This window comes from Cognatiluteimonas lumbrici, assembly GCF_006476065.1.
GTDB classification, from domain to species: Bacteria; Pseudomonadota; Gammaproteobacteria; order Xanthomonadales; family Xanthomonadaceae; genus Cognatiluteimonas; species Cognatiluteimonas lumbrici.
The window spans coordinates 1,966,859-2,022,519 of sequence record NZ_ML636798.1 but is presented as its reverse complement, the minus strand read 5'-3'; the positions used below and the strand labels follow the sequence as shown (position 1 = coordinate 2,022,519).

The 55,661-nt window shown below is 71.4% G+C and carries 51 protein-coding genes, 1 pseudogene and 1 riboswitch (1 of these 53 cut by a window edge); of the genes and pseudogenes, 26 read left to right on the top strand and 26 right to left on the bottom strand.

The features are described 5' to 3' along the window. Window positions 1-20: 20 nt before the first annotated feature. Complete coding sequence (gene glyA / locus E4F25_RS09780) at window positions 21-1,289, bottom strand: serine hydroxymethyltransferase (protein WP_140909951.1); 1,269 nt, start codon at window positions 1,287-1,289, stop codon at window positions 21-23. A 149-nt stretch (window positions 1,290-1,438) separates the two neighbouring features. Between glyA and E4F25_RS09775 the strand changes: the two genes are divergently transcribed. The 3 genes from E4F25_RS09775 to pyrF all read left to right on the top strand — a co-directional run bounded on the left by E4F25_RS09775 (window position 1,439) and on the right by pyrF (window position 5,116). Then, window positions 1,439-2,413: a YeiH family protein gene (locus tag E4F25_RS09775; protein WP_342776930.1), complete on the top strand. Its 975-nt coding sequence runs from the start codon at window positions 1,439-1,441 to the stop codon at window positions 2,411-2,413. 89 nt (window positions 2,414-2,502) lie between these two features. Next, a complete protein-coding gene (ettA, locus tag E4F25_RS09770) occupies window positions 2,503-4,164 on the top strand; it encodes an energy-dependent translational throttle protein EttA (RefSeq protein WP_140909949.1) in 1,662 nt (553 codons plus the stop codon). A gap of 136 nt (window positions 4,165-4,300) precedes the next feature. Next, window positions 4,301-5,116 carry an orotidine-5'-phosphate decarboxylase gene (gene pyrF, locus E4F25_RS09765; RefSeq protein ID WP_140910412.1) on the top strand — a complete coding sequence of 272 codons (816 nt, stop codon included), beginning with the start codon at window positions 4,301-4,303 and terminating at the stop codon, window positions 5,114-5,116. 108 nt (window positions 5,117-5,224) lie between these two features. Here pyrF and E4F25_RS09760 read toward each other — a convergent pair whose 3' ends face one another. The 8 genes from E4F25_RS09760 to lptF form a co-directional block, all read right to left on the bottom strand. Further along, on the bottom strand, window positions 5,225-6,064 hold the full coding sequence (locus tag E4F25_RS09760; RefSeq protein WP_140909948.1) for a glycosyltransferase family 2 protein: 840 nt from the start codon (window positions 6,062-6,064) through the stop codon (window positions 5,225-5,227). Then, on the bottom strand, window positions 6,061-6,945 hold the full coding sequence (locus tag E4F25_RS09755) for a glycosyltransferase family 2 protein (RefSeq protein WP_246069846.1): 885 nt from the start codon (window positions 6,943-6,945) through the stop codon (window positions 6,061-6,063). The genes E4F25_RS09760 and E4F25_RS09755 overlap by 4 nt, the downstream gene beginning before the upstream one ends. Before the next feature lie 44 nt (window positions 6,946-6,989). Next, window positions 6,990-10,988, bottom strand: a complete 3,999-nt coding sequence (gene purL, locus E4F25_RS09750) for a phosphoribosylformylglycinamidine synthase (RefSeq protein WP_140909947.1) — start codon at window positions 10,986-10,988, stop codon at window positions 6,990-6,992. Window positions 10,989-11,052: 64 nt separating this feature from the next. Beyond that, window positions 11,053-11,829, bottom strand: a complete 777-nt coding sequence (locus tag E4F25_RS09745) for a disulfide isomerase DsbC N-terminal domain-containing protein (RefSeq protein WP_140909946.1) — start codon at window positions 11,827-11,829, stop codon at window positions 11,053-11,055. A 53-nt stretch (window positions 11,830-11,882) separates the two neighbouring features. Further along, entirely contained in the window at window positions 11,883-12,836 is a 954-nt protein-coding gene (gene xerD / locus E4F25_RS09740; RefSeq protein ID WP_140909945.1) for a site-specific tyrosine recombinase XerD, read from the bottom strand. Next, window positions 12,833-13,261, bottom strand: a complete 429-nt coding sequence (locus E4F25_RS09735) for an RDD family protein (RefSeq protein ID WP_246069844.1) — start codon at window positions 13,259-13,261, stop codon at window positions 12,833-12,835. The genes xerD and E4F25_RS09735 overlap by 4 nt, the downstream gene beginning before the upstream one ends. Window positions 13,262-13,308: 47 nt before the next feature. Next, on the bottom strand, window positions 13,309-14,421 hold the full coding sequence (lptG, locus tag E4F25_RS09730) for an LPS export ABC transporter permease LptG (RefSeq protein ID WP_140909943.1): 1,113 nt from the start codon (window positions 14,419-14,421) through the stop codon (window positions 13,309-13,311). Then, window positions 14,418-15,506, bottom strand: coding sequence for an LPS export ABC transporter permease LptF (gene lptF, locus E4F25_RS09725; RefSeq protein ID WP_140909942.1), 1,089 nt, complete (start codon window positions 15,504-15,506; stop codon window positions 14,418-14,420). The genes lptG and lptF overlap by 4 nt, the downstream gene beginning before the upstream one ends. A 98-nt stretch (window positions 15,507-15,604) precedes the next feature. Between lptF and E4F25_RS09720 the strand changes: the two genes are divergently transcribed. From E4F25_RS09720 to E4F25_RS09710, 3 genes are read left to right on the top strand one after another with little or no spacing between them, the layout of a single operon-like run. Then, a complete protein-coding gene (locus E4F25_RS09720; protein WP_140909941.1) occupies window positions 15,605-17,104 on the top strand; it encodes a leucyl aminopeptidase in 1,500 nt (499 codons plus the stop codon). Beyond that, a complete protein-coding gene (locus tag E4F25_RS09715; RefSeq protein ID WP_140910410.1) occupies window positions 17,104-17,526 on the top strand; it encodes a DNA polymerase III subunit chi in 423 nt (140 codons plus the stop codon). The genes E4F25_RS09720 and E4F25_RS09715 overlap by 1 nt, the downstream gene beginning before the upstream one ends. Continuing rightward, window positions 17,523-20,351, top strand: coding sequence for a valine--tRNA ligase (locus E4F25_RS09710; protein WP_140909940.1), 2,829 nt, complete (start codon window positions 17,523-17,525; stop codon window positions 20,349-20,351). The genes E4F25_RS09715 and E4F25_RS09710 overlap by 4 nt, the downstream gene beginning before the upstream one ends. 76 nt (window positions 20,352-20,427) lie before the next feature. Here the strand turns inward: E4F25_RS09710 and rimI are convergent, their stop codons facing one another. From rimI to pssA, 3 genes are read right to left on the bottom strand one after another with little or no spacing between them, the layout of a single operon-like run. Then, window positions 20,428-20,901, bottom strand: coding sequence for a ribosomal protein S18-alanine N-acetyltransferase (gene rimI, locus E4F25_RS09705; RefSeq protein ID WP_140909939.1), 474 nt, complete (start codon window positions 20,899-20,901; stop codon window positions 20,428-20,430). Beyond that, the gene (locus tag E4F25_RS09700; RefSeq protein ID WP_140909938.1) at window positions 20,898-21,146 is read right to left on the bottom strand and encodes a hypothetical protein; all 249 of its coding nucleotides are present in this window, start codon (window positions 21,144-21,146) and stop codon (window positions 20,898-20,900) included. Before E4F25_RS09700 ends, rimI begins: the two co-directional genes overlap by 4 nt. Beyond that, window positions 21,143-21,913, bottom strand: coding sequence for a CDP-diacylglycerol--serine O-phosphatidyltransferase (gene pssA, locus E4F25_RS09695; RefSeq protein WP_140909937.1), 771 nt, complete (start codon window positions 21,911-21,913; stop codon window positions 21,143-21,145). The genes E4F25_RS09700 and pssA overlap by 4 nt, the downstream gene beginning before the upstream one ends. A gap of 73 nt (window positions 21,914-21,986) precedes the next feature. Here pssA and E4F25_RS09690 point away from each other — a divergent pair, with 73 nt between their 5' ends. The 4 genes and pseudogenes from E4F25_RS09690 to E4F25_RS09675 all read left to right on the top strand — a co-directional run bounded on the left by E4F25_RS09690 (window position 21,987) and on the right by E4F25_RS09675 (window position 25,770). Next, window positions 21,987-22,418: a DUF4124 domain-containing protein gene (locus E4F25_RS09690; protein ID WP_140909936.1), complete on the top strand. Its 432-nt coding sequence runs from the start codon at window positions 21,987-21,989 to the stop codon at window positions 22,416-22,418. Between the two features lie 34 nt (window positions 22,419-22,452). Further along, the gene (locus E4F25_RS09685; protein ID WP_140909935.1) at window positions 22,453-24,162 is read left to right on the top strand and encodes a proline--tRNA ligase; all 1,710 of its coding nucleotides are present in this window, start codon (window positions 22,453-22,455) and stop codon (window positions 24,160-24,162) included. A 101-nt stretch (window positions 24,163-24,263) separates the two neighbouring features. Then, window positions 24,264-24,626: pseudogene (locus E4F25_RS09680) on the top strand (H-NS histone family protein); the annotation flags it as partial. A gap of 214 nt (window positions 24,627-24,840) precedes the next feature. After that, window positions 24,841-25,770, top strand: coding sequence for a helix-turn-helix domain-containing protein (locus tag E4F25_RS09675; RefSeq protein ID WP_181168259.1), 930 nt, complete (start codon window positions 24,841-24,843; stop codon window positions 25,768-25,770). On the opposite strand, the gene E4F25_RS09670 is transcribed toward E4F25_RS09675, so the two are convergent. After that, complete coding sequence (locus tag E4F25_RS09670) at window positions 25,767-26,027, bottom strand: hypothetical protein (protein ID WP_140909932.1); 261 nt, start codon at window positions 26,025-26,027, stop codon at window positions 25,767-25,769. The two genes, E4F25_RS09675 and E4F25_RS09670, sit on opposite strands and share 4 nt — an antisense overlap. A 147-nt stretch (window positions 26,028-26,174) precedes the next feature. Here E4F25_RS09670 and queD point away from each other — a divergent pair, with 147 nt between their 5' ends. From queD to E4F25_RS09610, 12 genes are all read left to right on the top strand, one after another. Further along, a complete protein-coding gene (gene queD, locus E4F25_RS09665) occupies window positions 26,175-26,546 on the top strand; it encodes a 6-carboxytetrahydropterin synthase QueD (protein ID WP_140909931.1) in 372 nt (123 codons plus the stop codon). Between the two features lie 235 nt (window positions 26,547-26,781). Further along, on the top strand, window positions 26,782-28,146 hold the full coding sequence (ccoN, locus tag E4F25_RS09660; protein WP_246069901.1) for a cytochrome-c oxidase, cbb3-type subunit I: 1,365 nt from the start codon (window positions 26,782-26,784) through the stop codon (window positions 28,144-28,146). Between the two features lie 10 nt (window positions 28,147-28,156). Beyond that, the gene (gene ccoO / locus E4F25_RS09655; protein WP_140909929.1) at window positions 28,157-28,771 is read left to right on the top strand and encodes a cytochrome-c oxidase, cbb3-type subunit II; all 615 of its coding nucleotides are present in this window, start codon (window positions 28,157-28,159) and stop codon (window positions 28,769-28,771) included. 18 nt (window positions 28,772-28,789) lie between these two features. Continuing rightward, a complete protein-coding gene (locus E4F25_RS09650; RefSeq protein WP_407062813.1) occupies window positions 28,790-28,924 on the top strand; it encodes a cbb3-type cytochrome oxidase subunit 3 in 135 nt (44 codons plus the stop codon). Further along, on the top strand, window positions 28,921-29,862 hold the full coding sequence (gene ccoP / locus E4F25_RS09645) for a cytochrome-c oxidase, cbb3-type subunit III (protein ID WP_140909927.1): 942 nt from the start codon (window positions 28,921-28,923) through the stop codon (window positions 29,860-29,862). The genes E4F25_RS09650 and ccoP overlap by 4 nt, the downstream gene beginning before the upstream one ends. Window positions 29,863-29,866: 4 nt before the next feature. Continuing rightward, entirely contained in the window at window positions 29,867-30,160 is a 294-nt protein-coding gene (locus E4F25_RS09640; protein WP_140909926.1) for a hypothetical protein, read from the top strand. A gap of 13 nt (window positions 30,161-30,173) precedes the next feature. Further along, the gene (locus E4F25_RS09635) at window positions 30,174-31,721 is read left to right on the top strand and encodes a 4Fe-4S dicluster domain-containing protein (protein WP_220433207.1); all 1,548 of its coding nucleotides are present in this window, start codon (window positions 30,174-30,176) and stop codon (window positions 31,719-31,721) included. Between the two features lie 10 nt (window positions 31,722-31,731). Continuing rightward, on the top strand, window positions 31,732-32,283 hold the full coding sequence (locus E4F25_RS09630) for a FixH family protein (protein ID WP_140909925.1): 552 nt from the start codon (window positions 31,732-31,734) through the stop codon (window positions 32,281-32,283). 18 nt (window positions 32,284-32,301) lie between these two features. Further along, window positions 32,302-34,707, top strand: coding sequence for a heavy metal translocating P-type ATPase (locus E4F25_RS09625; protein ID WP_140909924.1), 2,406 nt, complete (start codon window positions 32,302-32,304; stop codon window positions 34,705-34,707). Beyond that, window positions 34,704-34,901, top strand: coding sequence for a cbb3-type cytochrome oxidase assembly protein CcoS (gene ccoS, locus E4F25_RS09620; RefSeq protein WP_140909923.1), 198 nt, complete (start codon window positions 34,704-34,706; stop codon window positions 34,899-34,901). Before E4F25_RS09625 ends, ccoS begins: the two co-directional genes overlap by 4 nt. After that, the gene (locus E4F25_RS09615; protein WP_140909922.1) at window positions 34,891-35,619 is read left to right on the top strand and encodes a sulfite exporter TauE/SafE family protein; all 729 of its coding nucleotides are present in this window, start codon (window positions 34,891-34,893) and stop codon (window positions 35,617-35,619) included. Before ccoS ends, E4F25_RS09615 begins: the two co-directional genes overlap by 11 nt. Window positions 35,620-35,683: 64 nt before the next feature. Further along, window positions 35,684-36,625 (top strand): DUF3667 domain-containing protein, encoded by a 942-nt coding sequence (locus E4F25_RS09610; RefSeq protein WP_140909921.1) that lies wholly within the window; start codon window positions 35,684-35,686, stop codon window positions 36,623-36,625. A gap of 34 nt (window positions 36,626-36,659) precedes the next feature. Here E4F25_RS09610 and E4F25_RS09605 read toward each other — a convergent pair whose 3' ends face one another. From E4F25_RS09605 to E4F25_RS09590, 4 genes are all read right to left on the bottom strand, one after another. After that, window positions 36,660-39,785 (bottom strand): multidrug efflux RND transporter permease subunit, encoded by a 3,126-nt coding sequence (locus E4F25_RS09605; protein ID WP_140909920.1) that lies wholly within the window; start codon window positions 39,783-39,785, stop codon window positions 36,660-36,662. Window positions 39,786-39,791: 6 nt separating this feature from the next. Beyond that, window positions 39,792-40,979, bottom strand: a complete 1,188-nt coding sequence (locus E4F25_RS09600) for an efflux RND transporter periplasmic adaptor subunit (protein WP_140909919.1) — start codon at window positions 40,977-40,979, stop codon at window positions 39,792-39,794. An 82-nt stretch (window positions 40,980-41,061) separates the two neighbouring features. Next, on the bottom strand, window positions 41,062-41,730 hold the full coding sequence (bioD, locus tag E4F25_RS09595; RefSeq protein WP_140909918.1) for a dethiobiotin synthase: 669 nt from the start codon (window positions 41,728-41,730) through the stop codon (window positions 41,062-41,064). After that, window positions 41,727-42,434: a TMEM175 family protein gene (locus E4F25_RS09590; RefSeq protein ID WP_220433206.1), complete on the bottom strand. Its 708-nt coding sequence runs from the start codon at window positions 42,432-42,434 to the stop codon at window positions 41,727-41,729. Before E4F25_RS09590 ends, bioD begins: the two co-directional genes overlap by 4 nt. 73 nt (window positions 42,435-42,507) lie before the next feature. On the opposite strand from E4F25_RS09590, the gene E4F25_RS09585 reads away from it, so the two are divergent. Together E4F25_RS09585 and E4F25_RS09580 are read left to right on the top strand one after the other, a co-directional pair. Next, entirely contained in the window at window positions 42,508-42,996 is a 489-nt protein-coding gene (locus tag E4F25_RS09585; protein WP_140909916.1) for a GAF domain-containing protein, read from the top strand. Further along, a complete protein-coding gene (locus E4F25_RS09580) occupies window positions 42,993-43,346 on the top strand; it encodes a TfoX/Sxy family protein (protein ID WP_140909915.1) in 354 nt (117 codons plus the stop codon). Before E4F25_RS09585 ends, E4F25_RS09580 begins: the two co-directional genes overlap by 4 nt. Before the next feature lie 3 nt (window positions 43,347-43,349). Here E4F25_RS09580 and E4F25_RS09575 read toward each other — a convergent pair whose 3' ends face one another. From E4F25_RS09575 to E4F25_RS09560, 4 genes are read right to left on the bottom strand one after another with little or no spacing between them, the layout of a single operon-like run. After that, window positions 43,350-44,573, bottom strand: a complete 1,224-nt coding sequence (locus tag E4F25_RS09575; RefSeq protein WP_140909914.1) for an ABC transporter permease — start codon at window positions 44,571-44,573, stop codon at window positions 43,350-43,352. Beyond that, on the bottom strand, window positions 44,570-45,265 hold the full coding sequence (locus E4F25_RS09570; protein WP_140909913.1) for an ABC transporter ATP-binding protein: 696 nt from the start codon (window positions 45,263-45,265) through the stop codon (window positions 44,570-44,572). The genes E4F25_RS09575 and E4F25_RS09570 overlap by 4 nt, the downstream gene beginning before the upstream one ends. Further along, window positions 45,265-46,491, bottom strand: coding sequence for an efflux RND transporter periplasmic adaptor subunit (locus E4F25_RS09565; protein WP_140909912.1), 1,227 nt, complete (start codon window positions 46,489-46,491; stop codon window positions 45,265-45,267). The genes E4F25_RS09570 and E4F25_RS09565 overlap by 1 nt, the downstream gene beginning before the upstream one ends. Window positions 46,492-46,500: 9 nt before the next feature. Further along, complete coding sequence (locus tag E4F25_RS09560; protein ID WP_140909911.1) at window positions 46,501-47,184, bottom strand: YIP1 family protein; 684 nt, start codon at window positions 47,182-47,184, stop codon at window positions 46,501-46,503. Between the two features lie 112 nt (window positions 47,185-47,296). Then, window positions 47,297-47,526: riboswitch (cobalamin riboswitch) on the top strand. A 127-nt stretch (window positions 47,527-47,653) separates the two neighbouring features. Here E4F25_RS09560 and btuB point away from each other — a divergent pair. Next, on the top strand, window positions 47,654-49,519 hold the full coding sequence (btuB, locus tag E4F25_RS09555; protein ID WP_140909910.1) for a TonB-dependent vitamin B12 receptor: 1,866 nt from the start codon (window positions 47,654-47,656) through the stop codon (window positions 49,517-49,519). Between the two features lie 93 nt (window positions 49,520-49,612). Further along, window positions 49,613-50,134 (top strand): hemerythrin domain-containing protein, encoded by a 522-nt coding sequence (locus E4F25_RS09550; RefSeq protein ID WP_140909909.1) that lies wholly within the window; start codon window positions 49,613-49,615, stop codon window positions 50,132-50,134. A 146-nt stretch (window positions 50,135-50,280) separates the two neighbouring features. Here E4F25_RS09550 and E4F25_RS09545 read toward each other — a convergent pair whose 3' ends face one another. The 5 genes from E4F25_RS09545 to E4F25_RS09525 all read right to left on the bottom strand — a co-directional run. Next, window positions 50,281-50,466, bottom strand: coding sequence for a hypothetical protein (locus E4F25_RS09545; RefSeq protein WP_140909908.1), 186 nt, complete (start codon window positions 50,464-50,466; stop codon window positions 50,281-50,283). A gap of 121 nt (window positions 50,467-50,587) precedes the next feature. Further along, window positions 50,588-51,898, bottom strand: a complete 1,311-nt coding sequence (locus E4F25_RS09540; RefSeq protein WP_140909907.1) for a sensor histidine kinase — start codon at window positions 51,896-51,898, stop codon at window positions 50,588-50,590. Window position 51,899: 1 nt separating this feature from the next. Next, window positions 51,900-53,249 (bottom strand): sigma-54-dependent transcriptional regulator, encoded by a 1,350-nt coding sequence (locus tag E4F25_RS09535; RefSeq protein ID WP_140909906.1) that lies wholly within the window; start codon window positions 53,247-53,249, stop codon window positions 51,900-51,902. 17 nt (window positions 53,250-53,266) lie between these two features. Continuing rightward, window positions 53,267-54,493, bottom strand: a complete 1,227-nt coding sequence (locus E4F25_RS09530; protein ID WP_140909905.1) for an ABC transporter permease — start codon at window positions 54,491-54,493, stop codon at window positions 53,267-53,269. A 15-nt stretch (window positions 54,494-54,508) separates the two neighbouring features. Further along, window positions 54,509-55,661: the 3' portion of an ABC transporter permease gene (locus E4F25_RS09525; RefSeq protein WP_140909904.1), read on the bottom strand. The gene runs 164 nt beyond the window's last position; 1,153 of the gene's 1,317 nt are visible here — the last part of the coding sequence; its start codon lies beyond the right edge, outside the window; the stop codon is at window positions 54,509-54,511.

The window sequence follows — 55,661 nt, the reverse complement described above, 5'->3', positions numbered from 1 at the left end:
GGCGGCGCCTGCGGTCCGGGTCAGCCGTAGACCGGGAACTTGCGGCACTGCGCGGTGACCGCTTCCCGCACCTTCGCGATCACGTTGCCGTCGTTCGGGTTGTCGAGCACGTCGCAGAGCCAGTTGGCGAGCTCGACGCAGTCCGCTTCCTTGTAGCCGCGGGTGGTGACCGCCGGGGTACCGATGCGCAGGCCGGATGTGACGAACGGCTTCTGCGGGTCGTTGGGCACCGCGTTCTTGTTGACGGTGATGTGGGCCTTCCCGAGGGCCGCTTCCGCGTCCTTGCCGGTGATGTTCTTGCCGATCATGTCCACCAGCATCAGGTGGTTCTCGGTGCCGCCGGAGACGATCTTGTAACCACGGTCGATGATGGTCCTGGCCATCGCCTGCGCGTTCTTCACCACCTGCTGCTGGTAGGCCTTGAACTCCGGCTCGAGGGCTTCCTTGAAGGCCACCGCCTTGGCCGCGATCACGTGCATCAGCGGGCCGCCCTGGATGCCGGGGAAGACGATGGACTGCAGCTTCTTGGTGATCTCCTCGGCCTTGTCGCCCATCGCCGCGTTGCCGGCGACGATGATCCCGCCGCGCGGCCCGCGCAGGGTCTTGTGGGTGGTCGAGGTCACGACGTGCGCGTGCGGCACCGGGTTCGGGTACACGCCGGCGGCGACCAGGCCGGCGACGTGGGCCATGTCCACGAACAGGACCGCGCCGACCTTGTCGGCGATGGCGCGGAAGCGCACCCAGTCCACCACCTGCGAGTAGGCGGAGAAGCCGGCCACGACCATCTTCGGCTTGTGTTCGACGGCCAGGCGCTCGACCTCGTCGTAGTTGATCAGGCCTTCGTCGTCCACGCCGTACTGCACCGCGTTGAACAGCTTGCCGCTGATGTTGACCTTGGCGCCGTGGGTCAGGTGGCCGCCGTGCGCCAGCGACATGCCGAGGATGGTGTCGCCCGGCTGCAGCAGCGCCAGGTACACCGCCTGGTTGGCCTGCGAGCCCGAATGCGGCTGCACGTTCGCGTAGTCGGCGCCGAACAGTTCCTTGACCCGGTCGATGGCGAGCCGCTCGGCCACGTCCACGAACTCGCAGCCGCCGTAGTAGCGCTTGCCCGGGTAGCCCTCGGCGTACTTGTTGGTCAGCACGCTGCCCTGGGCCTCCATCACCCGCGGGCTGGCGTAGTTCTCGCTGGCGATCAGCTCGACGTGGTCCTCCTGGCGCTGGCGCTCGTCGGCGATGGCCTGGGCAAGTTCGGGATCGTAGCCTTCGATACGGGCATCGCGCGGGAACATCGGGGACTCCGGGCTGGGCGGCGGGGGAATGCCGCGATTGTAGCCCGCGGGGGTGTTCCGGGCCGGGGCGGACGGGGACAATGGACGGGTCGCGGCGCGAGCGCCGCTCCTACAGGGCGCGGTGGGCGGTGATTGCACGGGGCATCGGATTGGCCGGGGTAGTGGGCGCCGTGGCCTGGGGCATCGGCATGGCGCTGCCGCTGGTCGGCGCCGCGGTGGCGGCGATCGTGCTCGGCGTGCTGGTGCGGGCGCTGTTCGCGCCGGGCCCGGCCTTCGACCCGGGCATCCGCTTTACCGGCCGCAAGCTCCTGCAGTGGTCCATCGTCGGGCTGGGCTTGGGGCTCGACCTGGGCGAGGTCGCCCGCACCGGGCTGGAGTCGCTGGGGGTGATGCTGGGCACGCTGGCGGTGGCCTTCATCGCTGCCTGGGCACTCGGGCGGCTGCTGCGCGTTCCCGGCAAGCTGACCATGCTGGTCGGCGTCGGCACCGCGATCTGCGGCGGCTCGGCGATCGCCGCGGTGGCGCCGATCATCCGCCCGCGCGACCACGAGACCGCGTTCGCGATCTCCACCATCTTCCTGTTCAACCTGGTGGCGGTGCTGGTGTTCCCGCCGCTGGGCCACTGGATGGGGCTGTCGGACGCCGGTTTCGGCCTGTGGGCCGGCACCGCGATCAACGACACCTCCTCGGTGGTGGCGGCCGGCTACGCCTACAGCCAGCCGGCCGGCGACTACGCCACCATCGTCAAGCTGACCCGCGCGACCATGATCGTGCCGGTGTGCCTGGCGATCGCGGCGCTGGTGGCCTGGCGCGGCGATGGAAACGCCGGCTCCGGCGCCGGCGCGGCCAGGCCCGGGCTGGCCAAGGTGTTCCCGTGGTTCGTGCTCTGGTTCCTGGCCGCCTCGGCGTTGCGGACCGCTGGCTGGGTGCCGGAAGCGCTGCTGGCGCCGCTGCACCGCGCGGCGGTGGCACTGATGGTGCTGGCGCTGGCGGCGATCGGGTTGTCGGCCGACCTGCGCCGCATGCGCGACGCGGGCGCGCGCCCGATCCTGCTCGGGCTGGGCGTCTGGGCGGCGGTGGCGGTGGGCAGCCTGGCCCTGCAGTTCGCCGGCGGACAGGCCTAGGCACGCCCGAAGCCTTATAATCGAGGCATCCCCGAATCCCTGGGCCCTGCCGTCGCGCAGGCGTCCCCGCTCGTCCGCACGGAGCTCCAATGTCGCAGTACATCTACACCATGAACGGCGTGTCCAAGACGGTCCCGCCGAAGCGCCAGATCATCAAGGACATCTCGCTGTCGTTCTTCCCGGGCGCCAAGATCGGCCTGCTCGGCCTCAACGGCGCCGGCAAGTCCACGGTGCTGCGGATCATGGCCGGCGTGGACACCGACTTCTCCGGCGAGGCGCGCCCGCAGCCGGGGATCAAGGTCGGCTACCTGGAGCAGGAGCCGAAGCTCGATCCGGAAATGACCGTGCGCGAAGCGGTCGAGGAAGGCGTCGGCGAAGTGCTGCAGGCGCAGAAGCGGCTGGACGAGGTCTACGCCGCCTACGCCGAGGAGGGCGCCGATTTCGACGCCCTCGCCAAGGAGCAGGAGCGGCTGGAGGCGATCCTCGCCGCCGGCGACGCGCACACCCTCGAGAACCAGCTCGAGGTCGCCGCCGACGCGCTGCGCCTGCCGCCGTGGGAGGCGAAGATCGGCAACCTGTCCGGCGGCGAGAAGCGCCGCGTGGCCCTGTGCCGCCTGCTGCTGCAGAAGCCGGACATGCTGCTGCTCGACGAGCCGACCAACCACCTGGACGCGGAATCGGTGGCGTGGCTGGAGCAGTTCCTGCAGCGCTACCCGGGCACCGTGGTCGCGGTGACCCATGACCGCTACTTCCTCGACAACGCCGCCGAGTGGATCCTCGAGCTGGACCGCGGCCGCGGCATCCCGTGGAAGGGCAACTACACCGAGTGGCTGGTGCAGAAGGAAGAGCGCCTCAAGCGCGAGGAGTCGCAGGAGAAGGCGCGCCAGAAGGCGATCCAGAAGGAACTCGAGTGGGCGCGGCAGAACGCGAAGGGCGGCCGCTCCAAGGGCAAGGCGCGCCTGGCCCGGATCGAGGAGCTGCAGAGCGTCGACTACCAGAAGCGCAACGAGACCAACGAGATCTTCATCCCGCCGGGCGAGCGCCTGGGCAACTCGGTGATCGAGTTCAAGGGCGTGTCGAAGTCGTTCGGCGACCGCATGCTGATCGACGACCTCAGCTTCATCGTGCCGCCGGGCGCGATCGTCGGCATCATCGGCCCGAACGGCGCCGGCAAGTCGACGCTGTTCAAGATGATCACCGGGCAGGAGAAGCCGGACAAGGGCGAGATCGCGATCGGGCCGACGGTCAAGCTGGCCTACGTGGACCAGAGCCGCGAGGCGCTGACCGGGAACCACAACGTGTTCCAGGAGGTGTCGGGCGGGCTCGACATCCTCAACATCAACGGCGTCGAGATCCAGTCGCGCGCGTACATCGGCCGCTTCAACTTCAAGGGCCAGGACCAGCAGAAGCTGGTCGGCACGCTGTCGGGCGGCGAGCGCGGCCGCCTGCACCTGGCCAAGACGCTGCTGCAGGGCGGCAACGTGCTGCTGCTCGACGAGCCGTCGAACGACCTCGACGTCGAGACGCTGCGCGCGCTCGAGGACGCGCTGCTGGAGTTCCCCGGCAACGCGTTCGTGATCTCCCACGACCGCTGGTTCCTGGACCGCATCGCCACCCACATCCTCGCCTTCGAGGGCGACTCGCACGTGGAGTTCTTCCAGGGCAACTACCGCGAGTACGAGGAAGACAAGAAGCGCCGCCTCGGCGACGACGCCGGCCCCCACCGCATCCGCTTCAAGGCCCTGAAGTAACCAACCTTTCTTTAGCCACAGATTTCACAGATTGAAAAGGATCAAGAGCTATAAGCCGACGCGACTTCAGGATCGCCGGGAACAGATCCTTTTTTAAACTGTGTAATCTGTGGCAAGAATAAAGCTGGAGGTCGCGATGAACTTCATGGAGGCGTTGCGCGCGCGATGGAGTGACGCGAACTCGCTGGTGTGCGTGGGGCTGGATCCGGAGGTTTCGAAGTTTCCGGGGAAGTTCGCGGGTGACGCGGATGCGGTGTTCGGGTTCTGCCGGGACATCGTGGATGCGACGGCGGAGTTCGCGTGCTGCTTCAAGCCGCAGTTCGCGCACTTCGCGGCGCTCGGCGCGGAAGACGCGCTGGAGCGGCTGGTCGCGCATATCCACGAGGCGCATCCCGGGATCCCGGTAATCCTCGACGCCAAGCGCGGCGACATCGGCTCGACCGCGGTCCACTACGCGGCCGAGGCCTTCGACCGCTACGGCGCCGACGCGGTCACCGCCAACCCCTACCTCGGGCGCGATTCGCTGCTGCCGTTCCTGGAGCGCGCCGACAAGGGGGTGGTGGTGCTGTGCCGGACCTCGAACCCCGGCGCCACCGACTTCCAGGACATCGTCGCCTCCGACGGCCTGCCGCTGTACCAGCACGTGGCCGAGACGGTCGCACGCGAGTGGAACGCGAACGGCAACTGCATGCTGGTCGTCGGCGCGACCTGGCCGGAGCAGCTGCACGAGGTGCGCGCGATCGTCGGCGACCTGCCCTTCCTGGTCCCGGGCGTCGGCGCCCAGGGCGGCGACGTCGAGGCCGTGGTGAAGAACGCCAGGAGCGCCGACGGCACCGGCCTCGTGGTCAGCTCCTCCCGCGCCATCCTCTACGCCTCGTCCGGCGACGACTACGCCACAGCCGCCGCCACCGCCGCCCAGGCCCTCCGCGACGAGATCAACCGCCATCGCTGACCTTTTTTGGCCACAGATTCCACAGATTAAAAAGGATCTGATTCGCGGCGACTCGCAACAACGCCAGGTTCTTCGCTTTTCATCCTTTTCAATCTGTGAAATCTGTGGCTAAAAGATTTTCCGAAGGACCGCGAAGGGGAAGCGGAGGAAGATGGCGAGGAAGACGGCGGCGCGGGTGAGGGGGCCGCGGCTAGGGGCTTCGAACTTGCGGAAGTAGCGCCACAGGCCGCGGTGCTTGTGCCATTCGACGAAGCCGGGACGGGCGCGCGAGGACACCCCGCGCAGGTGCAGCACGCGCACGTCGTTGGCCACGGCCACGGTCGCGCCCGCCGCGCGCGCGCGCCGGCACAGGTCCAGGTCCTCGGCGTGCAGGCGGTAGCCTTCGTCGAAGCCGTGGATGCGCTCGAACAGCGCGCGCGGAAGCAGCACCAGCGCGCCGGAGACCGCCTCCACCGGCTGCAGAACGCGCGTCGGGTCGAAGGCGACGTCGAGGCGCAATGCCGCGCGGTCGCGCAGCATCGCCGCGAACTCCGGGTCGCGCCGTCGCGCGGCGCCGTCGCGCACGCCGTCCTCGCCCACCAGGTCGGCGCCGAGCAACGCGTCCCCGCCGAGTTCCCGCGCGTGCGCGCGCAACCGCGACAGCGAGTCCGGCTCGACCAGGCAGTCCGGGTTGACGAAGGCCAGCCAGGCCACCTCCGCGCCCAGGTCGCCGGCGCCCTGGTTGCAGGCCACCGCGAAGCCGGGGTTGTCGGGGTTGGCGATGAAGCGCACGCGCGGGTCCTGCATGGCGTGCCGCTGCACGATCGCCAGGGTGTCGTCTTCGGAGGCGTTGTCCACCACGCGGATGGCGGTGACGCCGTCGGCGGCGCGCAGGCGCAGCAGGCAGTCGTCGATCGTCGCCTCGCTGCAGTGGGTGACCACCACCGCCCCGATGCCGTCCGCGCTCACGCCGGCGTGCCCTCCGGTGCGGATTCGGCCGCGGCGAACAGGTCCGCCTGCAGGCGCGACCCTGCATCGGCGTGCCGCCACGACAGCTCCGCGCGCGACGCCGCCAGCGGATCGTCCATGAGGAACTGCGCCAGGCGCGGATGCCACAGCGGCCAGCGCGCGGCCAGCAGGTCGAGGTCGCCGTCGGCGGGCCGGCCCTCGTGCCGGCGCCCGACGAACGCGGTCTCGCACAGCACGTTGCGCCAGCCCAGGCCGGACAGGCGCAGCGACAGGTCCACCAGCGCGGCATACCAGGAGCCGTAGCTGTCCGCGTCGAGGCCGCCGACGCGGCGGCGCGCGCTGCCGCGCAGCAGCACCGCGTGCGCCACCGCCGACGGCAGTTCCGGGTGCCGGGGCGGCATCGCCGCGCAGGCCTCGGCGATGCGCGCGAGGTCCTCCGGCACCGGCGCCATGTCGCCGATGCCCGGCCACGAAGCCGCTTCGCCGAGGTTGCACCAGGGGGTCGCGGTGGCGGTGGCGGGATCGCGCGCGAAGCAGGCGGCCAGTTGCCGCAGCCAGCCCGGCGCGGGCACCGCGTCGGGGGCCAGCACCGCCACGTCGGCATCGCCGCAGGCGGCCAGGGCCTCGTCGATGTGCGCGACCTCGCCGACCGCGCGCGGGCGCCGCGTGTAGTGCGCGTCCAGCGGCGTGCGCGCGAGCCAGGCTTCGATCACGGCCACGCCGCGCGGCCCGGCCTGGGCATCGTCGGCCAGCCACGCGCGCGTGCCCGGCGGGGTGCCGGCATCGAGCGCGCCGAGGCAGGCGTCGAGCGCGGCATCGTCCGCGCCCACGGGCAACAGCACGATCGGCAAGTCCGCGGCCGCCGCCTTCTTCGCCTTCACCCGCCCCCTCGCAGATCGCTGCACCGCAGGGACTTTAGCAGGCGTCAGCCCAGCGCCACGCGTGCGTTGCGGAACATGCGCAGCCAGGGCGAGTCCTCCGGCCAGTCGGCCGGCGCCCAGCTCAGGTTGACCGTGCGCGGCGTCCGCTCCGGGTGCGGCATCAGGATGGTGACGCGGCCGTCCTCGCTGGTCAGGCCGGCGACGGCGTTCGGGGCGCCGTTCGGGTTGGCCGGATAGTGCGTGGCGGGCTGCCCGTCGCCGTCCACGTAGCGCAGCGACACCCGCGCCGCGGCCGCGTCCAGCGGGCCGTCGAACTCGGGGCGGCCCTCGCCGTGCGCGACCGACACCGGGATCCGCGAGCCGGCCATGCCGCGCAGGAACAGCGACGGCGACTCCACCACCTCGAGCAGCGACAGGCGCGCCTCGAACTGCTCGCTGCGGTTGCGCAGGAAGCGCGGCCAGTGGCGTGCGCCGGGGATGATCCCGCGCAGCTGGCTGAGCATCTGGCAGCCGTTGCAGACGCCGATCGCGAAGCTGTCGCCGCGCGCGAAGAAGGCCTCGAACATGTCGCGCAGCTCGGGCCGCTCGAGAATGCTGGTGGCCCAGCCGCGGCCGGCGCCGAGCACGTCGCCGTAGCTGAAGCCGCCGCCGGCGGCGATCCCGGCGAAGTCCTGCAGCCGCTGGCGCCCGGCGACCAGGTCGCTCATGTGCACGTCGAAGGCGCGGAAGCCGGCGCGCTCGAACGCGAGCGCCATCTCGACCTGGCCGTTGACGCCCTGCTCGCGCAGGATCGCGACCGCCGGTCGCGCGCCGGTGGCGATGAACGGCGCGGCGACGTCCTCGGCCGGGTCGAAGGTCAGCAGCGGGCGCAGGCCCGGCGCGTCGAAGCGCGCGACCTGCGCGCGCTCCTCGTCGGCGCAGCCCGGGTTGTCGCGCAGCCGCTGCATGGCGTGGCTGACCGACCACCACGCCTCGAACAGTTCCTCCCAGCGCCACCCGACCAGCTCGTCCTCGCCGTCGAGGATACGCACCAGCGGCGCGGTGGTGGGACGCGCGATGCGCTGCGCGCAGTCCACCAGGCCGTGGCGCGCGACCATGTCGGCGAACGCGGCGCGGTCCTGCGCGGCGATCTGCACGACAGCGCCCAGTTCCTCGTTGAACAGCGTGCGGAACACGTTGCCGATCCGGTCCGGGCCCCAGCCGTCGAGCACGATGTCCAGGCCCATGTGCGAGCAGAACGCCATCTCGGCCATGGCCGCGAAGGCGCCGCCGTCGGAGCGGTCGTGGTAGGCAAGCAGCAGCCCGGCCTCGCGGGCATCGCGGACCAGCTCGAAGAACGCGCGCAGGCGCTGCGGGTCCTCGAGGTCGGGCACGCCGTACTCGTCTCCCTCGCCGGCGAACGCGGGCAATGACGAAGCCTGGTTATGCGAGGCTTGGCTCTGCGAGGCCTCCGGATGGCACTGCGCCAGGATCGAACCGCCCAACCGCTGGCGTCCGCCGCCCAACCCGATCAGCCACAGCTCGCTCTCGCCGTCGCGCTCCATCAGCGGGGTGAGTTGCGCGCGCACGTCCGCGACCGGCGCGAACGCGGTGACGACCAGCGACACCGGCGACACCGACTTGCGCGGCGCGCCCTCTTCCTTCCACTGGGCCTGCATGGACAACGAGTCCTTGCCCACCGGGATGCTCAAATCGAGCTCGGGGCACAGCTCCATGCCCACCGCGCGCACCGCGTCGAACAGGCGCGCGTCCTCGCCGTCGTGGCCGGCGGCGGCCATCCAGTTCGCCGACAGCTTCACCTGCTCGAGCGAATGCACCGGCGCGGCGCACAGGTTGGTGATCGCCTCGCCGACGGCCATGCGCGCGGCGGCGGCCGGATCCAGCAGCGCCAGCGGCGTGCGCTCGCCGATCGCCATGGCCTCGCCGGCAAAGCCGTGGTAGTCGGACAGGGTGATCGCGCAGTCGGCCACCGGCAGCTGCCACGGGCCGACCATCTGGTCGCGCGCGGTCAGGCCGCCGACGCTGCGGTCGCCGATGGTGACCAGGAACGATTTCGAGGCGACGGTCGGATGCGCCAGCACGCGCAACCCGGCCTCGCGCAGCTGCAGCAGGTCGGTGTCCAGCGACGGCCAACGCGGCGGCGGCGGCTGCGCGGTGTCGCGGTGCATCTTCGGCGGCTTGCCGAAGAGAACGTCCATCGGCAGGTCGATCGGGTGCGGCCCGGAAGAGCCCTCGCTCTCACTGTTCCCTGTTCCCTGTTCCCTGTTCCCGCTTTCCAACGTGCCATAGCCGACGACCAGATGCTCGGCCTCCGTCGCCACCCCCACCACCGCGAACGGGCAGCGTTCGCGCAGGCAGATCGCGGCGAACTCTGCCACGCGCTCCTGCGGCATGCCGAGCACGTAGCGTTCCTGCGACTCGTTGCACCACAGCTGCAGCGGCGACAGCGAGGGATCGTCGCTGGGCACCTTGTCGAGGTCGACGATGCCGCCGACGCCGGAGTCGTGCAGCAGTTCCGGGATCGCGTTGGAGAGGCCGCCGGCGCCGACGTCGTGGATCGAGGCGATCGGGTTGCGCTCGCCGAGTGCGACGCAGCGGTCGATCACTTCCTGGCAGCGGCGCTCCATCTCCGGGTTGTCGCGCTGCACGCTGGCGAAGTCGAGTTCCTCGGCGCTGTCGCCGGAGGCGACCGAACTGGCGGCGCCGCCGCCCAGGCCGATCAGCATCGCCGGGCCGCCGAGCACGATCACCGCGTCGCCCGGCTTCAGCGGCAGCTTCTCGACCATCGGCCGGTCCACCGCGCCAAGCCCGCCGGCCAGCATGATCGGCTTGTCGTAGGCGCGGTCGAGGTCCTCGGCCTCGCGCAGCTCGAAGCTGCGGAAGTAGCCGGCGAGGTTCGGGCGCCCGAATTCGTTGTTGAAGGCGGCCGCGCCGAGCGGGCCGTCGGTCATGATCTCGAGCGCGGGCGCCATGCGCGGGTTGAGCGGGCGCTCGCCTTCCCACGGCTGCGGCAGCCCGGGGATGCGCAGGTGCGAGACGCTGAAGCCGCACAACCCGGCCTTGGGCTTGCCGCCGCGGCCGGTCGCGCCCTCGTCGCGGATCTCGCCGCCGGCGCCGGTGGACGCGCCCGGGAACGGCGCGATCGCGGTCGGGTGGTTGTGGGTTTCGACCTTGATGCAGAAGGCGCTGTCCGCCAGCCCTTCGGCGCGGTACTCGTGCGACTGCGGGTCCGGGCGGTAGCGGCGCGCCGGGTAGCCGGCGATCACCGCGGCGTTGTCGCTGTACGCCGACAACGTGTTGGCCGGGGTCGCGATGTGGGTCTGCTTGATCATCCGGAACAGCGACAGCGGCTGCCCGTTGGCCTGCAGCTGGTCGCGCCCGTCGATGGTCCAGCTGGCGTTGAAGATCTTGTGCCGGCAGTGCTCGGAGTTGGCCTGCGCGAACATCATCAGCTCGACGTCGCTGGGATCGCGGCCGAGCGCGGTGTAGCGCTCGCGCAGGTAGGCGATCTCGTCGTCGGCCAGGGCCAGCCCGAGGCGCTCGTTGGCGGCCTCCAGGCCGGCCACGGGTATGCGCTCGACCCGGCCGCGTTCCGGCGCCACGAACAGCGCGGCGCCCTGCTCGCGGGTCTCGAGCAGCGACTGGGTCATGGGGTCGTGCAGCAGGCGCTCCAGGGCCGCGCGCGCTTCCGGCTCGCGCGGCCAGCCCGACAGGTCGATGCGGGTGCCGCGCTCCACCCGGCGCACCGGCAGGCGCGCGCCGTGCAGCAGCTCGGTGGCCTTGCTCGCCCACGGCGAGATCGTGCCCAGGCGCGGCACCACGAAGCGGCTCGTCGCCCCCTGCGCCAGCGGCTCGAAGCTCTCGCCCGCATGCAGGATGCGGCCGAGGATGGTGCGGTCGGGGTCGGCGCCCGGCTCCGGCTCGATCCAGTACGCCAGCCAGGCGTCGAGCACGCGGATGTCGGGGGCGATGGCGGCGATGCGGGCTTGCAGCCGCTCGCGTCGGAACGGCGACAGGGCCGGCTGGCCCTCGAGGACGATCATGTCCGGCGTGGAACCGTTGGCAACGGGCCGGCCATTGTAGCGTGCCGCAGCCGGCCGGATGCCGTCAGGAACCGGCCGCCAGCTGGTCCAGCATCTTGCGCAGCTCGACAGGCGGCACGTAGCCGCCGAGCTGGGTCCCGTCCTCGGCCAGCACCATCGGGGTGCCCTCGAGTCCGGCCCGCTGGCCCAGGCGGTACTGCATCGCCACCGGGTTGGTGCAGTTGGCCTCCGGCACCGGCTTGTCGAGCTTGGCCAGGGTCAGGGCCTGCCTGCGGTCCTTGGCGCACCACACCGACACCATCTTGCGGAAGTCGGCGCTGGCGGGACCCATGCGCGGGAAGGCCAGGTACTGCACCTCGATGCCCTGCGCCATGTATTGCTCGATCTGGCTATGCATGCGCCGGCAGAAGCCGCACTCGACGTCGGTGAACACCGTGACGGTGTACTTGGGGTTCGGCGGCGAGAACACGATCCGGTCCTCGAGCGGCACCGAATCCGCGAGTTCCTTGCGCATCCCGGCCAATGCCGCGGAGCCGGCGTCGCGCCGCTTGTCGATGTCGTACAGGGTGCCCTGCATCAGGTACTTGCCGTCGTTGCTGACGTACAGCACCTGGCCGCCGACGATGACCTGCTGGAAGCCGGCCACCGGCGCCGGCTGGATGTGTTCCGGGGTGAGGTTCGGGTCGAGCTTCTTCAGCGCGTTCGTGACACGGGCGGCGGCGCTCCCGGGCGGGGCGCCGGCCGACTGGCCGCCCGGGGCGGGCGCGGGTTCGGCGCAGGCGGAGAGGCTGGAGGAGCCGAACAGCAGCAGGGGCAGCAGGAGCCGGGCGGTGACGTTCATGCCGGGATTGTCGCACGCGGCCGCGGCCGGCCGGGGGTGCCGGCGCCGGGCGTTCAGCCGCGCGGATGGTGCTGGCGGTGCAGCCGCTTGAGCTGCTCGCGCGCCACCAGGGTGTAGATCTGGGTGGTGGACAGCGAGGCGTGGCCGAGCAGCATCTGCAGCGCGCGCAGGTCGGCGCCGTGGTTGAGCAGGTGGGTGGCGAAACTGTGGCGCAGGCCGTGCGGACTGATCCGCGCCGGGTCGATCCCGGCGGCCGCGGCGCAGCGCTTCACCGTCGTCCAGAACTGCTGCCGGGTCGGCGGCGCCCCGGCGGCGGTCAGGAACAGCGGCGCCAGCGCGCGCTTGCCGGCCAGCTTCGGTCGCGCCTCGTCGAGGTAGCGCTGCAACCAGTGCTGGGCCTCCTCGCCCAGCGGCACCAGGCGCTCGCGCCCGCCCTTGCCGCTGACCCGCAACACGCCCTGGCGCAGGTTGAGCGCGGTCGCCGGCAGGCCGACGAGCTCGCTCACGCGCAGGCCGCAGGCGTACATCAGCTCGAGCATGGCGCGGTCGCGCAGCCCGGCCGGGTCGGCCGTGTCCGGGGCCGCGAGCAGGGCTTCCACCTGGGACTCCGGCAGCGCCTTGGGCAGCGGCCGGGGCAGCCTGGGCGGCTCGAGCAGTGCGGTGGGGTCGTCCTGGCGCGCGCCGCGGCGCAGCGCGTGCGCGAAGAACGCGCGCAACGAGGACAGCAGGCGCGCGTTGCTGCGCGGCGAATAGCCTTCGCGGGCGCGCCAGCCGAGGTAGTCGAACAGCGCGGCCTGGTCGGCGCCGGCAAGGCCGCCGCCGGCCCCGTCGCGCCAGCGCGCCAGGCCTTGCAGGTCGCGGCGGTAGCTGGCCAGCGTCTGCCGCGACAGCCCGCCCTCGGCCCAGGCCGCGTCGAGGAAGGCCTCGATCGCGCGCGCATCGGGCTCGCGCAGCGGCGGCAGCGCCTGCACCCGCTGGCGACGTTCGGCGGGCGTGCGCGCGCTCACGGCTTCGGCCGCCGCAGCAGCCGCGTGCCGCTGGCGCGGTCGTGCCACGCCAGCCGGTCGCGGTCCAGCCAGGCCCACCAGAACCCGAGCCCGCCGGCCAGCAGCGACAGGTGGCCGACCAGGAAGCGGAGCCACAGCCCGCGCCACGAGGCCGGCCCGCCGCCGGCATCCACCACCTGCAGGCGCCAGGGCCGCATGCCCAGGGTCTGCCCGCCCCGACGCCAGCTCACCAGCGCGTAGGCGGCGGTCGCCAGCCAGCAGGCGATCCACAGCAGCCACGACAGCAGCGAGAACGGACGGATGGTTTCGCGCGCGTCGTGGTGGCCGAGGACGGTGAAGCCAGCGGTGAACAGCGCCGACACCAGCAGCCACAGCGCCAGCACCGGCAGCGCGTCGTACACCAGCGCCAGCAACCGCCACCCCACCAAAGCCTTTCCCCGTGGGAGCGCGCCTTGCGCGCGATGCCCCCCGTTCACCCGGAGCGCCTCCGGAACAGCACCGCCGACACCGCCAGCATCAGCACCGGCGGGATCATGTAGGCCAGCCGGAAGTCGAACTTGAACACGCTGGCCATGCGCACGAACTGGGTCTGCAACAGCCAGAACCCGAGCGCGAACACGATGCCGACGAACAGGCGCCGTCCCAGGCCGCCGCTGCGCAGCGTGCCGAACGCGAACGGCACCGCGGCCAGGCACAGCGCGAGCACGTTGAACGGGTAGAACCAGCGGCCCCAGTACGGTTCCTCGTACTCGCTCGCGTCCAGGCCGTTGCGCAGGCGGTAGTCGATGCTGGCGCGCAGCGCCGACGAGGTCAGCGCCGACGGCCTCACCGCGCTCGCCGCGAGGGCGGCGGCGTCGAGCTGCGATTCCCAGCGCTCCTGCAGCGATTCGGTCCGCGTCACCGACTTCTCGTTGAACCAGGTCCGGGTGACGTCGTGCAGCAGCCAGCCCTGGTCGCGGTGCTCGGCGCGCGCGGCGTGCGCGATGGACTCGAGCCGGCCGTCGCCGTCGAACTCGTACAGGTGCACGTCCTGCAGTTCCAGCCAGGTGTCGCCGTTGCCGTCGGCGCTGCTGCGCTCCTGGCCGCCGCCGGCGTTGAGGAAGGTGTTGCCCTCGCGCGCCCACAGCCCGCTGTACTGCGCCACGATCATGTCCGGCGAGCGCGCCGAGGCCTTGAGCGCGTCGGCGCGGCGCTGGCCCCACGGCGCCAGCGTCTCGCCGTTGACCACCATCAGCGCGGTCAGCAGCGCCAGCGCCATCGCCACGGCCAGGCCGACCCGGCGCCGCGACAGCCCGAGCGCGCGCAGCGCGGTGAGCTCGGAGGTCGCCGCGAGCTGCCCGAGGCCCATCAGCGAGCCGATCACCGCCGCGGTCGGGAACAGGAAGTACGCACGCCGCGGTACGGTATAGATCACATACACCAGCGCGGTGGAGAAGCTGTAGTCGCCGGTACCGACGTCGTCGATCTCCGGCATCAGCCCGCCGATCACGAAGTCCAGCCCGACCAGCACCGTCCAGGTCAGCAGCACCGTGGCCAGCAGCACCCGGCCGACGTAGAGGTCGTGGAGCTTGGGGAACGGGGTCATGGGCGGCTCCTGCGCAGGCGCGGGCGGGCCACGCGGCCGTCGCCGAAATACAGCCAGAGGCCCAGCGCCAGCAGCGGCAGCACCAGCCACCACAGCCCGGCGCCCATCGGCAGCTTGCCGTCGCTGAGCCAGTCGGTGCCCAGCAGCATCAGGTCCATGCCCACCAGGTAGGCGAGGAAGCCGATGACCACGCTGCCGAAGCGCGTCTGCCGCGGCGAACTGCGCGCCAGCGGCACCGCCAGCAGCGCGAAGGCCAGCGCCAGCAGCGGCGGCGCGATGCGCGCGTGCACCTGGGCCATGGCCTCGGGGCGCTCGTCCTGCAGCAGCGCCAGCGTGGTCATCGATTCCGGGTCGGTATCGGCATCGCGGGACTCCTCGCCGGGCGGGAGCAGCAGGTCGTTGCTGCCGTAGCGCATCAGCCGGTAGTCGCGCCCGGCATCGCGCGGGCCCTCGACCCGGAAGCCCTCGTCGAGCCGCAGGTAGCGGTCGTCGCCGTCGTAGCTCAGGGTGCCGGTGCGCGCGGTGGTGACGTCGATGCGGTCGCCGGCCTCCCGGTGCACGAACAGCCGGGTCATCACGCTGCCGTCGGTGGACATGCCGCCGACGTAGACCACGCCGCCACCCGGCAGCTCGGTGAAGCGGCCCGGCTCCAGGCCAGCGACCAGCAGGCTGCGGTTGCCCTCGGCGATCATTTCCACCGAGGTCGCCCGGGCCAGCGGCCCCAGCCACAGCGAGCAGGCCCCGATGACCGCGACCACCGGCAGCACCAGCAGCATCAGCGGGCGCAGCAGCCGCCGCGGCCCGACCCCGATCGAGGTCAGCACCGGCATCTCCGAGTCGCGGTACAGCCGGCCCACCCCCAGCAGCAGCCCCAGCATCAGCGCCAGCGGCAGCACCAGCGGCAGGTAGCGCACGACCTGCAGGCCCAGGTGCGACAGCATCATGCCCGCCGGCACCCGGCCGGCCGCGATCTGGCTGAGGACGTTGGCGAACAGCGCGCCCAGGCTGACCATCATCAGCACCACCAGCGCCGCGAAGGTGGCCTGGGCGAACTCGCGCAGCAGGTATCGGTCGAGCTGGGCCATCGGACTCCCGGGCGGGCTTGCTTTAGACTTGACGGTTCGCGCCGTCGCAAGCACGCGATTGTACGGAAAGCCCACGCAACGTCCCGGAAAACTGCCGCATGACCCTCGAATTCAGCCTGAACCACGATGCCCCCGCCACCGTCGCCACCGACTGCGTGGTGGTCGGCGCCTATGCCGACGGCAGCCTCACGCCCGCCGCGCAGGCGATCGACGCGGCCAGCGGCGGCCGGCTGAAGGCGCTGGCCGGGCGCGGCGACCTGAGCGGCAAGACCGGCAAGGTGTCGATGCTGCACGACCTGGACGGCGTCGCCGCCCCGCGCGTGCTGGTGGTCGGCCTCGGCGAGCCCGGCAAGTACGGGGTGCCGCAGTACCTGAAGGCGGTCGCCGACGCCGCGCGCGCGCTCAAGGACGGCCCGGTCCGGAAGGCCCTGTTCACGCTGTCCGAAACCCAGGTTCCCGGCCGCGACCCGGCCTGGAACATCCGCCAGGCCGTGATTGCCGCCGACCACGCCTGCTACCGCTACACCGCGACCCTCGGCGCCAAGAACAAGAAGCGCGAGAGCGCCGGCCTCGAGGCCCTGGCCATCAGCGGCCGCGACGGGCAGGCGCTGGCGCATGGCAAGGCCATTGCCGCCGGCGTCGCCTTCGCGCGCGAGCTCGGCAACCTGCCGCCGAACGTCTGCAACCCCGGGTACGTGGCGCAGCAGGGCCGCGAGTTCGCCGCGCGCGTCGGCGGCAAGGTCTCGTGCGAGGTGCTCGACCGCGCGCAGATGCAGGAACTGGGCATGGGATCGCTGCTGGCGGTGTCGCAGGGTTCGGCCAACCCGCCCTACCTGGTGGTGATGAAGTACGACGGCGCCGGCGCTTCCGAGAAGCCCTACGTGCTGGTCGGCAAGGGCATCACTTTCGATACCGGCGGCATCAACCTGAAGACCCAGGGCGGCATCGAGGACATGAAGTACGACATGTGCGGCGCCGCCACCGTGCTCGGCACCTTCGTGGCCGCGGTCGGCATGCAGCTCCCGGTCAACCTGGTGTGCATCGCCGCGGCGGTCGAGAACATGCCCGACGGCAACAGCTACCGCCCGTCCGACGTCGTCACCAGCATGTCCGGCAAGACCATCGAGGTCGGCAACACCGACGCCGAGGGCCGCCTGGTCCTGTGCGATGCGCTGACCTACGCGCAGAAGTACGAGCCGCAGGCGCTGCTCGACGTCGCCACCCTCACCGGCGCCTGCATGGTCGCCCTGGGCAAGTACGCCGCCGGCCTGATGAGCAAGCACGACGACCTGGCGGGCGAACTGCTCGCCGCGGGCGAGGCCAGCTTCGACCGCGCCTGGCGCCTGCCGCTGTGGGACGAGTACCAGCCGATGCTCGATTCGCAGTTCGCCGACGTCTACAACATCGGCGGCCGCTGGGGCGGCGCGATCACCGCCGGCTGCTTCCTGTCGCGCTTCACCGAGGGCCAGCGCTGGGCGCACCTGGACATCGCCGGCGTCGCCAACGGCGAAGGCAAGATGGGCATGGCCACCGGCCGCCCGGTCGGGATGCTGTCGCAGTGGCTGCTCGACAGGGCGGGGTCCGGTTCCGGCACCTGATGGCGCGCGCCGACTTCTATCTCATCGGCAAGCCGCGCTTCCGCGAGGAGCCGTTGCGGCTGGTGTGCGAACTGGCGCGCAGGGCGCACGACACCGGCAAGTTCACCCTGGTGCTGGCGCGCGACCGCGGCCAGGCCGAGGCGCTCGACGACCTGTTGTGGGCGTTCGACGATGACGCCTACGTGCCGCACCAGATCGCCGGCGACGAGGAGGACGAACTGACCCCGGTGCTGATCGCCACGCCGGAGATGGACGTGCCGATGCGCCCGCTGGTGATCAACCTGCGCGACGCGGTGGTCGAGGGCAGCTTCGAGCGCGTGCTCGAGGTGGTCCCCGCCGACCCCGCGGCGCGCGAGCCCCTGCGCGAGCGCTGGAAGGCGTACAAGGCGCAGGGAATCGAACTCAACAAGCACGACATGTGATGACACTCGCAACCGGCTACGACCCGACCTCCTTCGAATCCCGCCTCTACGCGAAGTGGGAGGCCAGCGGCGTGTTCCAGCCCTCGGGCCAGGGCGAGCCGTACGTCATCCTGCTGCCGCCGCCGAACGTCACCGGCACCCTGCACATGGGCCACGCGTTCCAGCAGACGCTGATGGATGCGCTGGTGCGCTACCACCGCATGCGCGGCTTCGACACGCTGTGGCAGGTCGGCACCGACCATGCCGGCATCGCCACCGAGATGGTGGTGTCGCGCAACCTGGCGCTCGAGGGCAAGGGCGAGACCCGCGATTCGCTCGGGCGCGACGCCTTCATCGAGCGGGTGTGGGAATGGAAGGGCCAGTCCGGCGACACCATCGAGCGCCAGATGCGCCGCCTCGGCACCTCCGCCGACTGGTCGCGCAGCGTGTTCACCATGGACCCGATGGCCGCCGAAGCGGTGGTCGAGGCGTTCGTGCGCCTGCACGAGGAAGGCTTGATCTACCGGGGACAGCGGCTGGTCAACTGGGATCCGGTGCTGAAGACCGCTATCTCCGACCTCGAAGTGGTGAACGAGGAGGAGGACGGCCACCTGTGGTCGATCTCCTACCCCCTGGCGGACGGCAGCGGCGCGCTGACGGTCGCGACCACGCGGCCGGAAACCATGCTCGGCGACACCGCGCTGATGGTGCACCCGGAAGACGAGCGCTACGCGCACCTCGTCGGCCAGCGCGTGCGCCTGCCGCTGTCGGAGCGCGAGATCCCGGTCATCGCCGATGCCTACGTGGACCGCGAGTTCGGCACCGGCGTGGTCAAGGTCACCCCGGCGCACGACTTCAACGACTACCAGGTCGGCGTGCGCCATGCGCTGCCGTTGATCAACGTGCTCACCGCGGACGCGAAGATCAACGACAACGCGCCGGCGAAATACCGCGGCCTGGACCGCTACGACGCGCGCAAGGCCGTGCTCGCGGACCTCGAGGCCGCCGGCCTGCTGGTGGAGACCAAGCCGCACAAGCTGCAGGTCCCGCGCGGCGACCGCACCGGCCAGGTGATCGAGCCGTGGCTGACCGACCAGTGGTTCGTGAAGATGGACGGCCTGGCGAAGCGCGGCATGGAACTCGTGGAAGGTGCCGATGGAAAGCCGGGCGAGGTGAAGTTCGTCCCGCCGAACTGGATCAACACCTACCGCCACTGGATGGAGAACATCCAGGACTGGTGCATCAGCCGCCAGCTCTGGTGGGGCCACCGCATCCCGGCCTGGTACGACGAGGCCGGCAACATCTTCGTCGGCCGCGACGAGGCCGAGGTGCGCGCCAGGCACGGCCTCGGCGCCGACGTCGCGCTGCGCCAGGACCCCGACGTGCTGGAAACCTGGTTCAGCTCGCAGCTGTGGCCGATCAGCACCATGGGCTGGCCGGACGAAGCGCGCATGGCCGAGCGCGGCTTCGACCGCTACGTGCCGTCGAGCGTGCTGGTCACCGGCTTCGACATCATCTTCTTCTGGGTCGCGCGCATGATCATGGCGACCGACCACCTCGCCGGCCGCGTGCCCTTCCGCGACGTCTACATCACCGGCCTGGTGCGCGACGCGCACGGCCAGAAAATGTCCAAGTCCAAGGGCAACATCCTCGACCCGCTCGACCTGATCGACGGCATCTCGCTCGACGACCTGGTCGCCAAGCGCACCACCGGGCTGATGCAGCCGAAGATGGCCGAGAAGATCGGGAAGGCGACCCGCAAGGAGTTCCCGGACGGCATCCCGGCGTTCGGCGCCGACGCGCTGCGCTTCACCATCGCCGCGCTCGCCGGGCACGGCCGCGACATCAAGTTCGACCTCGGCCGAGCCGAGGGCTACAAGAACTTCTGCAACAAGCTGTGGAACGCCACCCGCTTCGTGCTCATGAACACCGGTGATGTGGGAGCGGTCCTCGACCGCGATCCGGAATCGCGCCCAAGGGGCGCTCCCACAGGGCCAGAACCCGCCACAGACGCCGAGCGCTGGATCCTCGCCCGCCTCGCCGACACCGCGGCCGAGGCGGAACGGCACTTCGCCGACTACCGCTTCGACCTGCTGTCGCAGGCGCTGTACGAGTTCGCCTGGAACGACTTCTGCGACTGGTTCGTGGAACTGGCCAAGCCGGCGTTGAACGGGGACGATCCGGAAGCGGCCGCGAGCACCCGCCACACCCTGCTGTTCGTGCTCGAGCGGCTGCTGCGGCTGCTGCACCCGCTCATTCCCTTCGTCACCGAGGAACTGTGGCAGCAGGTGGCGCCGCGACTCGGCATCGAGGGCGACACCATCATGCTGCAGTCCTATCCGCGGGCGGCCGACTTGCCCGCGGCCGACGCCCGCGCCGTTGCCGACGTCGAATGGCTCAAGGCGATGGTCTCGGCCCTGCGCCGCGTGCGCAGCGAGCTCAACGTGCCGCCCGGCAAGCAGGTCACCCTGCTGCTGGCGGGCGGCAACGCCGGCGACCGCGAGCGCATGCAGCGCTTCGCCTCGCAGGTGCGCTTCCTCAACAAGGTCGAGCGCATCGAGTTCCTCGGCGACGGTGCGGAGGCGCCCGCCGCGGCCACCGCCGTGGTCGGCGACCTCAAGCTGCTGGTGCCGCTGGAAGGCCTGGTGGACCTCGACGCGGAGCGCACGCGCCTGGACAAGGAACTCAAGCGCGTCGCCGGCGAGATCGCCAAGTGCGAGGCCAAGCTCGGCAACGCGACCTTCGTCCAGAACGCCCCCGCCGCGGTCGTCGACCAGGAACGCCACCGCCTCGCCGACTGGACCGCCCAGCACCAGGCCCTCCAGTCCCAGCGCGCCAAGCTGTAGGAGCGGCGCTGGCGCCGCGACCAGTGGGAGCCGCCATGGCGGCGAGCTTTCCCGGGTCGCGGCGCCAGCGCCGCTCCTACAGGAGTTCGAGGGCCATGACGAGGGCGTCTTCGCGGCCGTTGAAGGCGGGGTAGTAGCGCGGGCGGCGGCCGATCTCGTTGAAGCCTTCGCCGTGGTACAGCGCGATCGCGGCGGCATTGGACGGGCGCACCTCCAGGAACACGCGCTCGGCGCGGTGGCCGCGGGCGACCTGCAGCAGCGCGCGCAGCAGGCGGCGGCCGTGGCCCTCGCGTTGCACCTCCGGCGCCGCGCACAGGTTGAGGATGTGCGCCTCGCCCGCGGCGATGCTGAGCACCGCGTAGCCGAGGATCGCACCGCCCCGGTCCAGCACCCACGCCGGATAGCCGGCGCGCAGGCAGTCGCGGAAGATGCCGCGCGTCCACGGGAACGGATAGGCGCGACGCTCCACCTCCATCACCGCGTCGAGGTCGTCCTCGCGCATCGGCCGCAGGGCGACCGGCGCGCGCTCGTCCGCGGCAACCGCACTCATCCCGGCGCGCGCCTCAGTCGTCGCAGTGCCGGCCACAGCGCGCGCTTGGCCGCCGGATTGCCGCGCAGCGATCCGGGCGCCGGCCAGGACCGCGCCAGTTGCGCGGCATCGCCGGAGCCGCGGTTGCGACCGGCGGCGCGCAGCAGCGCATCGAGCATCGGGTCCTCCGGGAGCGCGACCACGCAAGCGGGGTGGCCGAGCGCGGCCAGCACCTCGCGCTGGAACGGATCCCAGGGCCCGCTCATCCGGGCCGGCCCCGCCGCCACAGCCACAGCACCGGGCCCGACAGCGCGTACAGCACCGCGGCCGCCAGCAGCACGCGCGGCGGATCGAGCACCAGCGCGATCAGCACCACCAGCGCGACCACGATCGCGACGAACGGCACCCGGTCTGCGCGCGGCCCCTGCCCGCTGCCCTTGAAGCTGGAATAGCGGATGCGGCTCACCATCAGCAGCCCGGCCACCACGGTCACGGCGAGCGCCGCGTGGCGCAGGTCCCCGCCGGCCAGGCCCATGTCGTGGCAGGTCCACACGAAGCTCGCCATCAGGCCGGCCGCGGCGGGACTGGCAAGGCCGATGAACCAACGCTTGTCCACCTGCGCCACCTGCGAGTTGAAGCGGGCAAGGCGCAAGGCCGCGCAGGCGGCGTAGAGGAAGGCCGCCAGCCAGCCGATCTTGCCGGCGGTGAGGCCGTCGAGCTTCATCGCCGACAGCGCCCAGTAGTACATCACCAGCGCGGGCGCCATGCCGAAGCTGATCAGGTCGGCGAGCGAGTCGTACTGCACGCCGAATTCGCTCTGGGTATTGGTCAGCCGCGCCACGCGCCCGTCCACTCCGTCCAGCACCGAGGCCACGAAGATCGCGATGCACGCGGCCTCGAAGCGGCCCTGCGAGGCGGCGATGATCGCGAAGAAGCCGGCGAACAGCCCGCCGGTGGTGAACAGGTTCGGCAACAGGTAGATGCCGCGCCCGCGGGGGCGCCCGTTCTGTGCGTCTGTGCTCGGTTCGTCCATGCCGGAAGTGTAGCGGGCTTGCGCGCGCCCGGGCCCGGTGCTGGAATCCGGGCAAGCCCCCGGGGAGACTGCCATGTCCCGCCTGACCCTGCGTTTCCTGCAGGCCGCGCTGCTGCCGGCCGCCCTGCTGCTGGCCGCTCCGCTTGCGGCCCAGACGGTCTACACGTGGAAGGACGCCAACGGCGTCACCCAGTACAGCAGCACGCCGCCGCCTTCGGGCAGCTACGAGACCCGCCAGCTCAACGTGCCGCCCGGGACCCCGGCGTCCGCCGAGGTCCCCGCCGAGGATCCGGTCTGCGCCCAGGTGCGCGAGGACCTGGCGCTGCTGCGCGGAGACCGCCCGCTGCGGGTGGACAGCGACGGCGACGGCGAACCCGAACGCACCCTCGACGATGCCGAGCGCGCCAACCGCGTGGAACTGGCGGAAGCCACGCTGCGGGTGAAATGCAGCGGCAACGCGGCGCCGCCGCCGGAGGAAAGCACGGGCGCCGGCGTGGCAAAATGACGGGCTTCCTTCGCCCGTCATTCCGAGCCGCCCGATGCGCCTGTCGCAGTTCCACCTCCACACCGTCAAGGAAACGCCCGCCGAGGCCGAGCTCGCCAGCCACCGGCTGATGCTGCGCGCTGGCATGCTGCGCAAGCTCGCGTCCGGCCTGTACACCTGGTCCCCGCTCGGCCTGCGCGTGCTGCGCAAGGTAGAGGCGATCGTGCGCGAGGAGATGGACCGCGCCGGCGCGCTGGAGATGGTGATGCCGACCATCCAGCCGAAGGAGCTCTGGGAGGAGACCGGGCGCTGGGACAGGTTCGGCGGCCAGTTGCTGAAGATCCGCGACCGCAAGGACGCCGAGTACTGCTACGCCCCGACCGCCGAGGAGGTGGTCACCGACTTCGCCCGCAACGAGCTGTCCAGCTACAAGCAGCTGCCCCTGAACTTCTACCAGGTGCAGACCAAGTTCCGCGACGAGATCCGCCCGCGCTTCGGGGTGATGCGCGCGCGCGAGTTCCTGATGAAGGACGCCTATTCGTTCGACATCGACGAGGCCGGCATGCAGCGCTCCTACGAGCGCATGGTCGAGGCCTACAACCGCATCTTCACCCGCCTGGGCCTGCGCTTCCGCGCGGTGCAGGCGGACAGCGGCGCGATCGGCGGCGACGCTTCGCAGGAATTCCACGTGCTCGCCGACTCGGGCGAGGACGCGATCGCGTTCTCGACGGCGTCCGACTACGCGGCGAACGTGGAAGCCGCGCAGGCCGCCGAACCCGGCCCGCGTCCCGCCGCGGGCGAGGCGATGCGCCGGGTGGACACGCCGACCCAGAAGACCTGCGCCGAGGTCGCCGCGTTGCTGGGCATCCCCTTGCAGCGCACGGTGAAGTCGGTGGCGCTGGTCGGCGCCGATGCCGGGGGTAAGGACCAGTTCGTGCTCGCGCTGGTGCGTGGCGACCACGACGCCAACGAGATCAAGCTGGCCAAGGTGCCGGGCCTGGGCGACTACCGCATGGCGACCGAGGCCGAGATCCTCGAGCACCTGGGCAGCGAGCCGGGCTTCCTCGGCCCGGTGGCGCCGCCGCGGCCGATCCGCGTCGTCGCCGACCGCGAGGTCGCTGCCATGGCCGACTTCGTGGTCGGCGCCAACGCCGCCGGCTTCCACCTGGCCGGCGTCAACTGGGGCCGCGATCTGCCCGAGCCAGACACCGTCGCCGACATCCGCAGCGTGGTCGAAGGCGACCGCGCGGCCGACGGCGGCGAGCTGCGGATCGTGCGCGGCATCGAGGTCGGCCACGTGTTCCAGCTCGGCGACAAGTATGCGCGCGCCATGGACTGCACCGTGCTCGACGAGCAGGGCAAGCCGCGCGTGCTGCAGATGGGCTGCTACGGCATCGGCATCTCGCGCATCGTGGCCGCGGCCATCGAGCAGAACCACGACGACGCCGGCATCCTTTGGCCGGAGGCGATGGCGCCGTGGCAGGTGGCGGTGTGCGTGATCAACCCGAAGCAGGACGCCGCGGTGGCCGAGGCCGCCGAAGCGCTGTACGACGAACTGCGCGCGGCCGGCATCGAAACCGTGCTCGACGACCGCGGCCTGCGCCCGGGCGCGATGTTCGCGGACATCGAACTGATCGGCATCCCGCACCGGGTGGTGGTGTCCGGCCGCGGCCTCGAGGCCGGCACCTTCGAATATCGCGCGCGCGCCGCGGCGGAACCGGAAAACCTCGGCCGCGAAGCGCTGCTGGAGCGGCTCCGGGGCTGATCGAATATCGGTAGCCATCGCCCCGCGATTTTGCGGTCGCGGTAATCCACGATTATCATCCGGGGAAACTCGTGTTTCCTTCCCCGATAATCGGAGCGAAAATGGCAATCGACCTGGACGGCCTCTCGGCCCGCGAACTGGAATCCCTCATCACCAAGGCGAAGAAGCGCAAGACCGCGCTGGTCAAGCGCAAGCCGGCGGCCAGCGTGCGCCGCAAGCTGGTGGCGCTGGCCAAGTCCGAGGGCTACACCGTCGAGGAACTGTTCGGCGGCGCCGCCGCGCCGAAGGCCCGCAAGGCCGCGGCCAGGCGCACCGCGCGCAAGACCACCGGACGCAAGGTGCCGCCGAAGTACCGCAACCCGGCCAACCCGAAGGAAACCTGGACCGGCCGCGGCAAGCAGCCGCGCTGGCTGGCCGCGTATACCGCCAAGGGCAAGAAGGTCGAGGACTTCCTGATCAAGAAGTGAACCGGCCGGGCCGCGCGCCATATCTGTGGCGTTCGGCACGATACGCGCCGCCGGGCATCGCCTAAAGTCGAGCGTTCGCTTGCGACAGTTCGTTCATGTACGAATTGTCGCGCCGCATCCGGGCAGTTTGCCGAAGATGCACCGTTGGTTCGACAGCGAGGCCATGACCAGTATCGCGCGCCTGCCCCGCATTCCGCAGTTTCCTGCGCCCATGGCGAACGAACTGCGCGTCCGCCGGGATACCGTGCGCAGCCGTTACTGGCGGATGATGCTGCGCCACCTCGCGCGCCCGCTGGCGCGCCAGCCGCTGCCTCCCGTGGGTTCGGGTTGCGACTTCGCGCTGGGCGACCTGCACGTGGCGAAGGTGCGCTTCACCGCCTGCGGCCTTGTGCGCGACGCGTCGACCATCGCGCGCAGCCGCTTCGGCTCGCACGTGCTCGTGTCGCTGCTCCTGCACGGTACCGTGCGGGGCCGGGCGGAAGGCGGCGAGATGGGCCTGCACCGCGGCGACATCGGCTTCCTGGACCTGGGCAACCCCGCCGAGTTCGAGGCCAGCGACGCCGCCTGCCTGTCGGTACTGGTGCCCCGCTGGCTGCTGCGCGGCAATGTCCACGGCCTGGTCCTGCGCGCGTCGGACCTGCCGGCGAAGATGCTGTCGCGGCACCTGGAGCAGCTGGTCATGTCGCTGCCGGCGCCGCCGGCGCGCTTCGAGGCGCTGGTGCAGTCCACCCTGTCGATCCTGCAGCTGTGCGTCGACTTCGCGCCCCCGGCCCGGGAGCGGGGCAACGACGACCCGCTGCGCACCAGCATCCTGGCCTACATCGACGCCAACCTGGGCGACGCCGACCTCGGGCCGGACATGCTCGCGCACAGGTTCGGCATCTCCCGCACCTGGCTGTACCGGATCTTCGCCGGCAGCGGCGGGATCAAGCGCTGCATCCGCGACAAGCGCCTGGATGCGGCGTTCCGCGACCTGTGCGAGTCGCCGGAGCGGCGCGTCATCGACGTCGCCTACCACCGCGGCTTCTCGACCGAGCGGCAGTTCCAGCGCGCGTTCCTGCAGCGCTTCGGCTCGACCCCCAGCGAAGTGCGCGACCGGCAGAAGGGCGGCGAGCCCGGGCCGCCGTCGCAACCGGGCTAGACCGCCGCCTCGACCGGCCGCAGCACGGGCTGGGCCCTGCGCTCCTCGCCCCGCACCAGCTGGTCGGCCATTGCCCGCGCATACGGCACGAGGCTGCCGACGGGCCAGCCGTCCAGCGTCGCCTCGTAGAGCTGGGCCACCAGCTCCACGTAGAGCATGCGCGGCATCCGCCGCCGGGCCACCGCTTCGTCCGCCACTTCGATCGCGACGCACAGCGCACCACGATCCAGACGCTCCCCTGGTTGCGTCGAACCCATCGTTCCCCTCCTGGCCGGGTGGATCCCAGCCTAAGCAGCGCCGGCGGCGTGGCCGTTGATTTGGGTCGACCACGCCGCGGTCCGGCAGCTGCCACCTATCAACGCGCGCCGCCGGCCCGGCCGGCCACCGCGTAGAATCCCCCGGCCATGGAGATCTTCAAGCGCTTCACCATCGAGGCCGCCCACCGCCTGCCCAACGTCCCGGCGGGCCACAAGTGCGCCCGCCTGCACGGGCACTCGTTCACGGTGGAACTGCACGTGGCCGGCGAACCCGGGTCGGAAACCGGCTGGATCATGGACTTCTCCGACATCAAGGCGGCCTTCGAGCCGCTCTACCGGCAGCTCGACCACCACTACCTGAACGAGGTCGAGGGCCTGGAGAACCCGACCAGCGAACGCCTGGCCACCTGGATCTGGGAGCGCCTGAAGCCGGCCCTGCCGGCCCTTTCCGAGGTCGTGGTGCACGAAACCTGCACCTCCGGCTGCCGCTACCGCGGACCGGTCCACGGCGAGCCGTAACAGAGGCTGACCGGGGCCCGGAGGCTTGACCCAGGTCAAGCCAATTCAAGCGCGCGTTGGGCGACAATGGCGCGTCAAGAATCCGTGAAGAACCCGGGGTTCCCCGATGCTCCTGCCCGATACCACGCCGGCGACCCAGGCCGCCGGTCCTGCAACGCCTGCGCCTGCCGCCTACTACAACGACAAGGTGGTCCACCAGTTCGCGGTCGCGACCGTGTTCTGGGGCATCGTCGGCATGGCCGTTGGCGTGTTCATCGCCGCCCAGCTCTACTGGCCGGCGCTGAACTTCGACACCCCGTGGCTGACCTACAGCCGCCTGCGCCCGCTGCACACCAACGGCGTGATCTTCGCCTTCGGCGGCTCGGTGCTGTTCGCGACCTCGCTGTACGTGGTCCAGCGCACCTGCCACGTGCGCCTCATCAGCGACCGGCTGGCCAGCTTCGTGTTCTGGGGCTGGCAACTGGCGATGGTCGCCGCGGTGGTCACGTTGCCGCTGGGCATCACCCAGAGCAAGGAGTACGCCGAGCTCGAGTGGCCGATCGACCTCCTGATCGCGGTGGTCTGGGTCGCCTACGGCTGGCTGTTCTTCGGCACCATCGCCAAGCGCAGGGTCAAGCACATCTACGTCGCCAACTGGTTCTACGGCGCCTACGTGATCGCGGTCGGCCTGCTGCACGTGGTCAACAACATCGTGGTGCCGGCCAGCCTGTGGAAGTCGTACCCGGTGTACAGCGGCGCGGTCGACGCGATGGCGCAGTGGTGGTACGGCCACAACGCGGTGGCGTTCCTGCTGACCGTCGGCTACCTGGCGATGATGTACTACTTCGTGCCCAAGCAGGCGCAGCGGCCGATCTATTCCTACCGCCTGTCGATCGTGCACTTCTGGGCGCTGATCTCGATCTACATGTGGGCCGGCCCGCACCACCTGCACTACACCGCCCTGCCCGACTGGGCGCAGTCGCTGGGCATGGTGTTCTCGGTGATCCTGCTGGCGCCTTCCTGGGGCGGCGCGATGAACGGCATCCTCACGCTCTCGGGCGTGTGGCACAAGCTGCGCACCGACCCGATCCTGAAGTTCCTGATCGTGGCGATCAGCTTCTACATGATCGCGACCTTCGAGGGCCCGCTGCTCTCGATCAAGACGGTCAACTCGCTCAGCCACTACACCGACTGGACCGTGGGCCACGTGCACGCCGGCACCCTGGGCTGGGTGGCGATGATCTCGATCGGCTCGCTGTACGCCCTGTACCCGCGCCTGCTGGGGCTCAAGGGCATGCACTCGACCCGGCTGATCGACGTGCACTTCTGGCTGCACACCCTGGGCGTGGTGTTCTACATCGTCTCGATGTGGATCGCCGGCATCACCCAGGGCCTGATGTGGCGCGCCACCAACCCCGACGGCACGCTGACCTACAGCTTCGTCGAGTCGCTGGTCGCGACCTACCCCTACTACCTCGGCCGCTTCTTCGGGGGCGTGCTGATCCTGGCCGGCATGGGCCTGATGGGCTGGCACATGTGGCGCACCTGGCAGGCATCGCGCGAGGTCGCCGCCAACCCGGTGCTGCCGCCGCACGGCGACGAAGCCACCGCGACGGCCTGAGGACGCGAAGATGGGCATTGCACACGAGAAACTCGAGAAGAACGTCGGCCTGCTGGCCGTGCTGGTGGCGGTGGCGGTGTCGCTCGGCGGGCTCGCCGAGATCGTGCCGATGATGTTCCAGGCCGAAGCGATCGAGCCGCTGCCGGGGGTCGAGCCCTACCAGCCGCTGGAGCTGGCCGGCCGCGACGTCTACGTGCGCGAGGGCTGCTACGGCTGCCATTCGCAGATGGTGCGCACGCTGCGCTTCGAGACCGAGCGCTACGGCCACTATTCGCTGGCCGGCGAGTCGGTGTACGACCGCCCGTTCCAGTGGGGCTCCAAGCGCACCGGGCCCGACCTGGCGCGCGTCGGCGGCCGCTACTCGGACGACTGGCACCGCGTGCACCTGATCGACCCGCGCGCGGTGGTGCCGGAGTCCAACATGCCTGGCTTCCCGTGGCTCGCGGACGCGCCGCTGGACGGCCAGGAGATCGCCGCGCGCATGAAGGCGCTGCAGCGGATCGGCGACCCGTACACCGACGAGCAGATCGCAAAGGCGCCGGCCGAAGTCGCCGGCAAGACCGAACTCGACGCCGTGGTCGCCTACCTGCAGGGCCTCGGCAAGCACGCACCGCGCGGGAACTGACCTGGGTTTGCAAGCATGTTGTCCGGAATCGTCACACTGACCCTGATGTTGCTGTTCGTGGCCCTGTGGGCCTGGGCCTGGCAGCCGCGCAAGAAGCGCGACTTCGAGGAAGCCGCGCGCCTGGCGCTGGATGAAGAGGAGCCGCGGGCATGAGCACCGGCTGGTCGCTGTTCGTCGCCGTGCTGGCGGCCTTCAACATCCTCGGCTGCGTGTGGCTGCTGTGGTGGACCTCCAAGCGCCGCCCCGGCGACCCGAAGCCGGAGGACACCAGCCACTACTGGGACGGCGACATCACCGAGTACAACAAGCCGATGCCGCGCTGGTGGATCAACGGCTTCTACATCGCGATCGTGTTCGGCGTCGGCTACCTGCTGTGGTACGGCGGGCTCGGCACTTTCGAGGGCATGGGCCGCTGGAGCTCGCAGAACGAACACGCGCTGGCCAAGGCCGCCGCCGACGCGCGCCTAGAGGAAACCTTCTCCGCGTACCGCGGCCGGCCGCTGCCGGAGCTGGCCGCGAACCCGCACGCGCGCGACCTCGGCCGCTCGATCTTCGCCAACACCTGCGCCACCTGCCACGGCTCTTCGGCGCAGGGCGCGGTCGGCTACCCCAACCTGGCCGACGACATCTGGCACTGGGGCGGCGAGCCCGAGCGCGTGCTCGAGACCGTGCTGCACGGGCGCGAGGGCGTGATGCCGCCGTGGGGCGAGGTCCTCACCGGCATGGGCGGCCCGAACGCGGTGGACTACGTGACCGCCTACGTGCGCGCGCTCGGCAACCCGGAATCGCTGCGCAACAACTACCTGGCCGCGCAGGGCAAGCCGCTGTACGAGGGCGTCTGCGTCGCCTGCCACGGCGTCGACGGCAAGGGCAATGCCGCGCTCGGCGCGCCCGACCTGACCGACGACTACTGGCTGTACGGCGGCAGCACCCAGGCGATCCGCGAGAGCATCGCGCACGGCCGCAAGGGCTCGATGCCGGCGCATGGCGACCTGCTGGGCGAGACCCGCGCCCGCCTGGTCGCCGCCTACGTGTGGTCGCTGTCCAATCCCCAGGGAGGCGATGCCGCGGTACGCGCGGGATCGGACTGAACCGATGACGCTGCCCGAGCCACAGTTCGACCATCCGCCCCGCCCGCTGGTGCAGCGGGTCGGGGCGATCGTGTGGCCCAGCTTCTTCGCCGCCGGGGTGGCGACGATGGTGTTCTTCGCCTTCGTCGACCCGCTGGAGCTGCGCGACATGACCTTCCCCGGGATCGCCATCGGCCGCGGCGTCGGCTACACGATCGGCTTTTTCACCTTCTGGCTGGCGACCGCGTCGTCCAGCCTGTTCACGTGGATCCTGCTGCGGCCGTCGAGCCGCTTCAACGGGCCAGGGTCCAGGCGATAGGCAGAGCAGTTCCTTGGGCAAGACGATAGACATCGACGTGCTGGACTCCGGCGGCGACTCGCTGTACGTGAGCGAGCGCAAGGTCTACCCGCGCGACGTCTCCGGGCGCTTCGACCGCCTGCGCAAGGCCGCGGTGTTCTGGCTGCTGGGCATGTACTACGTGTTCCCGTGGCTGCAGTGGGACGGTCGCCAGGCGGTGCTGTTCGACCTGCCCGCGCGCAAGTTCCACGTCTGGGGCCTGACCTTCTGGCCGCAGGACTTCAGCCTGCTCGCGGTGCTGCTGGTGATCCTCGCGCTGACCCTGTTCTTCGTCACCGCGCTGGCCGGGCGCCTGTGGTGCGGCTACGCCTGCCCGCAGACCGTGTGGACCGAAGTGTTCCTGTGGATGGAGCGCTGGACCGAGGGCGACCGCCAGAAGCGGATGAAGCTGGACGCCGGTCCCTGGACCCGCGAGAAGCTGCTGCGCAAGGGCGCCAAGCACGCCCTGTGGATCGCGTTCTCGCTGTGGACGGGCTTCACCTTCGTCGGCTTCTTCACCCCGATCACCGATCTCGGCGCGCGCGTCTGGCCGTTCGAGTGGAACGGCTGGGAGACCTTCTGGGTGCTGTTCTACGGCGGCGCCACGCTCGGCAATGCCGGCTTCCTGCGCGAGCAGGTGTGCAAGTACATGTGCCCGTACGCGCGCTTCCAGAGCGCGATGTTCGACCGCGACACCCTGGTCATCGCCTACGATCCGATGCGCGGCGAGCCGCGCGGCCCGCGCAAGCGCGGCCTGAAGTCGGTGCTCGAGCGCGCGCGCGGGCTGCTCGACGTGCAGGCCGCCTACGACTACGTGTTCCGGGCCACCCAGCATCCGAGCGCGGCGGCGGCGCGGCTGCAGGCCGCGGGCACCATCACCCTGGCCGACCTCGGGGTGCAGGCCGAACCGCTGCCGAAGTTCCAGCCGGACGAGCTGGGCGACTGCATCGACTGCACCATGTGCGTGCAGGTCTGCCCGGTCGGCATCGACATCCGCAACGGCCTGCAATACGAGTGCATCGCCTGCGGCGCCTGCATCGACGCCTGCGACGACGTCATGGACAAGCTCGGCTATCCGCGCGGGCTGATCCGCTACACCACCCAGAACGCGATCGACGGCAAGCCTACCCGCGTCCTGCGCCCGCGCATCGCCATCTACGCGGTGCTGCTGGTGGCGCTGGTCGGCGGCTGGGCCTGGAGCATCGGCCACCGCAGCCCGCTGATCGCCGAGGTGCTGCGCGACCGCAACGCCCTGTACCGCCTGGACGGCGACCGGGTGGACAACGGCTACACGCTGAAGCTGGCAAACAAGGAGAACCAGGGTCGCCGCTACCGGGTGACGCTGGAGCCTTCCGCCGCCGGCCTCGCGCTCGAGGACGCCCCGGTGGTGGTCGAAGTCGCCGCCGGCGAGGTGCGCTCGCTGCCACTGGAGGTGAGCGGACCGGGCGACGTGCGCGGCAGGCACGCGGTGCGCTTCGTGGTCGAGGCCGAGGACGGCGACGCCCGCGAGCAGGTGGACAGCAACTTCTTCGGGCCGATGTGAGGCAGCCACGATGAACGACCAGCACGAACAGGCGACGCAATCGAGCTCCCCGTGGCGGCAGCCGGTGGTCTGGCTGGTGGTCGCGCTGGTCGCGGCCGCGGTGGTCGGCGGCCTGGTGATGGTGCGCGTCGCTGGCAGCGACGGCCCGATGGACGCCGTCCCCGACGACGTCCGCCGCACCGGCCAGGTGCAGCAGGCCGAGCTCGGCCCGGACGCGCGCGCGGCGGCGCTGACGCTGAGCGCGGTGCTGCGGGTGGACGCCAAGCGCGACATGGTCGAGGTGATCCCGGTGACCGGCAGCTTCGATCGCGACGCGACGCTGACGCTGTCGCTGCACCATCCGTTGCGCGCGGCCCAGGACCGCAGCGTGCAGCTCGTCCCGGGCGAGCACGGCTGGCAGGCGGAAACGCTGCCGGACGCCGGCCACGACTGGAACCTGCAGCTGACCCCCGCCGATGGTGCCTGGCGCCTGCGCGGCCGCCTGCCGCGCGGCCAGCGGGCCGCGCACCTCGCCCCGGCCGTCGACGCATCGCCCGATGCATCGGCAGGTCCGGCGCCGTGACGACGCGGCGGTGATGCGATGGACGCCGCACTGAACGCCACCGGGCTCGCGGGCACGCGCGCGGCCACTGGCTGCCACCACTGCGGCGAAGCGCTGCCGGACGCACCGGCCCGGGTGCGCATCGACGGCGCCCTGCAGGACTTCTGCTGCGACGGCTGCGCCGCGGCCGCGCAATGGATCCGCGACGCGCGCCTGGACGACTACTACCGCCTGCGCACCGAGCCCGGCATGCGCGTGCGCGCGGACGCCGCCGACTTCGGCGTGTGGGACCGCGAGGAACTGCTGGCCGGGCACGCCCGCGACATCGAGGGCGGGCGCGAGATCACGGTACTCAGCGACGGCATGCGCTGCGCCGCCTGCGCCTGGCTGATCGACCGCGCGCTGGTGCGCGAGGACGGCGTGCTCGACGCCGGCGCCAACGCCGTCACCGGCCGCATCCGGATCGCCTGGGACCCGGCGCGCACTCCGCTGTCGCGGGTGCTGGCGCGGCTGGCCTCGCTCGGCTACCGGCCGTACCTGGCCACCGGCGAAGCACGCGAGCGCGAGCGCCGGCGCGAGCGCAACCGCGCGCTGCTGCGCATCGGCCTGGCCGGGCTCGGCGCGATGCAGGCGATGATGTTCGCCGAGGCGCTTTACCTGGATTTCCGCGGCGAGATGTCGCTGCCCACGCGCGACTTCTTCCGCTGGATCACCTTCCTGGTGTCCACCCCGGTGGTGTTCTGGGCCGGCTGGCCGTTCATCGCCGGCGCCTGGCGCGAGATCCGCCAGCGCGTGCTGGGCATGGACACGCTGGTCGCCGGCGCCACGCTGCTGGCCTACTTCGCCAGCGTCTGGGGCACGGTGGTCGGCGCGGAGCACGTCTGGTACGACGCCGCGGTGATGTTCGTGTTCCTGCTGCTGGTGGCGCGGCAACTGGAGCAGCGCGCGCGCCGCATCGCCAGTGCGCAGGTGGACGCGCTGGCGCGTGCGCGGCCCGCATTCGCGACCCGCGAACTCGCCGACGGCAGCCGCGAGTCGGTGCCGCTGGCGGAACTGGCGGTCGGCGACATCGCCTGCGTCGCGGTCGGCGAACCGGTCCCCGCCGACGGCGTGCTGCTCGACGACAGCGCGCGCTTCGAGGAAGCCCTGCTGACCGGCGAGGCGCACCCGGTCGCCAAGCGCGCCGGCGACCCGGTGCTGGCCGGCACCGCCTGTCGCGAGCAGCCGGCGCGCCTGCGCGTCACCCGGGTCGGCGCCGACACCCGGCTGGCGCAACTCGCGCACCTGGTCGAGCAGGCGCAGGCGCACCGACCGGCGCTTGCGCTCGGGACCCGGCGCATCGCGAGCTGGTTCGTGGTCGGCGTGCTGCTGGCGGCGGGCGCGGTCTACGCGTTCTGGCGCATCCACGATCCCGCGCGCGCATTCGAGGTCACGCTCGCGCTGCTGGTGGTGAGCTGCCCCTGCGCGCTGTCGCTGGCGGTGCCGGCGACGCTCGCCGCCGCGCACGGCGCGCTGGCGAAGCTGGGCGTGCTCGCGGTGCGCCCGGATGGCCTCGACACGCTGGCGCGCGCCACCGACGTGGTCTTCGACAAGACCGGCACGCTGGGCGACGGCCGTCCGCGGCTCGCCGCGGTCGGCCAGTGCAGCGGCATCGACGAAGCGGAAGCGCTGCGCATCGCCGCGGCGCTCGAGCGCGACAGCGGGCATCCGCTGGCCGCGGCGTTCACCGGGGTCGCCGACGCACCGGCGGCCAGCGCGCTGCGCAACGTCCCGGGCCAGGGCATCGAGGGCGTGGTCGACGGCCGCCGATGGCGCCTGGGCCAGGCCGGTTTCGCCACCGGCGGCGAGGACGACGGCGGCATCTGGCTGGCGGACGAAAGCGGCATGCATGCGCGCTTCGAGGTGGCCGAGGGCGAGCGCGCCGATGCGCGCGCCGCGGTGGACGCGCTGCATGCGCAGGGCCTTGCGCTGCACCTGTCCAGCGGCGACGGCGCCGCGGCGGTCCGGCGCTTCGCCGAACGCATGGACATCGACACCGTGCACGCGCGCCAGTCGCCCGAGGACAAGCTCGCCTACGTGCGCGCGCTGCAGCAGCGCGGACGGGTGGTGGCGATGGTCGGCGACGGCCTCAACGACGCGCCGGTGCTGGCCGGGGCCGACGTCTCGCTCGCGATCGGCGAGGGCGCGGCGCTGGCGCAGCGCGCGGCCGACCTAGTGCTCTCCGGCGCGTCGCTGCTGCGGCTGCCGCAGGCGATCGCGGTGGCGCGCCGCAGCCGCCGCGTCCTGCGCCAGAACCTGGCCTGGGCGCTGGGCTACAACATCCTCGCGCTGCCGCTGGCGGCGGCCGGGCTGGTGACGCCGTGGCTGGCGGCGCTGGGCATGGCGCTGTCGTCGCTGCTGGTCACCGGCAACGCGCTGCGGCTCACCCGGGTGCGCGCGCCATGACCATCCTGCTGCTGCTGATCCCGCTCAGCCTGCTGCTCATCGGCGTGGCGGTGTGGATCTTCGTCTGGGCGGTGCGCCGCGGCCAGTTCGAGGACCTCGACACCCCGGCGATCGACATCCTGCGCGACGACGAGCACGAAGCGCCGCGGCGCGACGTGGCCCAGCCCGAAAGCCGCGACCGCGATGCCGATTGACTGGCTGACCATCGGCGCGGCGCTGCTCGCCGGCCTGCTCGGCGGCGCGCACTGCGCGGCCATGTGCGGCGGCATCGCCACCGGCTTCTCGGCGCTGTCGAAGCGCAGCGGCTGGTGGGTGGCGCTGCAACCCAACCTGGGGCGCGTGCTCGGCTACGTCGCCGCCGGCGCCATCGTCGGGGGCATCGGCCACGGACTGCTCGACCTCGCGCGGGTGGAATGGCTGGCGCTGGCGCTGCGCGCCGCGGTCGGCGTGGTGCTGGTGGTGGCCGCGCTGCGCCTGCTCGGCATCGCCCGCGCGCTGGGCTTCAAGGCCACGCCCGGCGCACGCCTGTGGACGTGGCTGCGGCCGCTGCAACGGCGCGTGCTGCTGGCCGCGGACGGCCCCGGCAAGCGCATTGCACTGGGCATGCTGTGGGGCTGGATGCCGTGCGGGCTCAGCACCACGCTGCTTGCGGCGGCCTGGTTCCAGGCCGACGCGCGCAACGGTGCGCTGACCATGGCCGCCTTCGGCCTGGGCACCCTGCCGCTGATGGTGCCGCTGACCTGGTCGGGCGCGCGCCTCGGGCAGCGCCTGCAACGCGGCGGCTGGCGCATCGCCGCCGGGCTGCTGGTGCTGGGCGCCGGGCTGCTGGTGATCGCGGCGCCGTGGCTGATGCAGCACCCGGCCCTCCACGGCATCCTCGCCGCGCTCGGCTGCGTCCCGCCCCGCGCCTGAGCTTCGCCCCCGCACCGATTTGTGCTGCAATCGGTCGCACCGGGGATCGGAAGGGGATCGGCCGATGCAGCCGAGCGTCGCCTGCGCCAACTGCGGCGCGCCGATGGAAGGCGAGTACTGCGGCAGCTGCGGCCAGCGGCGCTTCCGCCCCGAGGACCGTCGCCTCGCGGCGCTGCTGCGGGACGGCTTCGACGCGCTCACCGACCTCGACGGACGCCTGTGGCGCAGCCTGCGCGCGCTGATGCTGCAACCCGGGCGGATCGCGCGCGACTGGTCCGATGGCCGGCGCGCATACTGGATCTCGCCGATCCGCCTGTTCCTGCTCGCCAACCTGCTGTACTTCCTGGCGCCGGTCGTATCCGACCTCGACCTGCCGTTGCACAACCAGGTGCGCGGCGAAGCCTATCGGCAGCTGGTGCCGGAGTGGTGCGCGGAACCAGGCAACGCGCCGGTGTGCGCCTGGCCCGGCCAGTTCCACAGCCGCCTGACCGAACCGGCCTTCCTGCATGCACTTGCCATCGAGCGCAGCGCCGCCGCGGCGCGCGGCGAGCGGTTCGACGGGGCCGGGTTCGAGCAACGCTACAACGCGCAGTCGGCCGCGATCGGCAAGCTGCTGGTCATCGTCCACGTGCCCTTCGTGGCGCTGATGCTGTGGCTGGCCACCCGGCTGAAACCACCGCGCCGCTACTACGCGGAACACTTCGTGGTCGCGCTGGGCCTGGTCAGCTTCATCCTGGTGCTGATGCCGTTGGTCAAGCCGCTGCTGTGGCTGGCCATGCTCGCCCATCGCGGGCTCGGCCTGCCCGGTGGCTACATCGGCGCGCTCTTCGGCTACGCCTCGCTCGCGGTCGTCCTCGTCCACTTCGCGCTCGCCTGCCGCCGCTGCTACGGCGGCGGCCCGGCCCGGGCCGCCACCCTGGGCCTGCTCGCATTCCTCGCGCTCGGCCTGGCCAGCCTGTTCGTCTACCGGCCGCTGCAGTTCCTGTTGGCGCTGTGGACGATGTAGCCGTGTAGGAGCGGCGCTTGCGCCGCTCCTACAGTCAGGTCCTGGGCGCCTCGTCCATCCTGTCGCCCAGCAGCCGGCGCACGACCACGTAGAACACCGGGATCAGCAGCAGCCCGAGGAAGGTGGCGAACAGCATGCCGCCGATCACGCCGGTGCCGATCGCGTGGCGGGCGTTGGCGCCGGCGCCGCTGGACAGCGCCAGCGGGGTCACGCCCATGATGAACGCGAACGAGGTCATCAGGATCGGGCGGAAGCGCAGCTTCGCCGCTTCCACGACGCCCTGGCGCAGCGGCTTGCCGGCGGCGCGTTCCTGGATCGCGAACTCGATGATCAGGATCGCGTTCTTGGCCGCCAGGCCGATCACCGTGATCAGGCCGATCTTGAAGAAGATGTCGTTCGGCAGTCCGCGCAGCATCGAGAACACCACCGCGCCGAGCACGCCCAGCGGCACCACCAGCAGCACCGAGACCGGCACCGACCAGCTCTCGTAGAGCGCGGCCAGACAGAGGAACACGACCAGGATCGACAGCGCCATCAGCAGCGGCGCCTGGCTGCCGGACAGGATTTCCTGGTAGGACTGCCCGGTCCAGTCGTAGCCGATGCCCTCGGGGAGCTGCTCCTCGACGATCGTCTCCATCGCCTGCATCGCCTCGCCGGAGCTGTGGCCCGGCGCCTGGTTGCCGACGATCTCGACCGCGGCATAGCCGTTGTAGCGGGTCAGCGACGGCGCGGCGACCTCCCAGCGGGTATCCACCACGTTCGACAGCGGCACCATCACCGGCGTGCCGCCCTCGGTCGCGCCGCGCGGGCTCGGGGTGTAGAACTTCGACAGCGACTCGGCGCTGTCGCGGAAGCCGGCATCGGCGCGCATGGTGACGCGCTTGACGCGGCCGCCGTCGGTGAAGTCGTTGACGTACACCGGCGCCAGCATCAACTGGATCGCGCTGTAGATGTCGCCCACCGAAAGCCCCATCGCCTGCGCCTGCACCCGGTCCACCTCGAGCCGCAGCTGCGGCGCCGGCGGCAGCGTGTTCGGGCGCACCGCGGTGACCGCCTCGTTCTGCGCGGCGGCGCCGAGCAGCTGGCCCATGGCCTGGTCCAGGGTGTCGCGACCCTTGCCGGCACGATCCTGCAGGAACATGTCGAAGCCGCCGAACGCGCCGAGGCCGTTCACCGTGGGCAGGTTGATTACGAAGATCTGCGCGTCGCGGATGCCGTACAGGGCCATGTTGGCGTTCTGGATGAACTCCTGCGCGCTGATGTCGCGGTCGTCCCAGTGCTGGAGCTTGATGAACGCCATGCCGACGTTCTCGCCCTGGCCGACGAAGCTGAAGCCGGCCACGCCCATCATGCTCTCGAACCCCGGCTGCTGCTCCAGCGTGGCCTGCACGTCCTGGAACACGGTCTTGGTGCGCTCGAGCGAGGCGCCGGGCGGCAGCTGCACGATCGCCAGCGCGTAGCCCTGGTCCTCTTCCGGCAGGAAGCTGCCCGGCATCCGCGTCAGCAGGAAGCCGCACAGCAACGCCAGCAGCGCGAACACCGCCATCCAGCGCGGCGCATGGCTGATGGCCGAACCGATGTGGCGCACGTAGGTGTTGCTGACCCGGCCGTAGATCCGGTTGAAGCCGCGGAAGACGACGTTCTCGCGATGGTGGTCCGGGGTGTGCTTGAGCAGGGTCGCGCACAGCGCCGGGGTGAAGCCCAGCGCCAGGAACGCGGAGAAAGCCATCGCCAGCGCGATCGTGATCGCGAACTGCTTGTAGATCTCGCCGGCCGAGCCGCCCTGGAACGCGCTGGGCACGAACACCGCGGCCAGCACCACGGTGATCGCGACCACCGCGCCGCTGATCTGGCCCATCGCCTTGACCGTGGCGTCCTTCGGCGACAGCCCCTCCTCGGTCATGATGCGCTCGACGTTCTCGATCACCACGATCGCGTCGTCCACCACGATGCCGATCGCCAGCACCACGCCGAACAGGGTGAGCTGGTTGACGGTGAAGCCGAAGGCGTAGAGGCCGAGGAAGGTGCCCAGCAACGCCACCGGGATCACCAGCGTCGGGATCAGGGTCGCGCGGAAGTTCTGCAGGAACAGCAGGATCACCAGGAACACCAGCACGAAGGCCTCGGCCAGCGTCTTCAGCACCTCGACGATCGAGATCTCGACGAAGTCGGAGCTGTCGAACGGCGAGAACCACTCGACGCCCTCGGGGAAGGTCTGCGCCAGCTGGTCCATGCGCTCGCGCACCGCCTCGGCCACGCCCAGAGCGTTCGCGCCCGGGGCCAGCTGCACGGCGAAGCCGGACGCCGGCTGCCCGTTCCAGCGCAGGTCGAAGCCGTACGCAGACGCGCCCTTCTCCACCCGCGCGACGTCGCCCAGGCGCACCACCGCGCCCGACGGGTCGGCGCGCAGGATGATGTTCGCGAACTCTTCGGCGGTGCTGAAACGGCCTTCCGCGGTGACCGTGGCGGTGAAGGCGGTGCCCTCGGACGAGGGCTCGGAGCCGATGCTGCCGGCCGCGAACTGCACATTCTGGCCGCGCACCGCCTGCAGCACGTCGCTCGCCGACAGGCCGTAGCCGCGCAGCTTCTCCGGGTTGAGCCAGATGTTCATGGCGTACTCGCCGCCGAACAGCTGGGTGCTGCCGACGCCGGGCACGCGCGCGATCTGGTCGAGCACGTTGGAGGCGAGCAGGTCGGACAGCGCGTTCTTGTCGAACGCCGGGTTGTTCGAACGCAGCGCGACCACCATCAGGAAGCCGGAGTTGGCCTTGGCCACCACCACGCCCTGCTGCACGACTTCCGACGGCAGCCGCGGGGTCGCCAGCGCGACCTTGTTCTGCACCTGCACCTGGGCGATGTCGGGGTCCGTGCCCGGCGCGAAGGTGAGGGTGATGCCGGCGCCGCCCGAGGCGCTGGACGAGGAGCTGAAGTACACCAGGTTGTCGATGCCGGTGAGCTGCTGCTCGATGACCTGGGTCACCGCCTTCTCGGTGGTCTCCGCGCTGGCGCCGGGGTAGGCCGCGCTGACCACCACCTGTGGCGGCGCGATGTCCGGGTACGACTCCACGCCCATGTCGCTGATGGCGAGGATGCCGCCGAGGGTGATCAGGATCGCGATCACCCACGCGAACACGGGGTGGTTGATGAAGAAACGTGACATGGCGGGTCAGCCCTCCGTGGTCGCGGGCTGCTGTCCCTGTGCCGGCTGCTCCGGCCGTGCTGGTTGCTGCGCGCCGTCGGCGGCCACCGGGGCGGCCTTGGCGGGCTGCCCGGGAACCGCGCGCTGCAGGCCGGACACGATCACCTGGTCGCCGGCGGCGATCCCTTCGCGGACCACCCAGTCGCTGCCCTGGGCGCGCTCGATGACGATGTCCTTGCGCGCGACGTTGCCGTCGGCGCCGACCACCAGCACGTAGGCGCCCTGGGGGTCGCGCTGCACCGCCGCCTGCGGCACCAGGAACGCGCCGCGCTCCTCGCCGAGCACCGCCTTGACGCTGACGAAGGTACCCGGCAGCAGCACGCCGTCCGGGTTGGCCACGCGCGCGCGCAGCTGGACCGCGCCGGTGGCCGGGTCGACCACGTCGCCCGAGAAGTCGAGCGTCGCGTAGTGGCTGTACGGCTGTCCGCCGGGGAGGATCAGCTGCACCCGGCGCTCGCCGTCGCCGGAGGCGGCCTGGCGGACCTGCTGCAGTTCCTCGACCGGCATCGAGAAGTTCACGTACATGGGATCGATCTGCTCGACCGTGGTCAGCAGCGTGGCTTCGCCCTGCCCGACCAGCGCACCCTCGGTGACCTGCTGCTTGCCGGCGCGGCCGCTGATCGGCGCGCGCACGGTGGCGTAGCCGAGGTTGATCTCGGCGGCCTGCAGCGCGGCCCGCGCCGCCTGCACCGCCGCGGCGCTGCTGCGCTCGGCGGCGAGCGCGTTGTCGTAGTCGGACTGCGAGATGAACTTGCCGTCGATGAGGCCGCGCGCGCGGTCGGCGAAGGCCGCGGCGTTGGCCGCCGTGGCCTGGGCCTGGGCCAGCGAGGCGCGGGCCTGGGACACGGCCGCGCTCAGCTGCGCCGGATCGATCTGGAACAGCGGCTGGCCCTTGCGGACGTCGCTGCCCTCGTCGTACAGGCGGCGCTGGAGCACGCCCGGGACGCGCGCGCGGACGTCCGCGCTGCGGAACGAGGACAGCCGGCCGACCAGTTCCTTGCCCACCGGGACGTCCTGCGGCTGCATGACGACCACGCCCACTTCCGGAGGCGGCATGCCGCCACCCGGCGCGCCGGCCGGAGCTGCTTCATCCTTGGAACAGCCGGCCGCGAACAGCGCGGTCGACAACGCGAGCACAACCAGGGAACGGTGCATGCAGACCTCGGGGGAGGGATTCCTGAACTGTGCAGTCTACCATTCCCCGGCGGCGCCAACCGTGCCGGAAGTCGTGTGGATTTCAGCCGGGAAGCGTGAGCAGCCCCGAGAACGCCGCGGGGTCCGGGGCGGCCTGCCATGGCAGCCAGCCCAGGCAGGGCGCCGGCAGCCGCGCCGCCAGCAGGGCGCGGTTCTCCTCCACCCGTTGCATCCCCGGATCCACCCCGGTGCCGATCCAGCCGGCGAGTTGGCAGCCGTCGGCCTCGATCGCGCGCGCGCTCAGGTAGGCGTGGTTGAGGCAGCCCAGGCGCAGGCCCACCACCAGCACCACCGGAAGCCCCAGCGCGCGCACCAGGTCGGCCTGCATCAGGTCGCCGGCCAGTGGCGCCATCCAGCCGCCCACGCCCTCCACCACCACCGCGTCGGCCCGGGCCGCCAGCCGGGCGTGCGCTTCGAGCATCGGCGCCAGCGCCACCGCCACGCCGGCCTCGCGCGCGGCGATCTCGGGCGCCAGCGGCGCCGGCAGCGCGAACGGATTGACGTCGGCGTAGGCCGGGCGCGGGTCGCTGGCCGCCTGCAGCGCGAGCGCGTCCTCGTTGCGCAGGCCATCGGGCGTGGCCTCGCAGCCGCTGGCCAGCGGCTTCATCCCGACCGCGCGCAAGCCGCGCGCGCGCAGCGCGTGCAGCAACGCACAGCTGGCGAGCGTCTTGCCGATGCCGGTGTCGGTCCCGGTGACGAAAAGGCCCTTCATGGCGCGGGCAACGCGGCAGCGGCGCGCCGCTCGGCCAGCGACACCGCCAGCCCGGTGAACCCCATCAGCCCGTACGCGAAGCCGGAGAACGGCGACAGCGCCGCCAGTCCCGCCAGCGAGACGATCGCGATCCAGGCCATGGCCAGCACCCCCGTCGCGGGGATCATCCAGTGCGCCGCGATCATCCCGCGCAACGCGATCCGCTCGTCGCGCGTCAGCTCGAGCGCGTCGCGCAGCCGCCAGGCGTGCCGGTACAGCGCCACCACCACCAGCCCGAGCGTGGTCCAGGCGACCGCGTAGGCCAGGAACAGCGTGCGCAGTTCCGCCGGGGTGCGCACCTGCAGCGAGGACGGGATCCAGCCGCGGGTGACGAACTCGAAGAAGCTGCTGAAGATGATCCGCAGCGGGTACACGTAGACCAGCACCAGGAACACCAGCACCAGGCTGAGCAGGACGCTGCGGCAGTCGTCGAGCCCGTAGTGGCGGCTCCACGAGGCGTGCGCCCACCAGAACATCGCCAGCAGCGCGAAGCTGGCCGCGAACGCGGGCACGCCCTTCAGCGCGTCCACCAGCGCCGGCACGCTGTCGGGGATGGCGTCGAAGGAAATCACCAGCAAGGTCACCGCGAACGCGAACGCCGCGTCCACGAACGCCTCGATGCGCGTCACCTCGCGGCCGCGGTGGTGGCCGCGCGTTGCGGGCACTGGCGCCTGGTTCCCCATGCGCGAAGCTTAGTCCTCCGGGCGGCCGCGTGCAGCGGGGGGGTACACTGGCTGCATGAGCTTCCATGCCATTCCGCTGACCGGCGACAAGCCGGAGCAGTACCGCCAGCTGCTGGCGCAGGCGCGGGCGCTGCTGCACGGCGAGCGCGACCGCATCGCCAACGCCGCCAACCTCTCCGCGCTGCTGTGGCACGCGCTGCCCGACCTCAACTGGTGCGGCTTCTACCTGTTCGACGGGCGCGAGCTGGTGGTCGGCCCGTTCCAGGGCCTGCCCGCCTGCGTGCGCATCGCGCTGGACAAGGGCGTGTGCGGCGCGGCCGCGAGCAGCCGCAGCACCCAGGTGGTCGAGGACGTGAACGCGTTCCCGGGCCACATCGCCTGCGATTCCGCCTCCCGATCCGAGTGCGTGGTGCCGCTGGTCGCCGCCGACGGCAGCCTGCTGGGCGTGCTCGACCTCGACAGCCCGCGCACCGGGCGCTTCGACGCCGACGACGCGCGCGGCCTGGAAGCGATCGCCGCCGCCTGGGTGGAGTCGCTCCAATGAGCGCGCGCAAGCTGCGCAACATCGGGCCGAAGTCCGCGGCGTGGCTGCGCCAGGTCGGCCTGCGCACGCACGAGGACCTGGCCGCGGCCGGCCCGGTCGAGGCCTACATGCGCGTGCGCCGCGCCGGCTTCAAGCCGGGGCTCAACCTGCTGTACGCGATCGAGGGCGCGCTCGAGGACTGCCACTGGCAGGAGGTGCCCGAAGCGCGCCGGGCGGAGCTGGTGGCCGCCGCGGAAGCCGCGATCGCGGAACTGCCGCCGCCGCGCGGCAAGCCGGCCGCCGCGCCGGTGACGACCATCCACCACGGCGCGGGCCCGGGCGAAGCCGACGGGCGGGACGACGACGAATAGCCGTCACTCGTAGCGCAGCGCCTCGATCGGATCCATCGCCGCCGCCTTCGAGGCCGGCATGATCCCGAACACCACGCCGATCAGCGCCGAGAAGCCCGCGGCGCCGAGCATCGCCAGCACCGGCACCCGCGCCGGCGGGAAGCCCGGGATCATCGCCGCGATGCCGGCGCCGATGGCGTAGCCGAGCGCGATGCCGATGACGCCGCCCAGCAGCGCGAGCAACGCCGCCTCGAGCAGGAACTGCGCGAGGATGTCGTTGCGGGTCGCGCCCAGCGCCTTGACGATGCCGATCTCGCGGGTGCGCTCGGTGACCGACACCAGCATGATGTTCATGATGCCGATGCCGCCGACCAGCAGCGAGATGCCGACGATGCCGCCGACCACGGCGGTGATCGTCGAGGTGACCTGCTCGAACTGCTTGAGGAACGAATCCGAGGCCTCGATCTTGAAGTCGTCGTCCTCGCCGGGCTTGAGCTTGCGCGAGGCGCGCACCGCGCGCCGCGCGCGCTCGCGCACCGCCTCGGCCTGGTCGAGGCTGGCCACCGTGAAGCTGGCGGCGATGATCGGCTTGTTGCCCTGGCCCATCATCGCGCGCCCGACCGAGAACGGGATCATCGCGTAGTTGTCCTGGCTCATGCCGAAGATCTCGCCCTGCTTCTCCATCAGGCCGATGACCTTGAACCAGTCGCCGCCGAGCTGGAAGAACTCGCCGACCGGGTTCTCCGGCATCTTCAGGTCCTCGCGCAGCTTGTCGCCGATCACGGCCACGCGCGAGCGGCTGCGGTCGTCGGCCGCCACCAGGAAGCGTCCGAAGCGGGTGTCCGCGGCGCGCACCAGCTGGTATTCGGCGGTGGTCGCCTGCACCTGCGGATTGCTGCTGCGCCCCTTGTAGCTGGCGCCCGCGGCCTGCACCACCATCATCGGCGCCACCTCGTCGATGCCCGGCACCCGGTAGCGGAGCGCGTCGACGTCCTCGAAGGTGATGTAGTTGAGGCTGCCGGTCCGGAAGTTCTCGTTGTCGTTCACCGCCTGCAGCGTCATGGTGTTGCCGCCCAGGTCGGAGAACTGGTCGGTGATCGACGCCGACATCCCCTGCACCAGCGAGATCACCGCGATCACGGACGCGGTGCCGATCAGGATCCCCAGGGTGGTGAGGAAGCTGCGCATGCGGTGCGCCATCAGGCTGGCGAACGCCGCCTTGAACGCTTCGGCGAGGATGCCCCTCATGCGGCCTCACCCCGCGGCGGGTTGGGGGTGTCGGACACCACCAGGCCATCGCCGATGCGCACCGTGCGGCGGCAATGCGCGGCGATGTCCGGCTCGTGGGTCACCACCAGCACCGTCTGCCCCTGCGCGTGCAGTTCGTCGAACAGCGCCATGATCTCGGCCGAAGTGCGCGAGTCGAGGTTGCCGGTGGGTTCGTCGGCCAGCAGCAGCGACGGCTCGCCGACCAGCGCGCGCGCGACCGCGACGCGCTGGCGCTGGCCGCCCGACAGTTCGTTCGGCCGGTGGCCCTGGCGGTTGCCCAGGCCCACCTTCTCCAGCGCCTCGGTAGCGCGCCGCCGGCGCTCGGCCGCCGGGGTGCCGCGATAGACCAGCGGCTGCATCACGTTCTGCAGCACCGTCAGCCGCGGCAGCAGGTGGAAGCTCTGGAACACGAAGCCGATCTCGCGGTTGCGCACGTGCGCCAGCTCGACCTCGCCGAGCTTCGCGGTGTCGCGCCCGTTGAGCAGGTAGCTGCCGCTGCTGGGCGTGTCCAGGCAGCCGATGATGTTCATCAGCGTGGACTTGCCCGAGCCAGAGGGTCCCACCAGGGCGACGTACTCGTTGCGGCCGATGTCGAGGTCGACGCCGGCGAGCGCCAGCACCTCCTCGTCGCCCATGCGGTAGCGCCTGGTGATGTTGCGCAGCGCGATCATCACTCCGCGTCCGCGCCGGCCCCGTCGTCTTCGCCGCCGTCGCCGCCTTCCCCTTCGCCGGCGCCATCCTTGCGCTGCTCGACGCGGTCGCCGTCCTGCAGCTGGCGCAGCACGCGCGCGGGGCCGCGGACGATGGTGTCGCCGGCCTGCAACGGTTCGCCGACCGACTGCCAGGCGTCGTCGGCGATGCCGACCTGCACCTCGACCTTGCTGGCGCTGCCGTCCTCGACCTTCCACGCGTAGTGGGTGGGCTGCCGGTCCTCGTCGAACTCGGTGACGATCGCCTCGACCGGCACCGCCGGCAGTTGCGCGCCGTCGCCCAGCGCGATCTCGGCGCGCACGCTCATGCCCGAGCGCAGGTCGATCCCGTCCGGCACCTCCAGCGCCACCGTCACCTCGTAGGCGCGGCCCTGGCCCTCGACCGTCGGCGCCAGCGCGATCTGCTCGACCCGGCCCTGCAGCGCGTCGTCGGGGTAGGCAGCGGCGTAGACGTCGGCGGCCTGCCCGACCGCCACCCGCGCGATGTCGGCCTCGTCCACCTTGAGCTCGGCCTGGATCCGCGAGGTGTCGGCGATCTTCGCCAGCTGCGCGCCCACGAACGACGACGTGGAAGGCACCGCGGTCTCGCCGACCTTGATCGGCAGCGACACGATGCGGCCGGTGATCGGCGAGCGGATGGTGGTCTTGGACAACTGCTCGCGCGCGTCCTCGAGCGCCGACTGCGCGCGGCGGAAGTCCTCCTGGCTGGTGCGCAGGTCCAGCTGCGCCACCTGCAGCTGGTTGCGGGCCTCGTCGAAGCTGCCCTGGTCGATCATGCGTTCCCTGACCAGCGCCTCGGCGCGGTCGAACTGGCGCTGGCGCAACGCCAGCGTCGCCCGCTGCCGGTCGATCACCAGCCTGCCCTGGCGCACCCCGGCCTCGGCGCGATCCACCGCGTTGCGGTAGATCTCCGGATCCAGGCTAAGCAGCACCTGGCCCTCGCGCACCATGTCGCCTTCCTTGATGGCGATGGAGGCGACGCGGCCGGTGATCTCGGACGTCAGGTTCACCTCGTTGCGGTACGCCAGCGTGCCGGGCGCGAGGATGGTCGGATCGATGGCGCGCGCCTCCACCGTCACCAGCTCGACCTGCTTCGCCGAATCGCCGCGGCAGCCGCGCACCAGCAGCGGCAGCGCGACCACGGCCACCACCAGGATGGCCGCCAGCCATTTCCTCTCGAACTTCATCGGCCGCCCTTACCTGGCGAGCGCGAACAGCGCCATGCCGCCGTAGATCACCACGCTCGGCAGCAGCGCGACCACCGCCGACTGCAGCCAGCCTGCGCGGGCGAAGATCCGCCAGCCCAGCGCCAGCAGGAACCACGACCACAGGTTGAGCAGGCTGAAGGCGCGGGCGAGGCCGCGCCAGGGGCTGTCGGCCGGCAGCTGCACCAGCAGCGGGTCGACGTTGGTCAGCATCAGCGATTCGAGCCCCGTGTTCGGCTGCATCGTCGCCACGCCCACCAGCGCCACCACGATGCCCAGCAGCGCCGGCATGTTCGACCAGCACACCAGGCTCATGCCGCGCTTGAAGCCCACCCCGGCGCCGGTGACCTTGCCGGCGAGCATCAGGTAGAGGGCGTACAGGCAAGAGACCACCACGATCACCACCGCCGAGCTGATGGCGCCGATCCAGGCCATCGCCTGGGTGCCCGGCATCACCGAGCGGGCCTGCTCGAGCTCGGCCGCGCTCATCTCGCGTCCGGCCTCCAGCAGCATGTGCTGCATGTACCAGTCCGGATCCACCGCCATGAAGTACCAGAGCGGCAGGATGGCCGAGGCCAGGGCCAGCAGCGCCAGTGGCAGCGCGAAGCGCGGCTGTTCGCGCAGCTCCTCGAACGCCTTGCCCGGCTGCAGGAAGATGTCTACCAGCTGTGTCATGTGTGTTCCCCCTCGTGGCACGTCCCCATGTTGCGCGCAAGCTACAGGCCGTCCCGGGCAGCGTCAAAGGCCAAAAGGCATGCCGCTACCACGCGTGGCGGGCCCGTGCGCTACAATCACGGCGCTTCGCGGTGACCCGGCGGCGGCCTGCCGACGGGTTGAAACGGGAAGCCGGTGACGCCGCGCAAGCGGTCATTCCGGCACTGCCCCCGCAACGGTAAGCGAGACAAGGGACGGCAACACGCCGCTCAAGGCAGCCACTGTGCAAGGCACGGGAAGGCGCCGTCCCGGGGAACCATCCCGCTCGCGAGTCCGGAGACCGGCCACGGAGCAGACTGGTTGCGGCGCGGAGGGCGTCGCGGCGGCGGCGTCGCCGGACTCCCTCCACGCGACCCCTTCGCAGCCTGCCTTCCGCGTGCAACTCCCGACCACCCTTGGCGTGCGGGCGTGCACGCCGGAGACCATGCACATGCAATTGCGGAAGACGATCCTCGCGGCCTCGCTGGCCGTTTCCCTCGCCCTGCCCGCGGCCGCCGCGGCGCAGACCACCGACCTCGACAACGTCCTGGTCACCGCCACCCGCACCGCGACCACCGCAGACGCCTCGCTCGCAGCGGTCGAAGTGATCGACCGCGACCAGATCGAGCGCAGCCAGGCGCGCTCGCTGCAGGACCTGCTGCGCGGCCGCGCCGGCATCGACCTCTCCAACCAGGGTGGCATCGGCAAGGTCTCGACCCTGTTCCTGCGCGGGACCGAATCCGACCACACCCTGTTCCTCGTCGATGGCGTGCGCGTCGGCTCCGCCACCTCCGGGCTGACCGCACTGCAGGACCTGCCGCTGGAGCTCATCGAGCGCATCGAGATCGTCCGCGGGCCGCGCTCGGGCCTGTACGGCAGCGAGGCGCTCGGCGGCGTCATCCAGGTGTTCACCCGCGGCGCGCGCAAGGGCGTGCACACCCGCTTCCACGCCGGCGCCGGCAGCCACCGCCTGCGCGAACTGGGCGCCGGCCTCGACATCGGCGGCGAGCATGCGTGGTTCGGGGTGGACGCCAGCCACCAGTCCAGCGACGGCATCGACGCCTGCCGCGGCATCGCCACGCCGGTGTTCGCCGGTTGCGGCATGGACCAGCCCGATCCCGACCGCGACGGTTACGAGAACCACGCACTCTCGCTGCGCGCCGGCTTCGACGGCGGCAATGGCTGGAGCGGCAACGCGCGCCTGCTGCGCAGCGAGGGCCTCAACGAGTACGACGCCGACCCGGCGTGGGGGCTGCCCGACCGCTCGCGCACGCTGCAGCAGGTCACCGGCGTGCAGCTGCGCCGCGACGACGGCGGCAGGCTCGCGTTGCGCCTGTCCGCGGGACGCCACGTGGACCGCTCCGACAACGACCTCGCCGGCACCGCGACCGACGGCTTCCGGACCCGCCGCGACAGCGCCGGCCTGCAGGCGGACCTCACCCTGGCGAAGTCGCAATTGCTCACCCTCGGCGCCGACTGGTCGCGCGACAGCGGCGGCGTGGAAGGCCCCTTCGCGTCCTTCGACGAGCGCCGCGGCAACCGCGCCGGGTTCGCGCAGTACCAGGGCAGCTTCGGCCGCCACGACGTGCAGCTCGCCGCCCGCCACGACGACAACGACCAGTTCGGTGGCCACGACACCGGCAGCCTCGCCTGGGGCATGGACCTCGGCGACGGCCTGCGCCTGAGCGCCAGCCACGGCACCGCGTTCAAGGCGCCGACCTTCAACGAGCTGTACTACCCGTTCTACGGCAACCCGGCGCTGCGCCCGGAGACCTCGCGCAGCAGCGAGCTCGGCATCGCGCAACGCCGGGATGGCTGGCACTGGCAGGCGAACGCCTACCGGACCGTCGTCGACGACCTGATCGTGTACGACCCGCAGCGGTTCCAGGCCAACAACATCGAGCATGGCGAGATCCGCGGGCTCGAACTCGGCGGCGGCACCACGCTGGCCGGCTGGGAGCTGGCACTGCAGGCGACGCTGCTGGATGCGCGCAACCGCAGCGCGGCGCTCGACGGCAAGCAGCTGCCGCGGCGCGCGCGGCGCAGCGCGCGGCTGGACGTGGACCGCGAGCTCGGCCGCTGGCGCCTGGGCGCGACCCTGCTGGCCAGGGGCGAAGCCTTCGACGACGCCGGCAACGTGCTGCGCATGGCCGGGTACGCGACGCTGGACCTGCGCGCGGAGACCGCGCTCGGCAGGGGCTGGACCCTGCAGGCCGCGCTGCGCAACGCGCTCGACCGCGATTACGAGACCGTCGCCTACTACGGACAGCCGGGCCGCGAGTATGGGTTGACCCTGCGCTACGCACCGGCGCCCTGAACCGGGAGCGGTCCACGCGCCCACGGTTCACGGCATTTCCACCGCGCGCGGCACAGGCTTGGGGCTCCCCACGACACGTACAGGAGTTCCACCATGCCGCGCGACATCCTCAAGACCCTGAAGGACGAACACGACCAGCTGCGTGCCCTCTTCAAGGAGATGGAGTCCACCACCGACCGCGGCGTCAAGACCCGCAACGAACTGCTGCGCAAGATCGACGAGAACCTGCTGCCGCACGCGAAGTGGGAGGAGAGCGTGTTCTACCCGCGCTTCGCCGAACGCGCCAACCGCGACGGCCTCAAGACCCACGCCGAGGCCATCCAGGAGCACCGCGCGGTCGAGCAGACGGTGATGCCGGACGTTCACGCGGCCGACTTCGACACCCCGATGTTCGCCGGGCGCGCCAAGGTCTTCGGCGAGCAGATCGACCACCACGCCAAGGAAGAAGAGAAGACGATGTTCAAGATGGCGCGCGAGCTGTTCACCGCCGAGGAGCGCGCACAGATGGACGAGGAGTACCAAGCCTGGAAGCAGTCGCCCGAAGCCGCCACCGTGATCGCCGCCGCGGCCGCCAAGACCGGGGCCAAGGCGGTCCTGACCAAGCTCAAGCAGTAGCGAAGCGCAGGAGCGGCGAACCGCCGCGGCCGGCACGACGGGGACACCGGTCCGCGACGGCCGTCGCTCCTGCTAGGCGAAGCCTGGAAAATCCTGGAAAAAGAGCGGGCCGGAGGGTGACCTCCGGCCCGTTCCGTTACCGCACGTCAGCGGTTCTGGCCCTGGTCCCGGCGCTGGGACTGCTGGTTGCTGCCCTGGCTGGACTGCTGGTTGCTGCCCTGGCTGCCCTGGCTGCTGCCCTGCCGGCCCTGGCCTTCCTTGCGCATGTTGTCCTGGCCCTGCTGGGCATGCTTGCCCTGCTGGTTGTCCTGTCGATTCTGGTTGTTCGCCATCTCGCTTCTCCTTTGTCGTGAACCGGCGTGGGGGAGGTGTGCCGGCGACTACGAGACTGCGCGATCGGCGGTAGTGCCAACGTGAGCCCGAAGCTAAACAGGCGTTAGGCGGAGGCGTGCCCTAGTCAGGAAGGTGGATCGCGACGCAGAGCCCGCCGCGGTCGCGGTTGAGCAGCGCGATGCGGCCGCCGTGCGCCTCCGCGATCTCGCGCGCGAGCGCAAGCCCGAGGCCGGTGCCGTGGCGCTTGGTGGAATAGAACGGCAGCAGCGCGTTCGAGAGCACCGCTTCGTTCATGCCGCTGCCGCGGTCGAGCACCTCGAGTCGCCAGCCTTCGCCGGCGCGGCGCAGCACCAGCTTCACCTCGTGCGCCGGCGAGCCGGATTCGTGCGCGTTCTTCAGCAGGTTGAGCAGCGCCTGTTCCAGCTGCGCCGGATCGAAGCGGCCGATGCGGTCGTCGTTGCCGCCTTCGGCCACGAACTCCACCTGGCTGCGCAGCTGCGCGATGAAGCGCCGCCACTCCACCGGCTGCAGCCGCGGCGCCGGCAGCTTGGCGAAGTGCGCGTAGTCGCGGATGAAGCCCTCGAGGTGGCGCGCGCGCTCCTCGATCGTGGCCAGCGCGGTGGGCAGGCGCTCGAGCTGGCCGCGGCGCAGCAGTTCCGCGCCGGAGTGCGCGAGCGAGGCGATCGGCGCCAGCGAGTTGTTGAGTTCGTGGCTGATCACGCGGATCACCTTCTTCCAGGTCTGCACCTCCTGGCGGCGCAGCTCGGCGGTGAGCTGGCGCAGCAGCACCAGTTCGTGGCGCCGGCCATTGAGCCGGAACTGGCGCCGCGCGAGGTGGAAGATCTCCTCTGCGTCGTCCTCGCCGACGGTGAACATGCCGTCTCCACCGCGCGAGAACGCCTCGCGTACCGCGTCGGGCGTGCCCTCGAGCAGCGTCTCGAAGTGCCTGCCTTCGAGCCGATGGCCATCGCCCAGCAGCTTGCGCGCGGCAATGTTCCCGTGGACCACCCGGCGCGACGGATCCACCAGCACCATCGCCACCGGCGTGTTCTGCACCATCGTGTCCAGCAGCAGCTCGCGCTGCACCAGCGCCAGCCGCTGCTCGCGGAGCACGTCGCCGAGTGCGTTGTGGCTGGCCACCAGTTCGCCAAGTTCGTCGCGGCCGTCCCAGTTGACCCCGAACGCGAAGTCGCCGTCGCGGTAGCTGGCGACGCTGCCGGCGAGCGCGCGGAACAGCGCGCGCATCGGCGCGAACAGCCGCTGCACGTGGTACAGCAAGAGCGGCGCCAGCAGCGCGACCGCGAGCAACGCCGCCCACGGCGGCCGCAGCCACTGCGACAGCAGCAGCGCGAGTCCGGCCGCCGCGGCCACGTAGAGCAGCGCCAGCGCCGCGAACTGCAGGCGCAGCGGCAGCCGCTGGCGCCAGCGCATCTCAGCCGCGCCCCGCGCCGGGACGCTCCAGGCCCAGGCGGTCGAGCCGCCGGTAGAGGGCCTGCCGCGACAGCCCCAGGTCCGCGGCTGCCTGCGCCACCACTCCATTGGCCCGCGCCAGCGCGGCCTCGATCGCGGCGCGGTCGGGCTCGTCGCTCGTGGCGCAGGCCGCTGCCGGCTTCGGCAGGCCGAGGTCCGCGGCCGCGATCGTGTCGCCGGCCGCGAGCAGTGCCGCGCGCTGCACGGTGTTGCGCAATTCGCGCACGTTGCCCGGCCAGGCATGCGCGCGCAGCACGCGCGCGGCGTCCTCGCCGAGCTGCTTGCCGGGCGGCAGGAAGTGGCGCGCCAGCGGCAGGATGTCGTCGGGGCGTTCGGCCAGCGGCGGCAGCCGCAGCTCGACCGCGTTGAGGCGGTAGAACAGGTCCTCGCGGAACCCGCCCTCGGCGATCAGCGCCGGCAGGTCGGCATTGGTCGCGCTGACGATGCGCACCCTGACCTGGCGCTCGCGATTGCCGCCGAGGCGCTGGAAGCGGCCGGTCTCCAGCACCCGCAGCAGCTTCACCTGGCCGGCCAGCGGCAGCGTGCCGATCTCGTCCAGGAACAGGGTGCCGCCGTCGGCCGCTTCGAACTTGCCTTCGCGCGCGCGCTGGGCGCCGGTGTAGGCGCCGGCCTCGGCCCCGAACAGTTCGGCCTCGACCAGGTCGGCCGGGATCGCGCCGCAGTTGAGTGCCACGAAGGGGCCGTCCCTCACCGCCGAGTTCGCGTGCACGATCTCGGCGACCTTCTCCTTGCCGGCGCCGTTCGGGCCGGTGACCAGCACCGGCAGCTCGGAGCGCGCGACCTGCACCGCCAGCGCCAGCAGGCGCTCGCTGGCGGGATCGGCGAACACGAAGCCGCGCAGGTCGTGGTCGCGTTCCAGCGCGCTGCGCCGGCGACGCTCGCCCTGCTGCATGCGCGCGAGTTCGCGGCGCGCCTCCGACAGCTCCAGCAGGTTGTTGACCGTGGCCAGCAGCTTGCGGTCGTCCCAGGGCTTGGCCAGATAGTCGGCGGCGCCGGCGCGCACCAGCTCCACCGCCGATTCGAGCTGGGTCCACGCGGTCAGCAGGATCACCGGCAGGTCGGGGTGGCGGTCGCGGATGCGTGCGAACAGCGCCGCGCCCTCCTCGCCCGAGGTGGTGTCGGCCTGGAAGTTCATGTCCTGCACCACCAGGTCCACCGGCTCGCGCGCGAGCAGCGCGAGGCCGTCCTCCGGCGACGGCGCCGCGCGGGTCTCGATGTCGTGCAGCGAGAACAGGGTTTCCAGCGCGGTGGCTACGGCGGGGTTGTCGTCGATGACGAGGACGGTGGGCATGGACGAAGCTTAAGGCCCTACACGCTCCTCGTCGCGACTGCGGGGGGGACGGCGGCGGCGCGGCGGGCGGGGCCGAAGACTGAGAGCTGGCCCAGGAGCCACAGCACCAGGGCGCCGACCGGCAGGTAGATCGCCGGCAGCCGCGGCAGTTCCGCGCGTTCCATCATCAGCTGGTTGAGGCCGTAGGCCAGCATCATCCCGAGCACGATGCCGGCCGTGGCCAGCACGAAGTTCTCGAGCTGGAAGTAGCGCAGCACCTGGCCGCGGGTGGCGCCGAGCGCGCGCCGCACGCCGATCTGCTTGGTCCGCTGCGCGACCCAGAAACTGGCCAGGCCGACGATGCCGAGCGCGGTCACCACCAGCAGCAGCACGCTCACGATCACCAGCATCCAGGACATGGCCCGGTCCTGGCGATAGTAGTCGCTGCGCATCTCCTCGAGCGTCTGCTTCTCGAGGATGATGCGGTTGGGGCCGTTGCGCAGCAGTGCCTGCTCCGCGGCGTCGAGGGTTTCCGCCCGGCGATCCGGATCCACCCGCAGCACGTAGTTGCCGCCCACGTTGAACGGGATCCGGAGCGGCAGGATGCTCGAGTAGTAGTACTGCGCGGGGCCGCCCATTTCGTTCGGGCGCGCGAGCTTGTCCACCACCCCGACCACGCGCGTGCCGCCCTCGCCCCAGCTGTAGTAGGTCTTGCCGAGCGGATCCTCGCCCGGCCACAACGCCTCGGCCATGTCGCGGGTGATGATGGACACCGGTACCGCGAGGTTGGCGCCCGGGGCGCTGAACGCGTCCCAGTCGACCATTTCGTCGGCGGTGAAGAAGCGGCCGGAAACGAGCTGCAGCCCAAGCGTCTCCGGCAGCTTTTCGTCGCCGAGGTAGGTGCTGCTGCTGAGGTTTACCTGGGTCTGTTCCTGGGTGAGGTTGACGCCGCTGTTCCAGGAACTGCCGCCGAAGGTGAGCTGGTTGGTGACGCTGGCCGACTTCACCCCCGGCAGCGCGCGCAGCGCGGCCAGGTCGGTGGCGGTCAGGGCGGCGGCGTTGTCGTCCTGGCCGATGCCGGTGATCTGGATGCGGACGATCTCGTCCTCGGCCTGGCCGGTCGGGCGGTCCATGCGCTCGAGGCGCCCGCCGATCAGGAACATGGCGTTGCAGATGATCGCGCAGCTCAGCGCGATCTCGAGCACGATCAGCGCCGATGCGGTCTTGTGCCGGCGCAGGGTCGAAAGGATGGGGCGCAGTTCCATGTCGTTCTCCGGTGCTTACTGCGACTTGAGCTGGATCGCGGGCGCCACCTGGCAGGCATGCCAGGCCGGCAGCAGCCCGGCGAGCACGCTGGCCAGGATCGCGAGCGCGAAAGTGGTCAGCAGCATCGATGCGTCCAGGTGCAGGATGTCGGCGAAGCCGGTCGGCTGCTGCCGGATCGCCCACAGGCCGAGCTGGGCGAGCCCGAGGCCGAGCAGGCCGCCGGCCAGGCCGACGGTGCCGGCCTCGACCAGGCACTGCGCGAAGATCGCGCGGCGCGAGGCGCCGAGCGCGCGGCGCACGCCGATCTCGCTGGCGCGACGCATGAACTTGGCCAGCAGCAGGCCGACGGTGTTGAGCAGGCACACCAGCAGGAAGCCGAACGCCAGCCACACCTGCATGCGCACGTCGCTGGGTACCACGCGCTTGTAGTCGAGCCACTCCATCACGCTGCGCAGGCGCACGTTGGTCGGACGCTGGAAGCGGCCGGCGGCGCGCTGCTGGTCGGAGTAGTCGACCAGGTACTGCCGGTATGCCTCGGCCTCGGCGGGCGTGTCGAGCTCGACCCAGTACTGGATCCAGGTGCAGGGCGCGTTGACGCCGGTCTCGCCCTCGGGGTCGTCGCTGTTGGCGCCGCTGCGCCAGCAGTTCATGCTGCCGTTGCGGTCCATGCGCAGGTCGCGCGAGGTCGAGAACGGCACGTAGGCCTGTTCCGCCTCGCCGTAGCGGCCGGCGTTGAGGTCGTAGAACTTGGGCACCGGGCGCCACGCGTCGAGCACGCCGACCACGCGGAAGTCGGCGCCGCCGAAGCGCACCGTGCGCCCGGTGCTGTCCTCGCCGTCGAACAGCTTGTCGTTGAGCGCCTTGCTGATCACCGCCACCCGCGCGCGCGCCGCGTCCTGCTCCGCGCTCCAGCCATTGCCGTACAGGAACGGCAGCTCGAACATCGGGAAGAAGTCGGCGCTGGTGTAGCGGGCGTCGGCGTAGAACGGCGCCAAGCCCTCCTTCTGCGATTCGATCGCCACGCTGCCGCCGGTCATCATCGCCTGGCGGTCGCCGCGCGCCTGGCGCAGCAGTTCCTCGGCGTCGTAGCGGGTCATCTGCTCCTCGGGCTCCTCGCCGGCAACGTAGCCGTCCATCGAGCCCGGGTCGAGTTGGACGTAGAAGAGC

What these genes read in the sequence shown, in the direction of transcription:
- glyA (WP_140909951.1), bottom strand. Translation starts at nt 1,289, where the DNA reads ATGTTCCCGCGCGATGCCCGTATCGAAGGCTACGATCCCGAACTTGCC.
- ettA (WP_140909949.1), top strand. Translation starts at nt 2,503, where the DNA reads ATGTCGCAGTACATCTACACCATGAACGGCGTGTCCAAGACGGTCCCG.
- pyrF (WP_140910412.1), top strand. Translation starts at nt 4,301, where the DNA reads ATGAACTTCATGGAGGCGTTGCGCGCGCGATGGAGTGACGCGAACTCG.
- purL (WP_140909947.1), bottom strand. Translation starts at nt 10,988, where the DNA reads ATGATCGTCCTCGAGGGCCAGCCGGCCCTGTCGCCGTTCCGACGCGAG.
- E4F25_RS09745 (WP_140909946.1), bottom strand. Translation starts at nt 11,829, where the DNA reads ATGAACGTCACCGCCCGGCTCCTGCTGCCCCTGCTGCTGTTCGGCTCC.
- lptG (WP_140909943.1), bottom strand. Translation starts at nt 14,421, where the DNA reads ATGACCCCGTTCCCCAAGCTCCACGACCTCTACGTCGGCCGGGTGCTG.
- lptF (WP_140909942.1), bottom strand. Translation starts at nt 15,506, where the DNA reads ATGGCCCAGCTCGACCGATACCTGCTGCGCGAGTTCGCCCAGGCCACC.
- E4F25_RS09720 (WP_140909941.1), top strand. Translation starts at nt 15,605, where the DNA reads ATGACCCTCGAATTCAGCCTGAACCACGATGCCCCCGCCACCGTCGCC.
- E4F25_RS09715 (WP_140910410.1), top strand. Translation starts at nt 17,104, where the DNA reads ATGGCGCGCGCCGACTTCTATCTCATCGGCAAGCCGCGCTTCCGCGAG.
- rimI (WP_140909939.1), bottom strand. Translation starts at nt 20,901, where the DNA reads ATGAGTGCGGTTGCCGCGGACGAGCGCGCGCCGGTCGCCCTGCGGCCG.
- E4F25_RS09700 (WP_140909938.1), bottom strand. Translation starts at nt 21,146, where the DNA reads ATGAGCGGGCCCTGGGATCCGTTCCAGCGCGAGGTGCTGGCCGCGCTC.
- pssA (WP_140909937.1), bottom strand. Translation starts at nt 21,913, where the DNA reads ATGGACGAACCGAGCACAGACGCACAGAACGGGCGCCCCCGCGGGCGC.
- E4F25_RS09690 (WP_140909936.1), top strand. Translation starts at nt 21,987, where the DNA reads ATGTCCCGCCTGACCCTGCGTTTCCTGCAGGCCGCGCTGCTGCCGGCC.
- E4F25_RS09685 (WP_140909935.1), top strand. Translation starts at nt 22,453, where the DNA reads ATGCGCCTGTCGCAGTTCCACCTCCACACCGTCAAGGAAACGCCCGCC.
- E4F25_RS09675 (WP_181168259.1), top strand. Translation starts at nt 24,841, where the DNA reads ATGGCGAACGAACTGCGCGTCCGCCGGGATACCGTGCGCAGCCGTTAC.
- E4F25_RS09670 (WP_140909932.1), bottom strand. Translation starts at nt 26,027, where the DNA reads ATGGGTTCGACGCAACCAGGGGAGCGTCTGGATCGTGGTGCGCTGTGC.
- queD (WP_140909931.1), top strand. Translation starts at nt 26,175, where the DNA reads ATGGAGATCTTCAAGCGCTTCACCATCGAGGCCGCCCACCGCCTGCCC.
- ccoN (WP_246069901.1), top strand. Translation starts at nt 26,782, where the DNA reads ATGGCCGTTGGCGTGTTCATCGCCGCCCAGCTCTACTGGCCGGCGCTG.
- ccoO (WP_140909929.1), top strand. Translation starts at nt 28,157, where the DNA reads ATGGGCATTGCACACGAGAAACTCGAGAAGAACGTCGGCCTGCTGGCC.
- ccoP (WP_140909927.1), top strand. Translation starts at nt 28,921, where the DNA reads ATGAGCACCGGCTGGTCGCTGTTCGTCGCCGTGCTGGCGGCCTTCAAC.
- E4F25_RS09640 (WP_140909926.1), top strand. Translation starts at nt 29,867, where the DNA reads ATGACGCTGCCCGAGCCACAGTTCGACCATCCGCCCCGCCCGCTGGTG.
- E4F25_RS09630 (WP_140909925.1), top strand. Translation starts at nt 31,732, where the DNA reads ATGAACGACCAGCACGAACAGGCGACGCAATCGAGCTCCCCGTGGCGG.
- E4F25_RS09625 (WP_140909924.1), top strand. Translation starts at nt 32,302, where the DNA reads ATGGACGCCGCACTGAACGCCACCGGGCTCGCGGGCACGCGCGCGGCC.
- ccoS (WP_140909923.1), top strand. Translation starts at nt 34,704, where the DNA reads ATGACCATCCTGCTGCTGCTGATCCCGCTCAGCCTGCTGCTCATCGGC.
- E4F25_RS09615 (WP_140909922.1), top strand. Translation starts at nt 34,891, where the DNA reads ATGCCGATTGACTGGCTGACCATCGGCGCGGCGCTGCTCGCCGGCCTG.
- E4F25_RS09610 (WP_140909921.1), top strand. Translation starts at nt 35,684, where the DNA reads ATGCAGCCGAGCGTCGCCTGCGCCAACTGCGGCGCGCCGATGGAAGGC.
- E4F25_RS09605 (WP_140909920.1), bottom strand. Translation starts at nt 39,785, where the DNA reads ATGTCACGTTTCTTCATCAACCACCCCGTGTTCGCGTGGGTGATCGCG.
- E4F25_RS09600 (WP_140909919.1), bottom strand. Translation starts at nt 40,979, where the DNA reads ATGCACCGTTCCCTGGTTGTGCTCGCGTTGTCGACCGCGCTGTTCGCG.
- bioD (WP_140909918.1), bottom strand. Translation starts at nt 41,730, where the DNA reads ATGAAGGGCCTTTTCGTCACCGGGACCGACACCGGCATCGGCAAGACG.
- E4F25_RS09585 (WP_140909916.1), top strand. Translation starts at nt 42,508, where the DNA reads ATGAGCTTCCATGCCATTCCGCTGACCGGCGACAAGCCGGAGCAGTAC.
- E4F25_RS09580 (WP_140909915.1), top strand. Translation starts at nt 42,993, where the DNA reads ATGAGCGCGCGCAAGCTGCGCAACATCGGGCCGAAGTCCGCGGCGTGG.
- E4F25_RS09575 (WP_140909914.1), bottom strand. Translation starts at nt 44,573, where the DNA reads ATGAGGGGCATCCTCGCCGAAGCGTTCAAGGCGGCGTTCGCCAGCCTG.
- E4F25_RS09570 (WP_140909913.1), bottom strand. Translation starts at nt 45,265, where the DNA reads ATGATCGCGCTGCGCAACATCACCAGGCGCTACCGCATGGGCGACGAG.
- E4F25_RS09565 (WP_140909912.1), bottom strand. Translation starts at nt 46,491, where the DNA reads ATGAAGTTCGAGAGGAAATGGCTGGCGGCCATCCTGGTGGTGGCCGTG.
- E4F25_RS09560 (WP_140909911.1), bottom strand. Translation starts at nt 47,184, where the DNA reads ATGACACAGCTGGTAGACATCTTCCTGCAGCCGGGCAAGGCGTTCGAG.
- btuB (WP_140909910.1), top strand. Translation starts at nt 47,654, where the DNA reads ATGCAATTGCGGAAGACGATCCTCGCGGCCTCGCTGGCCGTTTCCCTC.
- E4F25_RS09550 (WP_140909909.1), top strand. Translation starts at nt 49,613, where the DNA reads ATGCCGCGCGACATCCTCAAGACCCTGAAGGACGAACACGACCAGCTG.
- E4F25_RS09545 (WP_140909908.1), bottom strand. Translation starts at nt 50,466, where the DNA reads ATGGCGAACAACCAGAATCGACAGGACAACCAGCAGGGCAAGCATGCC.
- E4F25_RS09540 (WP_140909907.1), bottom strand. Translation starts at nt 51,898, where the DNA reads ATGCGCTGGCGCCAGCGGCTGCCGCTGCGCCTGCAGTTCGCGGCGCTG.
- E4F25_RS09535 (WP_140909906.1), bottom strand. Translation starts at nt 53,249, where the DNA reads ATGCCCACCGTCCTCGTCATCGACGACAACCCCGCCGTAGCCACCGCG.
- E4F25_RS09530 (WP_140909905.1), bottom strand. Translation starts at nt 54,493, where the DNA reads ATGGAACTGCGCCCCATCCTTTCGACCCTGCGCCGGCACAAGACCGCA.